Consider the following 57,303-nt stretch of genomic DNA (forward strand, 5'->3'; position numbering starts at 1 on the left):
ATCACGATTAAGGTTCCGTTCAAGCTTCGATATTGTTCAATTTTCAAGGTCCTGTGCCGCTCTCCCTCGCGGGACAGCTTGTTTATTATATCTCGCAAAGTCTTGTTTGTCAAGCACTTTTTTGAAATATTTTTTATCAGCTTTTCAGCGGCTTGCCGTTTTTGACGGCTCAGTTATAATACCACACCTGTTTTCAAAATGCAAGCGTTTTCGACAAAAAAATTCAAAAAAATTCAGGAAGCCATCCAAAGCCTCCTGAAACCTTTATTCCTGCAGCAGTTGCCCCCGTAGATTCTGTAAGATTTTCCGTTCTCTGCGGGAGATCTGCACCTGCGTGGTCCCCAGTACCTTTGCGGTCTCGCTCTGGGTCTTGCCGGAGAAAAAACGCAGAAAGATCAGCTGTCGGTCCTGAGGCGGCAGAGTTGCCAGCACCTCCTGCAGGCTGATGCGATCCGCCAGCTCCTCTTCCGGGGATTCCACCGGGATGTCCACCTCCCGGCCGCCTTCCTCCTCCGCCACCGGAGTAAGTGACAGTGCCGGCTGACTGGCTCGAATAGCCAGGGCCACCTGCTCCGGCTTTGCCTGCACCGCCTGGGCCAGCTGGCTCACACTGGGCTCGCAGCCGTTCTGCTTGATCATTCGCTCCCGGGCAGCACTCACCCGCAGGCCCAGCTCCTTGAGGGAACGACTCACCTTAACGGTGCCCCCGTCCCGGAAAAGCTTTTTGATCTCGCCCAGAATGACCGGCACCGCATAGGTGGAAAACTGCACCCCGCGTTCCTGATCAAATCCATCGTAGGCTTTAATCAACCCCATACAGCCCGCGGAGTATAAATCGTCGTATTCCACGCCTCTGCCCCGGAACCGGCCGGCACAGGCATGGACCAGCCCCAGATTATTTTCAATGAATTCCTCCCTTGGGCCAAGTGTTGTGGGCATTGTTCCCTTCCCCTTTCTATTATCTTATGTAAAAGGGGGATCATTGTTTTGTGCTCAGCGCCTTGGTCATCACCACACGGGTGCCCTTGCCCGGGGTGCTGGTCACCCGCACCTTATCCATAAAGCTCTGCATCACCGCGAACCCCAGCCCGGCCCGTTCCTCCGGATTGCCGGTGGTGAACATGGGCTGCATCGCCTTTTCCACGTCGGGAATACCCACGCCCCGGTCGGTCACGGTGATCTTTACCCCGCCGCCTTCATACAGAGCCGCAGTCAGGTAGACCAGCCCCACCTGCTGGGGATAGGCATGGACGATACAGTTGGTCACCGCCTCGCTTACCGCGGTTTTCATATCCGCCAGTTCGGGCACGGTGGGGTCCGCCTGAGCCAGAAAGGCCGCCAGCGCCCCACGGGCAAACCCCTCGTTCACACTGCGGGAATAAAAGCTGATCTTCATCAGATTATAGGCTTTCATGCTTGCCGCTCCTTTTCTATTGATATTCCACATGGGCCAGATCCAGCATCTTTTTGATGGATTCCGGCGCCTGCTGCACCACCAGCTGCCCTTCGGTGGCCTGCATTCGCCGGGCACGGCCCAAAATCAGCCCGATGCCGGAGGAGTCCATAAAGGTCACCCCGCCGAAATCCAGAATCAGCCGGGCGGGCATCCGGGCAGAAAGCTCCGCGTCAATCTGCTGGCGCAGCATCTGGGCGGAATGATGGTCGATCTCTCCGCTTAAATAAGCCGCCAGCAGATCATCCGCGCTGGTAAACATCACCTGTGCCATTTCCGTTCTCCTTTCACATCCTTTTTTCGGGGCAAAAAAAGACCCCGTATTCTTGGCACTTACCAATATACGGGGTCTTGTGTGAATATTTTGCCGCAACCGGTCAGCTGCGGTGAATTTTTTAGTGTCGTCTCTCCTCTTCAGGAAAGCCGCTTCAGCAGCTCTAGCCGGGCCTGGGCCGCCAGATACAGCGAGCCGCACACCACTGCGCCATTCGGATGGGCCAGTGCCTGATCCAAGGCTTGATTCAGGTCTGCACAGGCGGTCACCTTCGCCTTGGGCGCTGCGGTTCGAGCCAGTTCCGCCAGCTCCTGCGCCTCCATCGCCCGGGGGCAGGGAGGCGTTACGGTGTAAATGGCATCAAAGCAAGAGGCCAGCGTCTCCAGAATCTGGGCAGCCGCCTTGTCTGCCAGAACGCCCAGCACCGCCGCCGGCTTCTTTTTGGTATGAGTGCGCAGCACACCCGCCAGAGCTTTTGCCCCCGCCGGGTTGTGGCAGCCATCCAGTATCACCAGCGGTTCCTTGCGCAGCACCTCAATGCGGGCCGGGAAGCGGGCGGTCTCCAGCCCTTTCAGAATGGCTTCGTCGGAAATTTCGTAGCCCTTGCGCCACAAGGCCAGGGCGATCTCCACCGCCATGGCCGCGTTGCAGCTCTGGTGAGCGCCCAGAAAGGGCAGCTCCACCTCGTAACCGCCATAAGAAAACGGGTTTGTCAGCGGCTCAGACTGTTCGGGCAGATTCAGATCCTCCGGCTGGGGCTGCACCAGCTCTGCCTTCTGGCGGATACACTCCGCCACGATAGCCTGCTGAGCCTCGGGGTCCTGCAACGGATAACAAACCACCGTGCAGCCGGGCTTGATGATGCCAGCCTTTTCCTTCGCAATGGCTTCCAGCGTATCGCCCAGCACCTCGGTGTGATCCAGATCGATGCGGGTAATGGCCGCCACCAGGGTATTGTCCACCCCATTGCTGGCGTCGTTTTTTCCGCCCACGCCGGTTTCCAGCACCGCCAGATCGCACTGCTCCTGATAGAACCACAGCAGTGCCGCCGCGGTAACCGCGGTGAACTGTACCGGCTCCTCATCCAGCGTTTCAGCGGCAGCACGTACCTGACCTGCCACCTCTTCCAGCACATCCGCCGGGATCATCTCGCCGTTGATCTGCATCCGCTCCCGGAATTCCAGCACATAGGGCGAGATGGTCAGCCCGGTCTTATACCCGGCCTCCTTTAAAATATTGGCCGTCAGAGTGGACACCGTGCCCTTGCCGTTGGTGCCCGCCACATGTACAAAATCCAGATAATTCTGAGGGTCCCCCAGCTTTGCCAGCAGCTGGCGCATCCCCTCCACCCCGGGCTTGCCGTTGGTGCGGGGCAGACTTTGCAGCCACTCAGTATTCGATTTCGATGCTGGTGTCATAGCTTTCCTCTTCCTCCTTCTGCTGTTGGGGAACCGGCTCCCATTGGGGCTGCGGCTCCGGGGCCCGCCGGGTGGTCTTTCGGGCGGATCGTACAGGAGGCTCATACTGTGACCGGGGCTCTTCCTGCCACTCTTCTTCCTCCTCGTCCTCCCATTCCTCCTGAGGCTGAGGCGCGGGGCGGGCCGCCGGGCGCTTTTTTGCCGGGCGCGGCTGAGGCTCCGGTTCCACAAATTCCCGATCATCATGCCGATGTACAAACAGAATCACGCACATGCGGAAGAACATCAGGATTACCAGCGCCACAAACAGACCCACCAGAAAACCGGCAAAGTCGATCCATACGTCCTTCACACTGGAACCGCGACCATCCACAAAGATCTGAATAGTCTCGTCGGTCACTGCAGTGCCCAGCCCCAGGAACAGCGGCCAGCTTATATGCTTGATAAAATGCCGGGTATACACCCGCAGGCAGAGCATGAACCAGAAGCCCATCATCATAAATTCGGTAAAATGGGCCATCTTGCGGATCACATGCAGGCTGAAGGGGCCAAGGCCCACGGTGCCGGCCACCTCGTTGACCACCTGCTGTACCTGCTCGCTGCGCAGGCTGGACTGCTCTGCAATCTGCAGAGAGTTTTGAAAAATGAACACCACACTGTAAATCAGACAGGCAGTGAAGAGGATTCGAAAAAAGATTGTGAACGGGCTCGTTCGTTTCTTCTGATACAAAAATCCATCCCTCCTAAATGATTGTTGAACACACAACACTTTCCCTTGTGTCTTTCGCCATTATAGCACATCTGTCAAACCCCGGGTGCTCCGGGATTCTGCCTGATATACGAAAAAGGAGCCCGGTTTTCTGCAAACCGGACTCCTTTTTCATGAATTTTTTACAAAATCACAACAGTCGCTCAACCCAGAGCCGCGATGGACTCCTCCACGCGAGCCAGCTTTTCCTGGGCACGGGCCAGCTTCTGGCGGATCTCCTCCACCACATTGGCGGGGGCCTTGTTCACAAAGCCCTCGTTGCTCAGCTGGCGGCTGAACATGCCGATCTCCTTCTCAGCGCCGGCCTTTTCCTTGTTCAGGCGGGCCAGTTCCTTCTCCCGGTCAATCAGCTCCATCATGGGGATGAAGCCGCGGGCCGCATGGGTGATGACCTGCACCATGCCGGCGGTGTCGCCGGTGTACTTCTCGGTGAGGATCACGTCGGTGGCGAAGGCAAACTTGGCCAGATAATCGCCGCCGCGGCGGAAGGCCTCGGTCTCGCTGGTCTCGATGATCATGCTGCTGCGCTTGGCAGGATGCACGTTCATCTCGGCGCGGATGGTACGAACCGCCTTGATGTAATCCATCAGCTTCTCGAAGTCCGCTTCCTCAGCAGCGTAGTTCAGCTCCTCGGTGAATACCGGCCACTGCTCGGTCATGATGGTCTCGGAAGTGCCGGGCAGAGCACGGTAGATCTCCTCGGTGATGAAGGGCATGAAGGGATGCAGCAGCTTCAGCGCCTGGGTCAGCACATACACCAGTACCTTGCGGGCGTTGTCGGCCTCCTCGGGATCGGTGGAGTTCAGGCGAACCTTGGCGATCTCGATGTACCAGTCGCAGTAAACCTCCCAGATGAAGTCCTGCACCTTCTGGGCAGCCAGACCCAGCTCGAACTTGTCCAGATTGTCGGTGACGGTGCGGGCCAGATTGTTCAGGGTGGACAGAATCCACTTGTCGCTCAGATCCAGCTTGTCCGCAGCGGGCAGACCGGCCTGAAAGTCCTCGGGCAGGTTCATCATCACGAAGCGGGTGGCGTTCCACAGCTTGTTGGCGAAGTTCCGGCTGGCCTTGATCTTCTCGTCGGAGAAGCGCATGTCGTTGCCGGGGGTGGAGCCCAGAACCAGAGTCAGGCGCAGGGCATCGGCGCCGTACTGGGCGATGATCTCCAGCGGGTCGATGCCGTTGCCCAGGCTCTTGGACATCTTGCGGCCCTGGGCGTCACGCACCAGACCGTGGATCAGCACGGTGTCGAAGGGCACCTTGCCGGTGTATTCCAGACCGGAGAAGATCATGCGGCTCACCCAGAAGGTGATGATGTCGTAGCCGGTGACCAGCGTGTTGGTGGGATAGAAGTAGTCCAGATCCTCGGTCTTGTCCGGCCAGCCCAGGGTGCTGAAGGGCCACAGAGCGCTGGAGAACCAGGTGTCCAGGGTATCCTCATCCTGACGCAGCGCGCCGCCGCACTTGGGGCAGGTGGTCATGGGCTCGTCGCTCACATGCACTTCGCCGCAGGCGTCGCAGTAGTAGGCGGGAATCCGATGGCCCCACCACAGCTGACGGCTGATGCACCAGTCACGGGTGTTTTCCATCCAGTGGTAGTACTGCTTGTCGAACCGCTCGGGCACAAACTTGATGCGGCCATCCCGCACCGCGTCGATGGCCGGGCCGGCCAGAGGAACCATGCGCACGAACCACTGCTTGGAAACCATGGGTTCGATGGTAGTGCCGCAACGGTAGCAGGTACCTACGTTATGGGCGTGGGGCTCGATCTTCTCCAGATAGCCGCCCGCCTCCAGATCGGCCACGATGGCCTTGCGTGCCTCGTAGCGATCCATACCGGCGTACTTGCCGCAGTCGGCGGTCATGTGGGCGGTTTCGTCCAGAACCTTCACAATGGGCAGGTTGTGGCGCTGGCCCACCTCGAAGTCGTTGGGGTCATGGGCAGGAGTGATCTTCACAACGCCGGTACCGAACTCCATGTCCACATAGGTGTCGGTGACGATGGGGATTTCCTTGTTCAGCAGGGGCAGCAGCACCTTCTTGCCATGCAGGTGCTTGTAACGCTCGTCATCCGGATGGACGGCCACGGCGGTATCGCCCAGCATGGTCTCAGGGCGGGTGGTAGCCAGAACCAGGAATTCGTCGGTGCCCACGATGGGGTACTTCAGGTGCCAGAAGCTGCCCTCCTGATCCTCATATTCCACCTCGGCATCGGAGATGCTGGTCTTGCAGTGGGGGCACCAGTTGATGATGCGCTCGCCGCGATAGATCAGGTCCTTGTCGTACAGATACTTAAAGACCTTCAGCACCGCCTTGCTGCAGCCCTCGTCCATGGTGAAGCGCTCGCGGTCCCAGTCGCAGGAGCAGCCCAGCTTTTTCAGCTGGCTCACGATGCGGTCGCCGTACTGGTTCTTCCAGGCCCAGGCGCGCTCCAGAAAACCGTCGCGGCCCAGCATTTCCTTGGTCAGGCCCTCTTCCTTCATCTTGGCCACAACCTTGGCCTCGGTGGCGATGGAGGCGTGGTCGGTGCCGGGCACCCACAGGGCGGCGTAGCCCTGCATGCGCTTGTAGCGGATCAGGATATCCTGCCAGGTTTCGTCCATGGCATGGCCCATGTGCAGCTGACCGGTTACGTTCGGCGGCGGCATCACGATGGTGTAGGGCTTTTTGTTCTTATCCGCCTTGGTGTGGAAGTAGCCGCCATTCAGCCAGAAGGCATAGATGTCGTCTTCCACACGGGCGGGATCATACAATTTTTCCAGTTCTTTCATTGTATTCCCTCCTGTTTGGTTTCTGCCGGGGCAAACAAAAAGGCCGCCCCAGGCGTGTGTTCACACTTGGGACGGCCTGTACAAAACAATACAATACCGCGGTACCACCCAAATTGCCGCCGGAAACCGGCAGCCACTCGGAGCCCTTAACGCGGGCGACACGGGCAGAGGCTACTGAAGGTTCACCCCGCCTGCTCAAAAGCGACAGCACCCGGCGCGTTCTGCCGGGCTTTCACCTGCCCCCGGCTCTCTTTTCCAAAACGCATTGCCGCGCGCCCTCTTTTTCAGCGCATTTGTAATAATGATTATAGCAACATCCGGCCGCCGCGTCAATCACCGGCGGCGCAAAAGCCTTGCAGTGCTGCCTTTAGCCCAGAGAGATGCCCATGCGGCGGGCAACCTCCAGCATGCCGTGGCCGTCCGGAACCAGGCGGCTCTTGCCGGCAATCTCGTCCAGCGGGTTCTCGGTGACGTGGATGTTGCGCATGGCCACAGTCACGCCGTACTTCTCGTGCTCCACCAATTTTGCGGCATAGGTGCCGAACTGAGTGGCCAGCACACGGTCATACGCCGAGGGAGAACCGCCCCGCTGCATGTGGCCAGGCACGCAGACGCGGGTCTCAAAGCCGGTCATCTTCTCGATCTGGGCCGCGATGCGGTTGGTGGCGGTGGTGTAGCCCTGCTCCTTGCGGCGGGCGGCACGCTCCTTCTTCTTCATGCGGGCTTCCTCGTTGTCGAAGGCGCCCTCGGCCACCGCCAGAATGGAGAAGGTCTTGCCCTGAGAAGCACGGCGCTCCACGGCGGCGCATACATTATCAATGTTATAGGGCATTTCGGGGATCAGAATGATGTCCGCACCGCCGGCCACGCCCGCGTACAGGGTCAGCCAGCCGGCCTTGTTGCCCATCAGCTCCACCACCATGCAGCGGCGATGGCTGGAAGCGGTGGTGTGGATGCGGTCGATCACCTCGGTGGCGATGTCCACGGCGGTGTGGAAACCGAAGGTCACGTCGGTGCCGTAGATGTCGTTGTCGATGGTCTTGGGCAGACCGATCACGTTCAGGCCTTCCTGGGCCAGCAGGTTGGCGGTCTTGTGGGTGCCGTTGCCGCCCAGGCACAGCAGGCAGTCCAGCTTCATTTCCTCGTAGTTTTTCTTCATGGCGGCCACCTTGTCCACCTGATCCTCCCCGATGACACGCATCAGCTTGAAGGGGGTGCGTTTGGTGCCCAGAATGGTGCCGCCCATGGTCAGAATGCCGGAAAACTCCTCCGGCTCCATCTCCCGCCACTGACCGTTGATCAGACCGGAGTAGCCGTTGGTGATGCCAACGATCTGCACATCATCGCCCATGCGCTGATACAGCGCCTTTGCCACGCCGCGAATGGTGGCGTTCAGGCCGGGGCAGTCGCCGCCGGAAGTAAGAATACCGATCCGTTTTTTCATTGTTCCAATTCCTCCCTCACAGCCCGGCCGATCCGCCGGGAGAGCGGCTTTGGGCTGCCGCCGAAAACCGCATACATTTTCTTTTTTTAGAGTATCGCCCTTTTTGGTGGTTTGTCAATCTTTTTTGCCGAAAAAGGACTGTAAAAAAATTGAAAAAAAGTAGTTGACATTTTCCCGTTCAGTGCTATAATAAATTATCGTTGGAGCAAACGCTCCGGCAGATGAATATTGGAGAATTGTGTAAGGGTAGCACGACAGACTCTGACTCTGTTTGTGAGGGTTCGAATCCTTCTTCTCCAACCAGAAATAGCAGCAGCCCGCACGCTGTTGCTATTTTTTACATCGGGGTGTAGCGCAGCTGGTAGCGCGCCTGGTTCGGGACCAGGAAGCCGTGGGTTCAAGTCCCGTCACTCCGACCAAAAATCGGCAAGCACCGTCAGGGGCTTGCCGATTTTTACTTATTCACTTTTCACTCTTCACTTTTCACAAAAAGTAGTACAGCTTTTTCTTTGGATACCGCCGAAGCTTCGGCTTCTGCGGTATTTTTGTTTGTTCAAATCATTCCCCGGCCAGACTTGTCAATGTATCGCCTGCAATGCGATAGACCGTCCATTCATCCATGGGCTGTGCTCCCAGCGACCGGTAAAATTCAATGCTGGGTTTGTTCCAGTCCAGGCACCACCACTCCAGGCGGCCACATCCTCGCTCCACCGCAATGGCAGCCAGCTTCTTCAAAATAGCCTTGCCGTAACCATTGCCCCGGTACTCCGGCTGCACATACAAATCCTCCAGATACAGCCCCGCCCGGCCCAGGAAGGTGGAGAAGTTGTGGAAGAAAAGCGCAAAGCCGATTTCTTTTCCATCCACCACGGCAAAGATGACCTCTGCCTTCTGCTTGTCGAATATCCACTGTTCCAGTGTGGCCTCATCCGCCACCACCTCGGAAAGCAGCTGTTCGTAATCGGCCAGCTCCCGGATGAATTGCAGGATCAGCGGAACATCTTCCCTCCGGGCAAACCGGAATTCAAGCTCTTTTTTCATCTTGATCCCTTCCCTTTTCGTTTTGCGCATACCAATAACCGGCAGCGCCTGTATGAAACAAATTTTATCACAACACAGCAGTGAAGTCCACATTGCTCCCCTGTTCCTCACCATTGTTTTTCGGTCTGCTGTGCGCCAGTTCGCCATTCAATGACACAATCGCTCCACACTCCCCCAAATTCTCATTTTTTGTTCCCCTTGTGGGCACAGATATGGTATAATAAATAAAATAACAATCTGTCCGGGGCTGGCAGGCACTCGCCGGTTTCCGGGTTCTCTTGGATGTGCAAGGAGGCAATCTGGCATGGATATTATGGTACTGGGTGTGGCCGGCGGCACCGGCAGCGGAAAAACCACGTTGACCCGACGGCTGAAGGAACGCTTTGGAGACCAGATCAGCGTAATCAGCCACGACAATTATTACAAGCGTCAGGATCATCTGACCTACGACGAACGCTGCCGCACCAACTACGACCATCCGGATGCCTTTGATACCGACCTGATGGTGGAGCATCTGGCCGCGTTGAAACGGGGCGAAACCATTTACTGCCCGGTATACGATTTCTCCGAACACAACCGTTCAGACGATCTGCTGGAAATCAAGCCCGCGCCGGTGATTCTGGTAGAGGGCATTCTGATTTTTGCCAGCCAGGAGCTGTGCGACCTGATGGACATCAAGGTCTTTGTGGACACCGACGCCGATGTGCGCATCCTGCGCCGCATTGTGCGGGACGTGAAAAAGCGCGGCCGCACACTGGACAGTGTGGTCTCCCAGTATCTGACCACCGTGAAGCCCATGCACGAACAGTTTGTGGAGCCCAGCAAGCGCCGGGCCGACCTCATCATTCCCGAAGGCGGCAAAAATCCCGTTGCACTGGAAATGCTCATCCACCGGCTGGAAAGTCATCTGAATCAGGCCTGATCTGCACAAATATAGCGGCCCCGCGTCCTTTTTCAAGGCACGCGGGGCCGCTTTTCTATGCTCTGTCCATAGGCTTTCGTAAGCAATCAGTCATTCAAAATGATTTCAGCCGCCAGCTGACCCACCTGCTGCATCCGCTCGCGCCCCTCCTCCGGGAAGGAGACCTCCTGATCTCCCCAGTCGGTGAACATGGAGATAATGTAGGGCCGCTCTGCATACACAATGGCCATGTCGTGCAGGGCCTGATCCCAGCTGCCGTATTTTTTCGCTGCCGGGGCCGGGCAATACAGAAGATCGTGATCTGCCGCAAGGAATGCTTCCTGCAATTCCAGCGCATTTTCCGTTCCGGTTTCAAAGTAATCGTACAACGCACGCATGGCCCGGCCGCCATCCGCACCGGTGACCCAGCCGTGGATACCTTCTTCCACCACTTCACATCCCTCCGGGCTGGCAAATCCCAGCTCGGTGAGAAAATCGGAAAAGCCGGTGTCCAGACTGCCCGGCCACATGGCTCCCAGATCATGGGCTGCGCCATTGCTGCTGTGGGCAATCATCGGATAGATCAGATCCCATCCGCTTCCGCTGCCCACTGCAGCATCCAGATCGATCAGCCCGTCTTCATCCCGCTGGCAAAGCCACAGGGCATAGGGCGCCTTCAAGGTACTGGCACAATAAAATCCATTGTCCGGCTTGTATGTATAGGTCTGACCCGAACCAATGTCCTGAATCCACACCGAAATGCTGCCGGGCATACTGTCCAGAAGTGCATCCATTTCAGCAGCTTCCTCTGTGGTAATCGGGCGATCGGTTGCCAGCTCCGGCTCCAGTGTAGCCGTTGGCACAGGCGTTGCCGTTGGTTCCGGCTCCGACTCCGACTCCGGGGCCGGTGCCGGATGTGCCTGACTGACACTGCTGCTCTGCGCCGCACTGCTGTCGGTATTCGAAGCCTGCCGCATCATGGAATGGGCCGCTGCCGCAATGACCAGAATCATGATCAGAATCATCACAACCCAGGGCCAGCGGGTACGTTTCTTTCGTTGTTTTCTCGTCTGCGTTTTCATGGTTCCCTCGGGCGAAGCTTTTGCCGCCGCTTCTTCCTCTTTCCCCCCAAAAAACATATCGCCGGCAGGCGAATCACACACCGGCTTGTTTTTAATATTATACTACAATTCTGTCGAAATAGGCCAATTACACAAATTTTTCAATTTCTGCCCCGCTTTGCAGCAAAAGAAAGCCACGCCAGCAATGCTGGCGTGGCTTTCCGCTACTGATACGTTCGATCCTCAGGCGCCCTTCTTCCAGTTGTCGCTCATGCGTTCCCACCAGGTGGGCTCGTAGGTTCCCAACTGCTTGTGGTAAGCCTTTTCCGCAGCGCGCATTGCCTTATCCGCTTTGCGCTGCTCGGTGGTGTAGTTCACCATTCCGTAGCTGTTCACATCGATCTCGATCTCGGGTTTTACCCGGCCGGATTGTGCAGGCATCAAAAACAACATAAAACGCGCATCTCCTTTCAACAGCGTTCGTACCAGCATGCGCACAAGCCCCGGTGGCTGTGCGCGAAAAACGGGGAATGCCTTCGCATCCCCCGCTTTTTCATTTGAAGAATTTGTGCAGCAGGGTCTGCAACCTTTCGGCCATGCCGGGCCGGTAGGTTCCAAGCTCTTTCTGATAGGCCGCCTGAGCGGCTTTCATCTGCTTTTCGGCTTTTTTCTGTTCCGCGATCCGGCGGCGGGAATATCCGGTCTCATCGAACTGCCGCATCTCCGCAGCTGTGCGGGGAATTCTGCTGTTCACGGATCTCGCCCTCACGCGCTGCGGAACATGGCCTTGATCCGCTCCAGAAGGGTGGGCTTATAAATTCCAAGCTCCTTCTGATACGCAACCTCGGCAGCCTTCATCGCCTTTTCCGCATTCTTTTCTCCGGCAGAGGCAAAGCCCTCCGTCTCGTTATACAGCTTGGCGTTCAGCCCCTGCTGGATCTGATTCGGCCCGTAATTCATAATTCCTACCTCCTCTCCTCGCCTTTAGAATATCACACAGAATTTCAAAAAGCAAGAAGAATTCTTTTGGCCAGATCACCAAAGAGTGGTCACCTGATTGTACATGTCGATGTAGCTCTGGGCAGAAACGTTCCAGCTGAAATCGCAGCACATGGCGCGCCGCACCAGAACCGGCCAGCCCTCCTTCTGCCAGTAGCCTTCCTTGGCGCGCCAGCAGGCCTCGTACAGGTCGTGGGCGTTGTACTGGCTGAAGGTGAAGCCGTTGCCGTAACCGTCGCCGGAATCGTGGATGGAATCCCGCAGGCCGCCGGTCTCGCGAACAATGGGAATGGTGCCGTAGCGGCAGGCCACCATCTGGGCCAGGCCGCAGGGCTCGGACTTGGAGGGCATCAGGAACATGTCCGCGCCCGCATAGATGCGGCGGGCCAGCGGCGGCACAAAGCCGATGTACACACCCACCCGGCCGGGATGACGGACTGCCAGATCGCTGAAGAACGCCTCATAGGCGTGCTCACCGTTGCCCAGGATCACCAGCTGGATGCCCTGCTCCAGCAGGCCCTCGGCCACGCTGCGCACCAGATCCACGCCCTTGTGGCCCACCAGACGGGTGACCATGGCCATTACAGGGCTGCCGTCCTGATCCAGATTGAATTCCTCCTGCAGCGCTTTCTTGCAGGCGGCCTTGCCTTCATGGAAGGTATCCGCGTTGTAATGGGCGGCAATGTTGGGGTCGGTCTCCGGGTTGTAGGAGTCCACATCAATGCCGTTCAGGATACCGCACAGCTTGTACTGCTTCTGGCGCAACAGGCCGTCCAGCCCATGGCTGAACCAGGGATCCAGAATCTCGCCCGCGTAGGTGGGGCTCACGGTGCTCACCTTGTCGGAGGTCTCGATGGCGCCCTTCATGAAGTTGGCGCAGCCATCGTATTCCACAATGTGTGCATCCCGTCGGCCAATGCCGCAGGTATCCTCCAGAATATCCAGGCCGTATTTGCCCTGATACTGGATGTTGTGGATGGTGAACACCGTCTTGATGCGGCTGAACTTGTCCAGATGGCGGTAATACAGGTTCAGGAACACCGGCACCAGAGCGGTCTGCCAGTCGTTGGCGTTGATCACATCCGGCACAAAATCGGTGTAGAACAGCATCTCCAGAATGGCCCGGCTGAAGAAGGCGAAGCGCTCGCCGTCGTCATAGAAGCCGTACAGGCCACTGCGGCGGAAGTAGTATTCGTTGTCCAGGAAATAGAAGGTCACACCGTCCCACTGGCAGGTAAACAGGCCGCAGTACTGGCTGCGCCAGCCCACCGGAACGCTGAAGTTGGTCACATAGGTCAGCTTATCGCGGAATTTCAGATCACCGTACAGCGGCATGACCACCCGGCAATCCACACCGTTTTTCACAAGGGCCTTGGGCAGGCTGCCCGCCACATCGCCCAAACCGCCGGAGGCGGCAAAAGGATTGGCCTCGCTGGCGCAAAAAAGAACATTCATCGTGTTGTCCTCCTTCAATGAGGGATATATATGGGATAGGGCGGGAGCCGGCGGAATCCCCGGCTCCCGCCCCGGGGAGAGAGATCAGGGAATGTTGCCATTCCCCTCAAGGCTTTATTTATACTGTGTGCCCCTTGGCCACATATACCGGGAAGGTATCTGTGCCGGACAGCTTCTTATCGGCAGTGATCTTCACGTTCTTGTCGGTCACAGCGTATTCCACTTCGGCGCCGGCTTCCACGACGGTGTTCTGCATCAGAACGCAGTTCTTCACCTTCGCGCCCTTCTTGACCTTGACACCGCGGAACAGAACGCAGTTCTCCACTTCGCCCTCGATGATGCAGCCGTCGGCCACCATGCTGTTCTTCACCTGGCAGTCCATGGCGTAGCGGGTGGGAGCATTGTCATGCACCTTGGTATAAATGGGCTTGTCCTCTGGGAACAGCGCATCCAGATTCTTGGGATCCAGCAGACGCATGTTCTCTTCGAAGTAGCTCTTGCGGTCCGCGATGCGGGCGGTGTAGCCGGTGTATTCGAAGCCCTGCACATTCAGCAGCTCCAGATTACGGGCCAGAATGTCCTTCTCGAAGTACAGCAGGCCACGGATGGAGGCATCCTTGATCATGGCAACCAGGCTCTCGCGCTGGATGATGTACACGTTCATGGACAAGTTCTGCACACCGGGACGGTAATCGTTGGTGAGCAGCTCGGTCACACGGCCATCCTGCAGCTTCAGGGTGTAGTTATCCTCTTTCAGGCCCTGAGGAATGGCGCTGCGCTGATACATCACGGTTACGTCGGCCTGGCTGGCCACATGAGCGGCAATCAGCTCGTTGAAATCAAAGTTGAAGGCCACGTCGGAATCGCTCATGATCACGAACTCTTCCTTCTGATCCTCCAGAAACTCCACCAGGCTGGCCAGTGCTTCCACACGGCCGCGGTACAGCTTTACGTTGGCTTCCGCATAAGGGGGAACCAGATTCAGACCACCGCGCTTGCGGGTCAGGTCCCATTCACGGCCGGACCCCAGATGATCCATCAGGGAGTGGTAGTTCTGCTTTACCACGATGGACACGTTGCTGATGCCGGAATTCACCATGCTGGACAGCACAAAGTCGATCAGGCGGTAACGTCCGCCAAAGGGTACGGAAGCCATGGTACGCTCGGCCACCAGTTCCTGCACCAGGGAGTCATGCGCGTTGGGGAAAATAATTCCCAGAGCGTCCGTGTTCGATTTTACCATTGCTCCTCACCATCCTTAACATCTTTAACAACCATTGCCTTGGGGCCAACCTTCGCATTTGCGCCAATGGTCACACCCTCACCCACAACGGCTACGCCCCAGTCGTCCACGTTCTCCATGTCCTCCGGGCGTTCACCGACAACCGCGCCGCTCTTCACGACCACGTTCTCGGCAATAATGGAATACTTAACGGTAGCACCGGGCTCAATCACCGCACCGGGCATTACGATGGAATCCTCCACCACGGCGCCCTCGCCCACCTTAACACCGGCGAACAGAACGCTCTGAATCAGCTTGCCTTCCACGCGGCAGCCCTCGGTAACCATGGAGTTGTCGATCACTGCGTTGGCGCCGATCCACTGGCCGGGCATGCCGGAGTTGCGGGAGTAGATCTTCCAGTCATCGCTCCACACATCCAGAGAAACGTTGGGGTTCAGCAGGTCCATATTGGCATCCCACAGGCTGCTGATGGTTCCCACGTCCTTCCAGTAACCCTCGAAGTGGTAGGCCACCATCTTTTCCTTGCTGGCCAGCATGCTGGGGATGATGTTCTTGCCGAAATCGTTGTCGGAAGCGGGGTTGGCCTCGTCCTCGATCAGGAATTTGCGCAGCTTCTCCCAGGTGAAGATATAGATACCCATGGAGGCCAGATTGCTCTTGGGCTCCTTCGGCTTCTCTTCAAACTTGGTGATCACGTTGTTCTCGTCGGCGGTCATGATGCCGAAACGGCTGGCCTCTTCCCAGGGCACTTCCATTACGGCGATGGTGCAGTCGGCGCCGTTCTCCTTGTGGAAGTCCAGCATTTTGCCGTAGTCCATCTTGTAGATGTGGTCGCCGGAAAGGATCACCACATAGCCGGGGTTATACCGGTCGATGAAGTTGATGTTCTGGTAAATGGCATTGGCAGTGCCCTTGTACCAGTCGGAACCGGTTGCCGTCTGGTAAGGGGGCAGCACATGAACGCCACCATACAGACGGTCCAGATCCCAGGGCTGGCCATTGCCGATGTACTCGTTCAGCACCAGAGGCTGGTACTGGGTCAGAATGCCAACAGTGTCGATGCCGGAGTTGACACAGTTGGACAGGGGGAAATCGATGATGCGGTATTTTCCCCCAAACGGTACAGCCGGTTTTGCCAGCCGTTGGGTCAGGGCATAAAGCCGTGAGCCCTGGCCGCCGGCCAGCAGCATTGCGATACATTCTTTCATAATTTTTTCTCCCCTTATCGGCGGTTTTTCCGCCTTAATGTGCTGTTTTATTCCAAAGCGCCCAGAAAGAAGCGGTTACTTCTCCTTGGGAGCCGCCTTTTTGGAGGCGGCAGGCTTCCTGGCTTGTTTGGTTCCCGCTGCGGTAGTTTTTGCGGTTTTAGCTGCCGTTGCGGCGGGCTTTTTGGCAGCAGACTTTTTGGCGGCTGTTTTCTTGGCCGCGGTCTTTTTGGGCTGCGCTTTCGCTTCAGGCACGGCCAAGTACACGGTGCTCAGCGGAGGCAGCGTAAGCTGAATGCTCTGATCAAAGCCATGCAGAGGCTTTTTGCGGGTACGCTTGGCCGGGTTGTGCACACCGCCGCCGCCGTACTTCACATCATCGCTGTTCAGCAGCTCCTTGTATGTACCGGGATTGGGCACGCCCATCTGGTAATCCACGCGCTCGATGGGGTTGAAGTTGCAGACCACCATGATCATCTTGCCCTTGGCGTCCCGCCGCAGGAAAGCAATCACCGATTGCTGGTTGTCATCCGGCACAATCCACTGGAAGCCCTCCCAGCTGTAATCCACTTCCCAAAGCTCGGGATGCTCGGTGTAGAAATGGTTCAGATCCCGCACATAGGCCTCCATCTGGCGGTGGCTGTCGTATTCCAGCAGCATCCAGTCCAGGCCCTTGGCCTCGTTCCACTCGCTGAACTGGGCGAATTCCTGGCCCATGAACAGCAGCTTTTTGCCGGGATGCGCCATCATATAGCCATAGAAGGTGCGCAGGTTTGCGAACTTGTCCTTGTATTCGCCGGGCATCTTGTTGATCAGGCTGCCCTTGCCGTGTACCACCTCATCGTGACTGATGGGCAGAACAAAATTCTCGCTGAAAGCGTAGAAGAAGCTGAAGGTCACCTTGTTGTGGTTGCCTGCGCGGAACAGCGGGTCGGTGCTCATGTAGCTGAGCATGTCGTTCATCCAGCCCATGTTCCACTTGAAGTTGAAGCCCAGGCCGCCGTCCTCCGCCGGCTTGGACACCATGGGCCAGGCAGTGGATTCCTCGGCGATCATCAGCTTGTGGGGATGGCGGCCCAGCACAGTGCTGTTCAGCTTGCGCAGGAAGGCGATGGCCTCCAGGTTTTCCTTGCCGCCGTGGATGTTTGCCTCCCATTCCCCGTCGCGCCGGTTGTAATCCAGATACAGCATCGAGGCAACCGCGTCCACACGCAGGCCGTCGATGTGGTACTGCTCGATCCAGAACAGCGCGCTGGACACCAGGAAACTCTCCACCTCGGGCATGCCATAGTTAAAGACCATGGTGCCCCATTCCTTATGTTCGCCCCGCCGGGGGTTGGGATCCTCGTAGCAGGGCGCGCCGTCGTACATGTAAAGGCCGAAGGCATCCTTCGGAAAATGCGCAGGCACCCAGTCCATGATCACGCCGATTCCGGCCTGATGGCACTTGTCCACAAAGTTCATAAAGTCCTTGGGGGTGCCATAACGGCTGGTGGGCGCAAAATATCCGGTTACCTGATAGCCCCAGCTCCCATCGAAGGGGTGCTCGGTCACAGGCAGCAGCTCCACATGGGTGTAGCCCATGTACTGCAGATACGGAATCAGCTGATCCGCCAACTCGGAATAGTTGTAGGGATCTCCGTTTTCCTTCACCTTCCAGCTGCCCGCGTGCAACTCGTAGATGTTCATGGGGCCGTTAATGGGATCCGCCTTTTTCTGCCTGGCTTCCCACTCATCGTCCTGCCACTGGTACCCGTCCAGGTTGTACACCTTGCTGCCGTTGGACGGCCGGGTCTCTGCATGGAACGCATAGGGATCCGCCTTAAACAGAAGTTCGTCACCCGGGGTGGTGATGCAGTACTTGTACACATCATATTCCTGAATCCCCGGAATGAATGCTTCCCAGATGCCGGTGTCCTCCAGCTGCTGCATGGGATGACTTCCCGGCACCCAGCTGTTGAAATCGCCTACGATGCACACCGCTTTCGCGTGGGGGGCCCAGGTGCGGAACACGACCCCCTCCCGGTCTCCCTGCCGTTCCATGTGGGCGCCAAAGAACCGGTAAGCCTCAAAATTGTTGCCCTGCTTAAACAAATATATGGGCAGCTCCGCATGTTTATGTTCTTTCTTCACGCCTGTCTCCCTCCCTGGGGCTTTTTACCCCAATACGTTACCTTTATCATACCATTTTTAAGATATTTTTCAAGTATTTTATGTCATATAGTGCCAAAAAACCATTTTGCATTTTTTTCGTTTTGGCATATTTGCACAATGCTTTTTCCACTTAGTTGGGCAAAGCGGCGGATTTTCCGAACGCTTTCGGTTTTGGGTTTTTCCTACTTTTTTACTGCCATTTTATACATTCTTTTCCCAGCTGGAGCAGAAGATTTTCAGGGCGGACAACCGTGTTTCTCCCGGGTACATTTTTTATGGTAAAACATGTTCTTCTTTTTGTATACAGGATATTTTTCTCTCTGTACACGCAGAACTGTAAAATGTGCGTTAATTCCAAGTTTTATACTATGTTTTTTGTTTTTTCACAAAAAGAACCCCCGTACCGGCAGTTCCGATACGGGGGTTCCTGTTTCTGGTTGATTTTCCGCCAGTTGAATCAGCGGGCCAGGATCTCGTCGATCAGCTGATCCACCATCATCAGGCAACGGGGCAGATGGAAGGGGCCCTTGAAGGTGGAACCCTTGCAGGCAGGCTCGGTGGGCTTGCCGTCGCGGCGCAGGTAGCCGTACCAGTCGCCGTACTCGGGATCGCTGAACACCTTCTTGCAGTACTCCAGAGTCTCATCGAAGATCTTCAGATACTTCTCATCCTGGGTATCGCGGTAGATCATCATGCTGGCGATGAGCAGCTCGTTGTGAGGCCACCACAGCTTCATGTCATGCTCGTAAGCCTCCGGGGGCAGACCCTTGCAGTCGATGAAATACAGCAGGCCGCCGTACTCCTTGTCCCAGCCGCCTTCGTAAGCGTAATCGAACAGGGTCTGAGCCTTCTTGCGCAGCTCCTCGTCGCCAGTGTGCTTGGCCTGCTCCATCACGAACCAGCTGCACTCGATGTCGTGGCCGGGGTTGACCACACGGCCGGCGGTGTAGTCCATCTGCAGCTCGCCGTTCATGCCAACCGTCTCCAGAGTGCACTTCAGTTCGGGCTTGAAGTGATACTTGAAGATGGTCTCACAGCACTCCTTGGCGCGTGCTTCGTACAGCGCGTTGTTTTCGGGGTCACAACGGCGCATCACGGCGGTGATGTTCAGGTAGATCATGGGATCAGCCAGAGCGCGGCCGGTGCGGGTCTCGGGGATGGTCTTGGGGCCCATGCCGGTGGGATCCTTGATCAGGCCGTTGTTCAGCTGATAGATCAGCTCGTAGGCGCGGCGGGCGCGCTCGATGCACTCCTTCTCACCGGTCACGCCGTAGTACTCGGCGTTGGCGATGGCGTAGAAGCCTTCAGAGAAGCAGTAACGGCGCTGACGCAGAGGCTTGCCGTCGGCGGTCACGGTGAAGTACATGCGGTCGCCGGCTTCCCGGTTGATGCAGTATTTCTCCATGAAGTCCAGGCAGCTCTTGGCCGCATCCAGCCACTCCTGCTTTTTGCCGTATACATGGCACAGGTAGGAGAAGGTCCAGGCGCAGCGGCCCTGGAACCAGACGCTCTTATCGGTGCTGAACAGCTTGCCGGTGCGGTCCAGGCAGGTGTAAACGCCACCATGCTCGTGATCCATGCCGTTCTTCAGCCAGAAGTTCACGCTGCGCTCCAGCTCCTCGCGAACCCACTTCTGATACTCTTTCAATTGCTCTACATGCTTATCCATGATAATCACAACTCCTTGTGCGAAGCGGCCGGAAAACAGCCGCTTTTTAAAATCTCTGAAAGCCCGGGCCCCGTTGCAGGGTCCGGGCTGAAAAACAAAGTACGATCAGCAGAACTTGGCAATGGCCTCGTCGATCATCTTGGCGCACTTCTTGACCTGCTCCATATCCTCGGGGAACAGGTTGGGCAGGGGCTTGCGAACGCCGCCGATGTCCAGATTCTCGCGGATGCGCAGGATCTCCTTCATCACAGCGTACAGGTTGCCCTTGCAGGCGCACATGGCGTAGATGATGGCGTCGATGGCGTACTGAACCTCGGCAGCTTCCTTGACCTTGCCGGCCTTCAGCAGCTCGTCAGCCTTCAGCAGCAGCTCGGGCATTACAGCGTAGGTACCGCCGATGCCGCCGTCAGCGCCCATGGCGCGGCCGGAGATGAACTGCTCGTCGGGACCGTTGAATACAACAAAGTCCGGGCCGCCTTCCATCTTGAACATCTGGATGTCCTGTACGGGCATGCTGCTGTTCTTCACAGCGGCAACGCGGGGGTTCTTGCGCATCTCGCGGAACAGGGGCATGGTCAGGGCCACGCCGGCCAGCTGCGGGATGTTGTAGATCACGAAATCGGTGTTGGGAGCAGCGGAGGAAATGTCGTTCCAGTACTGAGCGATGGCATGCTCGGGCAGCTTGAAGTAGATGGGAGGAATGGAGGCAATGGCGTCAACGCCCAGGCTCTCGGCATGAGCAGCCAGCTCCATGCTGTCGGCAGTGTTGTTGCAGGCCACATGGGCAATCACGGTCAGCTTGCCCTTGGCTTCGCTCATCACAGCCTCCAGGGTCTGCTTGCGCTCTTCCTTGCTCTGGTAAATGCACTCGCCGGAGGAACCGCAAACGTATACGCCCTTAACGCCCTTCTTGATGAAGTAGCGGGTCAGCTCTTTGGTGCGCTCAACGCTGATGTTGCCTTCGTCGTCATAGCAGGCGTAAAACGCGGGAATAATGCCCTGGTACTTGGAAATGTCTTTCATGTTTTTCCTCTCCTTTTTTGGAAATACACCTTAAAAATTTGTCCGCAAGGACTATTTAAACTGCGGGATCAGGCCCGCACTTTAAACACAGCTTTCTGTACGTGTGCCTCACCGTTCAGCTGCACCTTTACCATGTGCACGTCCTCGGGGAATACCACCAGAACGTCACCGGGGTGCATGGTGAACCAGGTCTCCACCGGGCCTTCGTAACCGATGAAATCGGTGGCTTCATCCCGGGTGGTGGCCTTCAGACGGGAAACATCGGTCACACCGATCTTTTCCTCGCCGCTGAGCAGCACATGGATGTCGGCATACTGGGCGTGTCCCTCCCAGGCGGCCTTCTCCAGCGGCAGCGTGTCGTAATCAAAACGGTTGATGTAAACGTTGTCGCCGTCCACATCGTTGCGGCCGAACTGCAACTGACTCAGGTCGGCGGTTTTCAGATAGCGGATGGCGGTGTCCAGTGCGTCACTTACGCCCAGGTAGCGCTCCATCTGCTGGTAATTGGTATAAATCATTGTTTTTCAGACCTCTCTTCTGCAAGGTTCTGTTCAAAGGCGGCGCGGGCTGTGCTGCCCTCCAGCCGAACCAGAATCCGCCGCTCCATGGCAGGATTCCGTTCCGGGTAGTCCGCCCGGTAGTGGGAACCGCGGCTCTCGGTGCGCATGCACTGCGCGCTGAGAATGGCCTGTGCCAGGTGCAGCTGCGCCCACAGCCGGCGGCTGGCCGCGATCTGCGTGGCGTCGTCGCCTTCGGTAAACGCGCATCCGTCTGCCAGCTGCGCAAGGCGCTCCATGCCCTGCCGCAGCGCTTCGCCGGTACGAACCACCATGCCGCATTCGCTCATCACGTCCTGCATCCGGCGGCGGCGCTCGGCCTGATCCGGAATAATCCGGGCGTCAAATTCCACCGGGCCATCTGCCCTGGGCACGGGCTGTGCTGCCGCAAAAGCCGCCGCACTCTCGCCCGCTTTTCTGCCGAACACCAGCCCGTTGGCGGTGGAAAGACCGCCGATCCGATCCGCGCCATGCATGCCGCCGGTCACCTCACCGCAGGCAAACAGCCCGGGCACTCCGGTAAAACCGTTGGGATCGATGCGCACACCGCCATTGGCCGCATGGGCAAAGGGAGCAATCTGCACCGGGTCATCCATGGTCAGATGCTTTTTCTCCCACAGCCAGTCAAAGTAAGTACGCACGAACTCAGGCGTGTTTTCCCGGATTTCAGGGCCGTAGGTCACGGTAACTCCCTGCTCCGGCGCGGCCTGCGCGGCTTTCACCATGGCCAGATCCACCCGCCTGGAAATAAGCCGGCTGGTGAACGGCCCGTGGGTGGACCGGCATTCCAGAAGGGCCTGCCGGTCCGGTTCGTTCTCCAGAATATCCCTTCCGTCCGGCCCTGTCAAGCGGGTGTAGCGGAAGGTTTTTTCGTTGAAAATGGTTTTGCGGCAGGGGTTCAGGTAACCGGGCATCATCTGCATGAACTCCAGATTCACCAGCTCCGCCCCGGCTTCCAGCGCCAGCCACTGGCCGGCGCCAGCCACATCATCGGTGGTGAGGCGATCCCGGAACAGGCCGCCATAACCGCCGGTGGCCAGCACCAGCGCACCGCACCGGATGGCGGTCAGCTCTTTGCCGCAGCAGACCACTGCACCGCTCACCCGTCCGTCGGTTTTGATCAGCTGCAGCAGCTCGCAGCCGGGCAGCTGCTCCACGCCGGATTCCTCCATTTTGCGGGAGAACACCTGGCGCATACTGTCGAACAGCAGACCGTTCCAGCTGCGGTGCTTGCGGTCAAAACAGGGAATAAAATCCTTTTGATTCTGGTCGGCAGCAGCCTTCAGCTGAACGCCCATGGCCTTCACGCCCTCGATGGCCGGGGCAATGCCCGCCACAAAGGCCCGTACCATGGCTTCATCCGCCATGCCGCAGCCAACCTCCAGAATGCTCTGAACCAGATCCTCCTGGTCGGCTTCGTTTTCCGGCCCGATCAGCCCGAGACCCCAGGTTCCAGGGTAGAAGCTGGAGCCGGAGAACACCGGGCCACTGCTTGCCAGAATCACCGAACGGCCGGCCACCGCCGCAGCAAGGGCCGCCATGATTCCGGCAATGCCAGAGCCGACCACCAGCACATCACAGTGCCTTGAATATTTCAGCCGCATCTCAGGCCTTCGCCGCCTCTTTGTCATACAGATGGCAGGCGACCATGTGGCCCTCTGCACCGTGGTGCACCATGGCGGGATCCACAGTCTTGCAGATTTCCATGCACTTGGGGCAGCGGTTGTGGAAGGCACAGCCACTGGGCTTGTGGATGGGGCTGGGTACCTCGCCCTCCAGCACCTGACGCTTCTTGGTCTTGTGAATGTCAGGCACAGGAATGGCGCTCAGCAGCGCCTGGGTGTAGGGATGCAGGGGCTCGTCGTACAGCGCACGGCTGTCAGCGATTTCCACAATCTTGCCCAGGTACATAACCACGATACGATCGGACATATACTGCACAACGCTCAGGTCGTGAGCAATGAACAGGTAAGTCAGGTTCATTTCCTTCTGGATGTCCTTCATCAGGTTCAGAACCTGCGCCTGAATGGACACGTCCAGCGCGGAAACGGGCTCATCGCACACCAGAACTTCGGGCATAACCTCCAGCGCACGGGCAATGCACAGGCGCTGGCGCTGGCCGCCGGAGAACTCGTGGGGGTAACGCATCAGGTAGTCGGGCTGGATATTAACCATCTTCAGCACCTTCTGCATCACGGCCTCACGGTCAGCCTCGCTCTTCACACCATGAACCTTCAGGGGTTCCTCGAAGGAGGTGTAAATCTTCTTCTGGGGGTTCAGGGCGGAATAGGGATCCTGGAATACCATCTGCACCTTGCGGCGGAACTGGAACATTTCCTCCTTGTTGAACTTGGTCACGTCCTTGAACTCGCCGCCGTAGTTGAACAGCACCTTGCCGCCGGTGGGCTTCTCCAGCATCATAATGGTCTTGCCGAAGGTGGACTTGCCGCAGCCGGACTCGCCCACGATGCCCAGGGTCTCGCCCTTGTACACTTCCAGGCTCACGTCGTCCACGGCCTTCACATGGCCCACGACTTTCTTGAAGGCGCCCTTGGTGATGGGGAACCAGGTTTTCAGGTTTTCGATCTTAAAGATAACTTCACGATTTTCGCTCATGATCAGTCCACCTCCGGGAAGTTCTTATACTTCAAGCAGCGAACCCGGTGGCCGGGGCTGATCTCGAAGGTCGGGATATCCTTTTCACGGCAGGCGGCGGTGCATTCGGGGCAGCGGTCCGCGAACTCACAGCCGGGCTTCAGGTTGGCCGGGTTGGGGGTGGAGCCGGGAATGGTCTCCAGCTTCTGGCCGTCGGCCAGGCCCAGCACGGGCACGCTGCGCAGCAGCGCCTTGGTGTAGGGGTGAGAGGTGCGGTCGAACACATCCTCCAGGCTGCCGAATTCCACCACGCGGCCCATGTACATGACGCAGACCTCATCGGCCATCTCGGCCACCAGGCCCATGTTATGGGTGATCAGCACGATGGACTTGCCTTCCTTCACCTGCAGATCCTTGAGCAGTTCCATGATCTGTGCCTGGATGGTAACGTCCAACGCGGTGGTGGGCTCGTCGCAGATGATCAGCTCCGGGTTGCAGATCATGGCGATGGCAATCACCACGCGCTGCTTCATGCCGCCGGAGAACTGATGGGGGTAGTTGTCGATGCGCTCCTCGGGATCGGGAATGCCCAGCTTGCGGAACATTTCCAGCACCTTCACACGGGCTTCCTTCTTCTTCATGCCGGTGTGCTGGATCAGACCCTCAGCCACCTGGTCACCCACCTTGTAAACGGGGTTCAGGCTGGACATGGGATCCTGGAACACCATGGACATGTCCGGGCCGCGCAGAGCGCGCATTTCAGGGCCGTTGGGCTCCTTGATCTTTTCCAGATGATACTCGGTCACCTTGCCGTCCCGCAGGGCGTTGTACTGGATGTTGTCCGCTTCGACCCGGGCGTTCTTGCCCAGGAAACGCATGATGGAGTTCATGGTCACGCTCTTGCCGCAGCCGGACTCACCCACAACCGCCAGCGCGGTGCCGCGCTTCAACTGGAAGGAAACGTTCTTTACGATCCGGATCTCCTTGCGGTCGGAAATAAAGGTGGTATTCAGATTTTTTACGTCTAAGATGATCTCTTTTGTATCCATACTGCCGCCTCCTTACTGCTGTTTCGGGTCCAGAACGTCCCGCAGGCCGTCGCCGAAGAAGTTGATGGCCAGAACGAACAGGCTGATGGCAAGACCGGGGAATACCCAGATCCACCACTGGTTGGTAACCACGGAAACAGACTTTGCAGCGTTCAGGATATTGCCCCAGGTGGGGGTGCTGTCGGCAACGCCCAGGCCGATGAAGCTCAGGGAAGCCTCCTGCAGGATGAAGAACGCCACGTTGGTGGTGGTGGAAACGATGATGGGGCTCATCACGTTGGGCAGGATCTGCTTGAACATGATGTTGCTGCGCTTCATGCCAAAAGCTTCGCAGACCTTAACGTAGGTCTCGTTCTTCAGGCTCATGAACTCGTTACGCACCATACGGAAGGTGGTCATCCAGCCGGTGACCACGAAGATGAACAGCAGGTTGCCCAGACCGCGCTGGTTGAGAATGGCAACCAGCATCATAACCAGAACCAGCTGGGGGAATGCCTGGAAGATCTCGGAAATACGTACGATCACGCCGTCTACCCAGCCGCCGAAGTAACCGGCGATGGCGCCCAGCGCTGCGCCGATCACGCTGCTGAGCACGGCGCAGAACACGCCGATCAGGATGGAATAGCAGCCGCCGATCAGCACACGGGCCAGCAGGTCACGGCCGATGGTGTCGGTGCCGAAGATGTGGCCTGCCTCGGGAGCGGCTTTCATGTTGGTCAGGTCGGGGGTGGCGTAGTCCACGCCCATAATGGCGCCGATAATGCAGGCCAGGGTCATGACTACCACGACCACCAGACCAAACACAGCCAGCTTGTTGTTCAAAAACTTGCGGACATTCTTTTTCAGCAAAGAGGAGGCCGCGCTTTTGTTTTGTTCCTTGATGCTTGCTGCCGCATTGGGATTGCTCATATTCTACTCCTCCTCTCGCTTATTCGCCCAGCCGCACGCGCGGGTCCATGATGGCGTTCAGCACGTCCACCATGAAGGAGCACACCAGCATGGTGGCGGCGATGATCAGGGTGGTCACCATAACCACGTTGTAGTCGTTGGCAACGATGGCGTTGGTCATTGTCATACCGATGCCGGGGTAGGAGAACACGCTCTCAACAACCACGGAGCCGCCGATCAGGGTGGGGATACGGAACATCAGAATCACCAGAACGGGCTTCATGGCATTGCGGAAGCCGTGCTTTAAGTAAACCTTCCACTCGGGGATGCCCTTGCTGCGGGCGGTCTTGATGTAGTCGCTGTTCAGCACGTCCAGCATGGTGTTGCGGGCGTAACGCATCAGAACCGCCACCATGCCGATGGTCAGGGTGGCCACAGGCAGGAACAGATGCATGAAGGCGTCCACAAAAGCGTTGGTGGCATCCGGGCTGACACGGTTCGCCGCCGGGAAGATGCCCAGCTTGATGGAGAAGATCTGGATCAGGATGATGCCCACCAGGAACTGGGGAACCGCCTGGCCCAGAACGGCCAGCACGCGGCCGATGTAGTCGATGATGCCGTTCTGACGGATGGCGGAGATGATGCCGATGCCGATGCCGATGATGGCGGACAGCACCAGGGAATAACCGGCCAGCTCCAGGGTGTAGGGCATGCGGACCGCCAGGGTACTGGCGATGGAGGTACCGTCGGTGATGGAATAACCGAAGTCACCGTGCAGCATGTTGCCCAGCCAGTTGAAATACTGAACGATCAGAGGATCGTTCAGGCCCAGCTCCTCACGCAGCTGCTCCACCACCTCGGGGCTGGCGGAAAGCTGTTCGGGACTGAGCATGAAGTTGATGGGATCGATACCGGTCGCCTGCAGGCCGAAGAACACGATCAGGCTGATGACGAGCAGCATCGGGATCATCAGAAGAAGCTTTTTGAGAATGAACTTTAGCATGTTCTCACTCCAATCTCGGTGATTCAAATGGGGCGAAGCACAGGCCCGTCGCAGGAGCCTGCCGAAAAGGGGAAAGGGAGAGACGAAAGGCAAAGGCCAATGTCTCTCCCTTTCCAGCAATCACATTATGCCAGGGATCGCAGCGATATCAGCGGATCAGGCCATTTCCCAGTTGGCGAAATCCAGATCGCAGCTGTACAGGGGGTTGCAGAAGGTGACGCCCTCGGGGATCTTCACGTTGCTGCTGGTGAACACATAGTTACCAACGGTGAACAGAGGAACCTTGTACAGCTTCTCCTGCTCCAGATCCTGCAGGGTCTTCAGAGCAGCATTCTTCTCTTCCTCGGTAGTGGCAGCAGAGTAGGTGGCAATGGCCTCGTCGAAGGAAGTGTCGCCGCCCCAGATTTTCTGGAACAGAGCATCGGTGCTCAGGTACTCGCTGTACCACTCGTCCAGAGAGAAGGAGCTCTTGCCCTTGAAGCCGATGTCGTACTGGCGGGTAGTGAACAGATCGGTGGTACCGTCGTTGGACAGGGTGGACTCAACAGTCAGGCCAGCCTGCTCCAGGTAGTAAACGATGGTGTTGATCAGGTCGATGCTGGTCTGATCGTTGTTGTAGTAGCAGATGCGGATGGGACGGCTCATGTCGTAGCCGGAAGCAGCGATGTCAGCCTTGGCCTTCTCTGTGTCGAAGGTGTAGGTGAAGCCGTTGTAAGCGGGATGAGAATCGGGCACGCCGGAGTTCAGCACGGTTGCGCTGGGATACAGGGTGGCCAGAGTGGCGCGGTCGATGGCTTCCATGATAGCCTTGCGGACCTCAACGTTCTGCATGGCCTCGTTCTGGGTGCCGTCGGTGCCTTCCATGTTAAAGATGAAGTACTTGTAGAACAGTACGTCAACCTCGTGAGAGGTGTAGTTGCTCATGCCCTGCATGGCTTCCACCAGGTCGGTGGCGTTGCCGTACAGGTAGTCGGCGTTGCCGGACTGAGCGGCGGTCAGGTAATCGTTCACATAGGAAACGGTAACCTTCTGGATCTTGGCGGGAGTGCCCTCATAGTTGGGGTTGGGAACCATGGTGAAGTAGTTGCCCACGTTGAACTCGCCAACCATGTAGTAACCGCTGGTTACGGGGTTCTGCCAGAAGGTGGTGTCGGCGTCCAGCTTCAGAACGTCCACGTTCTCCAGGCTGTGCTTGGGCAGGATGGCGAACTGGCTCAGAATCTGAGGCAGGGAGCTGTAAGGCTCGCTCAGGGTCAGGGTGATCACGTTGCCCTCGGCGCTCTTGTCAGCGATCTTCTTGAACGCGGAGGTGTAGATGGAGTTTACCTGAGTGGTCTGCAGAGCGGCATCGATGGACCACAGAACGTCGTCAGCGGTCAGGGGCTCGCCATCGCTCCACTTCAGGCCGTCCTTCAGGGTGATGGTGTAGGTCAGGCCGTCCTCGCTGACCTCATAGCTCTCGGCCAGGTCGGGGCTTGCCTCGTTCAGGGTGCTGTCCGAAATGAACAGGCTGCGGAACATCAGGTTGGTGGGCATGGTACGATTCAGCCAGGGGATGGGCACCTTGTCGTCGGTGCTGCTGCCGTCGGTGGTGGACAGAATCAGTTTCAGGGTGCCATCGCTGGCGGCAGCGGCAGTGCCGGTGCTGGCTGCGCCGCTGGTTGCGGTGGAACCGCTGGTGGTGGTGGTCGAGCCACCGCCGCAGGCTACCATGGAAAGTGCCATGGCAGCTGCGAGAACAAGTGCAAGAACTTTCTTCATGTTTTTTGCCTCCTTCAAAAATCGAGAGCACCTTCTCCAATCGCTTATTAATAAGTATGCATCAGAGCCAAGGTGCTCCATTTCCCTTGGAACAAGGTGTGCGCTCACGCGCCCCTTGCTTTACTCTTATGGTACCATCTATGAAAAATTTTTTCAATTATGAAATCCTACGAATCTACCCGAGGCAAATTTGTCATTTTGCACAAGCCATTCTTTCAAAAGTCATTTTTTGGCTATCTGTGGGCAATTAACAGCTTTGAATTGTTATTTTTTGTTACTTTTGACGCTTCCATTGAAACGATTTTTCTGATTCATCCGCTTCCCGTTTCTCCTTCCCTCTTTTTTCATTTCCAGCAGAAATGAAAATTTTTTTCATCATTTGGCCCCATTCTCCGTCGCTTTTGCAGATTTTTCACTCATTTTTTCCATTTAAACCTCACAGACAAAGGGTCCCGCCGCATTCCCTTTTTCGGAATGTGGCGGGACCCTTACCCGCAAGCCCTGATCAGACCTCGTCGTAATATTCGTTGCTCAAAATCTTGAACACGGCTTTTTTCACATGGGTGCAGCTGCCGTTGCTCAACGTGGGCATGTGCGGTTCGCCGGCCAGAAACAGCGCAAATTTGCCGCCGCCCAGATGACCCAGGTCGCCCACCGGGCCATCTCCGAAGCCGATGTCTGCCGCATCGTCAAAGCCTTTTTCGTCCTGGCAGTAGCTGCTGGGCACTTCGAAGTCCTCACAGCCCTCGATGTCCATCTGCAGATCCATATACTTATGATGCACTTCATAATGGGCGCCTGCTTCCGGGCGGGTATCCGCTTCCATCACATTCACGAAAACCCGGCTGCCGTCGATCTCGGTACGGCCCAGGGGCAGCTCCTCCACCTTGTGGGTTTTGGCCCATTCGATCACCTTGTCCAGGCCTTTGGAAAAGCCCTTGTAGGCGCTCAGATTGCTGAAATTATCGTAGATCATGGTATTCTCTCCTTTTCCGGCCACCTGTTCACACAGCAGCCGATATTGACAAAAAAACCAGGTGGCGGCAGCCACCTGGTTTTGGGAAACAAACGGGTTCTGAAAATCAACCCTTTACCGCACCCATGGTGATGCCCTGAGTGAAGTACTTCTGGAACATCAGGAACACGGCCAGGATGGGAATGGCAGCAACCGCAGCACCGGCCATGATCAGGCCGAAGTCGGTGGCCATTTCAGCCTGCAGGTTCGCAATACCCAGCGAGATGGTCAGGCTGGTGTTCTTGGTCAGCATGATCAACTGCATGAAGTAATCGTTCCAGGCGGTGATGAAGGTGAAGATGGCCAGAGCACCGATACCGGGCTTGACCATGGGCAGAATGATCTGCACAAAGGTGCGGATCTCGCCGGCGCCGTCGATGCGGGCAGCTTCCAGCATCTCGTTGGGGATGCCTTCGCTGAACTGCTTCATCAGGAATACGCCGAAGGGCCAGCCGACGGTGGGCAGGATCACGGCCCACAGGGTATCGTGGATGCCCAGGAAGGACATCTCCTTCAGCAGGGGGATCAGGATAACCTGCTTGGGCAGAGCCATGGCGCAGACGATCAGGCTGAAGATCACGGTACGGCCGTAGAATTTCTTCTTGGCCAGCACATAGCCGGCCATGGCGGCAGTGATGCAGGTCAGGGCCATGGCAACCACAGCAATAAAGATGGTGTTCCACAGCCACAGCAGAGCCGGGTTGTCAAACAGCTTCTCGTAGTTGGCCAGAGTGGGGTTGGTGGGGAACCACTGGGGAGTGGGGGTGTTGATGTCCGCCGCAGTCTTTACGGAACCGGTGAAGATCCAGTACAGGGGGAACACCAGGAACACGGTCAGAATGGCAAGGATGATGCCGGAGATGACCTTATAAGGAGTCATTTTGCCAGTTACAGTATTCATCTTCTATGCCTCCTTAGTCGTTGCCCTTGCCGGCTACCTTGAACTGCAGGGCAGACAGCAGAGCGATGATGATGGCCAGGATCACGCCCATGGCGTTGCCGTAGCCGTACTGATACAGCTTGAAGGCCTGGTAGTAGATGTAGTACATGATGGTATCGGTGGCATGGTTGGGGCCGCCGCTGGTCAGCAGCTGAATCAGAGCGAAGCACTGGAAGCTGTTGATGGTGGTGATAACCAGGATGTACAGGGTGGTGGGAGTGATCTGGGGCCACATGATCTTCCAGAAGGTCTGCAGCTTGGTGGCACCGTCCACCTGAGCAGCCTCGGTCAGGCTGGCGTCCACGTTGCCCAGAGCGGAAACGTACAGAACAATGGGCTGACCGATGCTGGTGGTGAACAGGATCAGGATGATACACCAGATGGCAGTCTTGGGGTTGCCCAGCCAGTTCACGTTGTTGTCGATCACGCCAACGCCCTTGGCCACATAGTTGATGATGCCGTAGTAGTTGTTGAACATCCACTTCCACACCACGGTAACGGCAACGGTACCGGTTACAACGGGCAGATAGAAGATGCAGCGGAAGAAGGAGCAGGAAGCTGCCTTCATTTTATAAATGGCCGAAGCCACCCACAGAGAGAACGCGGTAACAGTGGGCACGGCCACCACCACGATCAGTGCGGTATTCATCAAAGCCTTCCAGAAAATATCATCCTGGAACATCTTGATGTAGTTGCCAAATCCAACGAAAATATCCTCACGGGCCATGGTGGAATCGAAGAAGCTCGTCCACAGGCACATGACCATGGGGATCAGAACAAAGCCGACGAAAACGATCAAAAACGGCAACAGGAAAAGGTAGGCCGCAATGGTCTCACGGCGTGCCTCCGCCCGGCTGATGCCAAGGCCGGAGCGCTTGCTGGGTCCTTTTACAGGCTGCTTGGTTGCAGATGTAGTCAAATGGATCCTCTCCTCTCATCTCTCACAGGTTCCTCTAACGCCGGAACAGCGGGTGAATCATGTTCATGCCTTTTAAGAAAGAGCGCACCTCTCTTTTTGCGCATCGGGCGAAAAAGAGAGGTGCGCGTCCCTACTCTAACGAATCAGTCGGAAGGGCTGTTCCTTAGCCGATGGCGGCGTTGGAAGTCTCAACGAACTTGTCAGCAGCAGCCTGAACGTCGCTGCCGTTGCCAACTTCCTGCAGCATGTTCCACCAAGCAGTGCGCTGCTCGGTCCAGCCGCCGGTCACGTTGTAGTAGTCACCCATGTTGGGCAGGAAGGTCTGGAAGGTAGCCATACGGGTCTCATCCTCGGTGCCGGCATACACGTTGCCGAAGGAAGAACGCACGGGGAAGAAGCCGGTAGCCTGCACGCTGGCAGGGCCCTGAGTGGCGTCGTCACAGATGAACTTGATGAAGGTCTTGGCAGCCTCGATCTTGGCGTCGTCGCCGTTGTCGAAGATACCGAAGCCCCAGATACCGCCGCACAGCTCAACCTTGCCGTCATCGGTGGGGAAGTTCATGGCGTAGGGAGTGAAGGTAACCTGCTCAGCGTAGGTAGCCTCGTTGGAAGCGTTCCAGCAGAAGGTCATGGCAGCAGTGCCGTTGGCGAACATCTGCAGCTCGTCGGAAGCCTGCAGAGCGGGATCGAAGGTCAGGGCCTTCTCGTTGTTCAGCTTCTGCAGCAGCTCCAGAGCCTTCACGTTCTCGGCGCTGTTGGCAGTGTAAGCGGTGTGATCAGCGTTGGTGTAGGTGCCGCTGTACAGGTTGTTCACCAGAGCGCGGGTGCCCTGGTCACCGCCCTGGCCGCCGCAGTAAACGATGGCGGGGGTCATAACCTTACCGCTGTCGCGCAGGGTTTCCAGAGCCTTCACGAAGTTATCGGTGGTCCAGGTGCGGGTCTCCTCGTCGATGTACTGCAGAGCACCGGTCTCCTTAAACAGCTCGTAGTTGATGGCCATGTTGTGGGCGGTCATGCACAGGGGGTACTCGTAGTACTTGCCGTCGGCACCCTTGCAGGCATTCACAACAGCCTCGCTGGTCTTGCTGATGTCGGCAGTGGCCTCTTCGGTCCACAGGTCGCTCAGATCAACCATCAGGCCCTTGGCGCCCCAGTTGGATACCAGACGCTCGGGACCCTCGAAGATGATGTCGGGGGTGTTCTTGGCTTCGATGGCGGTGGTTACCTTATCGTCGCCGTTGGTGTAGTCCAGGTACTCCACATTGACCTTGATGTCGGGGTACTGCTTGTTGAACTCAGCGATGAAGCCGTTCACGGTCTCCTCTTTCTGCCAGGAGCCGATGGGGTAGGTCCACAGGGTGATCTCGGTAGCAGCGCCGGAAGAAGCGGTGCTGGTGCCGGTGCTGGCAGCGGTGGAACCAGAGGTGGCGGTGCTGGTGCTGCCGCCGCCGCAAGCGACCATGGACAGCGCCATTGCGCCGGCCATGACAAGTGCTAACGCTTTTTTCATTTGAAATTCTCCTCCTTAAGGATTTTTCAGTCTGTTCGACTCGATCAGGGCACGGAAAAACCATGCCGTCTCGCTTTACTCAAATTCTACCATTCGTGAAAAATTTTTTCAATTGTGAAGTCCACCTATCTTTTCTATGAATATTCAGTGAACTTGCACAACAGCTTTTTAGGCCTTTTTTTCTTGTGATTCCGTCACTTTTGCCTTATAATATATAGTACTGTTGATTCTATTTTGTAATGATTACATAAAGTTACAAAATATTCGCATTCTCTTCTTTCCACATTATGTTTGAAAAATTTTTTCGCAGGAAACAGCGGAAAGGAGCATTTTCCGGGGAGTGTATCGCTTATGTTAGATGTTATGTATCAAATTAATACCCACTACGATCAATTCACCCCTTCTTCCCGTAAGATCGCAGATTATCTGCGCGAGCACTGTGCCCAGGCGCAGTATCTGTCCATCTCCGGGCTGGCCAGCGAATGCGGGGTGGCCGAGGCCACTATCTTCCGGTTCTGCAAGCAGCTGGGTTTCGGCGGCTACAACGAATTCAAGCTCGCCCTGGCCAAGTCCAGTATTCTGAATCAGCCCAACCCCTATGCGGCCTACGGCGAGCTCACCCCCGAGGACAACACCGTGGAGGCCATGTGCCGCCGCCTGTATGAAGCCAATATTCAGGCCCTGAACCAGACTCTGTCGCTTCTGGACGAGGCAGCGCTGATCAAGGCGGGCGATCTTCTGGCCGGGGCCGGCAAAATTCTTGGCCTGGGCTACGGCGGCAGTATGGCCACCGTGCGGGAGGCCTGGAGCCGTTTTCTCACCGTGACCCCAAAATTCTTTACCATTGAAGACAACCACATGCAGATCATGGCCGCCAGCCTGCTGGAGGAAAACGACGTGATTCTGTTTGTTTCCTATTCCGGCTCTACCCGGGATGCGGAGGATGTGCTCCGGCCCGCAAAGGCCCGCGGCGCAAAGATCGTGCTGATCACCCACTATGCCGACTCCCCTGCTGCCAGCATGGCGGACGTGGTGCTGCTGTGCGGCGGTCACGAACGCCCGCTGCAGACCGGCAGCATTGCTGCCAAGATGGCCATGCTGTTCGTGGTGGACATGCTGGTAAACGAGTTCTGCCGCCGCGACATGGATACCACCATGCGCAACAAGGATCTGACCGCCAACGCACTGGCCATCCGCCACCTGTAACCCGGCTTTTTACACAAAAAAGGCTTGCCTTCCACATGGAAAGGCAAGCCTTTTTCATTTTTCCGGAAGATTCAGGTCCGGCCGGATTATTTTGCGTTCATGAAGCATTCCCGGTTCTGCCACAGGTAGATACCGCCGGAGAGCAGGGTCACCAGCGCCACCAGCCAGCACAGCACCATGGAGATCAGACCCACGGCCATGATATCTCCGCCACTGGAGAAAGCCGCCGCGAAATAGTAGAACAGGATTGTGAGCATCTGCAGCACGGTTTTCACCTTGCCCCACATATTGGCAGCGATCACATGATTGGAGGAAGCCGCCACCATACGCACGCCGGCCACAGCAAACTCCCGGGCCAGAATGATGGCCACCACCCAGATGCTGCACACGCCGTCCCGCATCATGTACAAAAAGGCAACGGTGGTGAGCAGTTTGTCGGCCAGAGGATCGGCAAACTTGCCGAAATCGGTTACCAGATTCCACTTGCGGGCCAGATAACCATCCAGAAAATCGGTGAAACTGGCAACGGCAAACACCACGCCTGCCGCCAGGTACCAGGCCGGAACAAAGTTCGAAGTGCCGTACTGGCTCATCTGGGCCAATACCATAAATACCGGCACCAGCACGATGCGGGCCAGTGTGAGTTTATTGGGCAGATTCATCCTTCTCATCCTCCACTACATAGCCATACAGATCGTACATGTCGCTCTCCTCGATGTACACCTGATAAAACTCGCCGGGATACATCGGATCCTCGCTGGACACGCACACATTACCGTCAATCTCCGGGGCATCCGCCTCGCTGCGGCACAGATACAGGCCGCTTTCCTCGTCGATGCCGTCGCAGATCACGGTGAGGGTCTTGCCCACCTTCTCTTCCAGCTTGGCGGCGCTGATGTTGGCCTGGGCACGCATGATGATGTCGGCCCGGCGCTGCTTCTCCTCCTCCGGCAGCTGATCCGGCATGGAGGCGGCCACGGTGTCCTCCTCCGGGCTGAAGGCAAAGCAGCCCAGCCGCTCGAAGGCGGTGTCCTTCACGAACTGACACAGCTCGTCGAACTCCTCCTCAGTCTCGCCGGGGTAACCTGCAATCAGGGTGGTGCGCAGGGTGATGCCGGGAATGGCCTGCCGCAGCCGCTGGATGGCGCTTTCCACCACCTGACGGTCGCCCTTGCGGTTCATGGCCTTGAGCACCCGGCTGTTGCAGTGCTGAATGGGCAGATCCAGATAGGGCACAACCTTCTCGTTGCGAACCATAGCCGCGATAAAGGCGTCGGTAATGCGCTCGGGGTAGGCATACAGGATGCGAATCCAGCGGATGCCCTCGATCTTGTTCAGCTCATCCAGCAGCTCGCAGATGCTGTTCTTGCCCCAGTCGTCGCCGTAGGCGGTGGGATCCTGGGCCACCAGCACCAGCTCTTTCACGCCCTCATTCGCCAGCCAGCGGGCCTCGGCCAGGCAGTCCTCCATGGGGCGGCTGCGCAGCGGGCCGCGAATCAGAGGAATGGCGCAGTAGTGGCAGCGGTTGTTGCAGCCCTCGGCAATTTTCAGATAGGCATAGTGATGGGGGGTGGAGATCACCCGTCGACCGCCCAGGGGGAGATCGGTCTTGGGGCCGTAGTACTCCCGGTTCTGGTCCTCCGCGCCGCCGCACAGCCGGTCGATGATCTGGGGAATGGCCTTGTTGGAGCCGATGCCCACCACCGCATCCACCTCGGGAATCTCGGTGCGGATCTCGTGCTGGTACCGCTCGGCCAGGCAGCCGGTAACCACCACCTTCAGGTTGGGGTTCTGTTCCTTATAGGAGCAGGCGTTCAGGATATTCTCGATGGCCTCAGTCTTTGCGCTCTCAATAAAGCCGCAGGTGTTCACGATGATCACATCCGCCAAGCTCAGGTCGGCGGTGGTGGTGTGGCCGGCAGCGATGAGACCGTGGCACATCACGTCGGCATCCACCTGATTTTTGGGGCAGCCCAGCGAAATGATTGCGATATTCAATGCAGTATTCTCCTTTTTGCTCGTTGGTTCACGCCGCTTCGCGCCCTGTGTGCATTTTGAACAAACCCGGGCGGGCGGCCATACAGGAAAAGGCGAGGGAGAACACTCCCTCGCCCTGTTATTCTATCATGTTTATAGGGGCAAAGTCCAGCATTGCAGGGTGGAAGTTGGCGGAAATCCGGCCATTTCCCCGCCCTTTTCACTCTTTGACGGCTCAGAACTCCGGCTCCCAGTCCGGCTGCTCCTCTTCGGTTGGATTTTCCTCCTCCCAGCGGGCCAGCGCCTCCCGGATGTGCCCCATGGAAAAGCCCCGGCGTGCCATGGCAGCAATCACGTTCTGGCGCTTGCCTGCCGCCAGCTTGCGGCCATAACTGCGGCACAACAGCTGATACACCGCGTCGGCGGGGCTTTCCTCTTCAAAAAGCTCCTCCAGAACCTGAGCGGCGATCTGCCGGTCCACGCCCTTTTCCGCCAGATGAGCCCGGATCTGGGCCGGGCTTTTATGGCGGGCCAGCAGGTATTTCGCCCGGTGGCGGGCAAAGGCCTCATCATTGATCAGCCCAAGCTCCACGCAGCGGGCCACAGCTGCGGCTGCTGCGTGGTCATCCTCCACCTTTTTGCGCACCTTGTCATACAGCTCGCCGCTGGAATGATCCCGCAGCGAAAGGTATTCCATGGCCTTGTCCAGTGCGCGGCGGTAGGTTTTGTCCTCCTCTTCAAACAGCACCGGCTCAGTCCTCGACCATGATGTCCAGGTCGGCCTCGCTCACCGCGGCCGCCTTCTCCTTGGCGGGGGCTTCTGCTGCGGCGGGCGCGGCCACCACCGGGGTCACGGAGCCCTTCGCCTTCTTGCCGCCCTTTACCAGTTTGTCGGCATTCTGGCGCACCAGCTCCTCGATCTCCGCCATCAGCTCAGGGTGTTCCTTGAAGTAGATCTTTACATTGTCGCGGCCCTGGCCCAGACGGGTCTCGCCATAGCTGAACCATGCGCCGCTCTTCTGCACAATGCCCAGGGTGACGGCCAGATCCAGAATCTCGCCGGTCTTGCTGATGCCCTCGCCGAACATAATGTCGAACTCGGCCTCCTTGAAGGGAGGAGCCACCTTGTTTTTTACCACCTTGGCACGGGTGCGGTTGCCGATGAAGGCGCCGGTGGAATCCTTCAGGCCTTCGATGCGGCGCACGTCGATGCGCACGGAGGAGTAGTATTTCAGCGCACGGCCACCGGCAGTCACCTCCGGGTTGCCGTAGGTCACGCCCACCTTCTCACGCAGCTGGTTGATGAAGATGGCCACGGTGTTGGTCTTGCCGATGACGCCGGTCAGCTTGCGCAGCGCCTGGCTCATCAGGCGGGCCTGCAGGCCCACATGGGAGTCGCCCATCTCGCCCTCAATCTCGGCGCGGGGCACCATGGCGGCAACCGAGTCGATGACGATGGCGTCAATGGCGCCGGAGCGCACCAGCGCCTCGCAGATTTCCAGCGCCTGCTCGCCGGTATCCGGCTGGCTCACCAGCAGGCTGTCGATGTCCACACCCAGGGCGCGGGCATACACCGGATCCAGCGCATGCTCCACGTCGATGAAGGCCACCTCGCCGCCGGCTTTCTGAGCCTCGGCCAGCACATGCAGTGCCAGAGTAGTCTTACCGCTGGATTCCGGCCCGTAAATTTCCACCACACGGCCGCGAGGCATACCGCCCACACCCAGCGCCAGATCCAGCGACAGGCTGCCGGTGGAAATGGCATCCACCTGCATGGCCACATTGCTGCCCAGCTTCATCACTGCGCCCTTGCCGAACTGCTTTTCAATCTGGGCCAGCGCAGTCTCCAGCGCGGCCTTTTTGTCGCCCGCAGCCTTCTTGCTGGGGGAAGGAAGAGGTTTCTTGTCTGCCATAATGCTTCTGCTCCTTTATTCAAACCGGATTGATGTTTTATCTTTGCCGCCACAGGTCAACTGACCGGGCCGCTTTTTGTTTCGCATGTTCTTATTATACACAAAAGAGAAGAAACTTACAACTGCAAGTTGTAAGTTTCTTCTTGATCGACCGTTTTATCGGACCAATACTCCTGTTTTTCAGGCTTTTTGCCCCAAAACCACCCGATCTTTGCCCGCCAGATCCTGCCGGACGGCCACATTCCGGTAACCTGCGGCCTCAAAAATACCGCGTACTGCCGCCGCCTGGGCCCAGCCGATCTCCACCGCCAGCCAGCCGCCGCGGCGCAGCGCACCGAAATAGGCGGGGGCAATGTGCTCGTAAAAGGCCAGCCCCTCATGAGGAGCTTCCAGTGCCATTTCCGGCTCAAAGCGCAGTTCCGGCTCCAGGGCCTTCATCTCGTCGCCGGTCACATAGGGAGGATTGGAAAGGATCAGATCCAGCGTTTCCGCTCCCAGCTGCTGCTGGTAGCAGAACACATCTCCTGCCACCGGCCGCACCGCCGGATGCTCCGGGCCAGAGCCGGGCAGAGCCCCGGCAGCGTTCCGGCTCAGATAGGCAAAGGCATCCGGGCTTTTTTCCAGGCAGGTGACCCGGGCGGCGGGAACCAGCCGTTTCAGCCCAAGGCCAACACAGCCGCTGCCGGCGCACAGATCCAGAACCTCCGGTTCCGCTTTGCCTGCCAGCAGCTCGGCGCCGGTCTCGCACAGAAGCTCGGTGTCCGCCCGGGGAATCAGCACCCCGGGACCCACCTCCAGCTCAAAGTCCAGGAAGGGCCACCGGCCCGCCAGATATTGCAGCGGATACCGCTGCGCCCGCTTTTCCACCAGCTGTTCCAGCCGATTTTTCTGCGCCTCGGTCAGCTCGCCGTCCATCCAGCGCCAGTTTCTGCCTGCCACCAGCTCCATCAGGCAGGCGGCATCGAAGGCGGCATCCTCCACACCGGCCTGTTCCAGCCGGGTCCGTGCCCATGCATGGGCAGCCCAGGGCGCGCCGCTTACCACAGCCCGTCCTCCGGGCGGCTGGGCAGCACCGGCTTCACCGCAGCAATGGCAACCTCAATCATGGAATCGTCCGGCTCAAAGGTGGTCAGCCGCTGAAGCCACAACCCCGGTGCGCTGATGATGCGGGTGGCCAGATTGTCGTACCGGCCGGCCAGCTTGATCAGCTCGTAGCTGATGCCCATGACCACCGGCAGCAAAAGCAGCTTGAGGAATACGCGCAGACCGGTGCTGCTCCAGGGCAGCACGCTGAACAGCAGAATGCTCACAATCAGCACCAGGATCATAAAGCTGGTACCGCAACGGGGATGGAAGCGGCAGTGACGGCGGATGTTTTCCACTGTCAGCTCCTCGCCCGCTTCATAGCAGGCAATGGTCTTGTGCTCTGCACCGTGGTACTCGAACACACGATGAATGTCCTTCATGCGGGTGCACAGGAACAGGTAGATCACAAACATGGCAATCTTGAGCACGCCCTCCAGCAGCACCTTGCCCCAGCCCAGATTTACAAAGTGGTTCACACCGCCCACAATGGCGGTGGGCAATACCATGAACAGCACGATGGCCAGCATACCGCCCATTACCGCGGCAAGCCCCATCAGAAAATTCTGGAACTTCGGGCCGGTATGCTCCTGCAGCCATTTGTCCAGCTTGCCGGGCTCCTCCTGCTCCTCCTCGGGCATACTCACCTCGGCGGAGTGCATCAGATACCGGTAACCCAGCACCAGATTCTCAATCATGGAAAAAGCACCCCGCACAAAGGGGATCTTCTGCCATTTGTGGTGTTTCACGTCCTCCATGGTCAGGTCGATCTCCCCGTCCGGCTTGCGCACGGCCACACAGATCTTTTTAGGGCCGCGCATCATGATGCCCTCCATCAGGGCCTGACCGCCCACGCTGGTTTTAAAACATTCCTTTGGTTTTTCCATTCTTTCTCCTTCGGGGCGGTCTGCCGCCCCCTGTTATGTTCATTGAATTTCCGGTCGGCCTCAGGCCGTTGCCGGAGCAGGCAGATCCTGGAACCAGCTCAGGGTTCCATCCACCTTCAGGCAATAAACGGTGTTGGCCCGCAGCGGATTGCCCGCTTCATCGGTCAGGCCAATGCTCTGGGCCACTTCCTCGCCGTCCGCAGCGCAGTAGACCATTCGCAGGCCGGTTTCCTCCCCGGCCCACTGCTCATACCGGCTGCGCATGGTTTCGCTGTCGCCGTATTCCACCGGGTTCAAAGCCAGCGTGCGCCCCGGCAGCAGATAATATTTGTACAGCCGGGAATAGTGGCCCCACTGGGGCTGCTGGGTAAGAATCAGGATGCCGGTCTCGTTCTGCCGCAGCAGGTCGAAAAACGCCTGCCGCACCGGTTCCAGTTCGTTTTCCTCCTTGGCCCACTGGGCTTCCTCCGCATCCAGCTGCCGGTGCTGCAAAAACAGCCCCGGCACAAGCTCGGTGGCCGCCACCCAGTTCACGCAAAACACCAGCGATGCCGCCGCCAGCGCGCCGGCTGCCAGCCTGCGCTTTGCGGTGTTCAGCATGGGACAAAAGACGCTCAGCGCCCCCAGCCCCCAGTAGATCATGGCGGTGGGCAGCGGCATGATGTAGCGGTGATAGGCCGCCAGCTGCTGGGCCTCGTCCGGGTCAAACAAATACAGATAGGAGTAGCACAGCATTACCGCATAGATCAGAAACACGGCGGTGAGCAGCAGAGCCGCCCGCCGCAGCACGGCGCGGCGCTCCGGGCACAAACGGCCCAGAAGCCACACCATGACCGCGAACACCAGCAGAAAGCCCAGGGCCGAAAGCCCCAGCCCCCGGTTCAGCGGGCTCAGGCAGAAACACTCCAGATAATGGCGGATCACCGGCCCCGCCTCGCCGCTGCCGGTGAAAAACTCCAGCAGATTGGCCGGGCTGTATGCTCCGCCGGCCACGTCCTGGCTGAAATAGGAACTGGTGCCCTTCAGCCGGCACAGCAGCTGCCAGCTGAGCCAGAAGGCAGGCGGTGCGGCCGCTGCTCCCAGTGCCAGCAGGCGGGCCCATCGGGACGCGCCCTTTGCAAACAGCGCACGCAGCGGCCTCCACCAGAGCACTGCCACCGCTGCCATTCCGGTGAAGGCATACAGCGGGCCGGTGCTCTTGGAGATAATCAGCAGGCTCAGCGCCCCGCTCACACTCACCAGATCGATGAGCGTGGGGTTCGGGCTGCGCCAGGCGGTGAGCAATGCCCACCCCAGCAGAAGGGCCATCACCGGCTCCACCACCAGGCTCATCTGATGATACTTGGTGAAATACGCCGGAAAGATCAAAAGAAATGCCGCCTGGCCCAGAACCAGAAGGATATTTTTCCAGCGGCTTTTTGTCCATTGAATGGCTTCAAACAGCGGCAGAGTCAGGCCGATGTACCACACAAGCTGCCCGGTAAACAGGCCGGGTGCATCCGGCACATCCCGCGCCCCCTGATACAACAGCACCGTGAGCATCTGGATGCCCGGCGGGTAGTCGCTGAAGGTGGAGGCGCTCTGCGCCGCATTCGGGAACTGGTCAATGCCGCACATCTGGCGGGTGAACAGTCCCCAGTGGGCGACGTCGTCAAAAATGGTCAGCTGCAGGTGCCCGGTGCACAGCAGCGCCGGAATCAGCGCCAGCAGAAAGGCCCAGAACACCGGCCCCAGCCCCCGCAGGGAAAAAGACCACCCCTGCTTCGTTTTCCGCAGCCACCAGAGAAGTGCCAGCGGAACCAGAACCATGGGCAGAGTCATGAACTCCTTTTCGCCCACGGCGGTGAACAGATAAATCAAAAGCGACCCCATGGTAAGCACCAGGGGCAGTGTATGGGCAAAGCTGCGCTTCAACAGCGATGCAAGAAGCACCGCCGTGAGCACCAGCATAAACAGATTTCCAACAATCGAAAGCATTCCGTTTCCTCTTCGGTTTTGTGGTTTGCCCGCTCACCGGGCCTGCTGCACCGCCCAGGCCGGCGGCTCGCCGCCGCCCCGGTAGATGGGCAGCCGAAGGGTCACGGTGGTGCCCTTGCCCAGCTCGGAGGAAATGTCCGCCGAGCCGTCCAGTGCGGTCATGATCTCATCCACCACCGCAAGGCCGATGCCGCTGCCGCGCACCGCGCCCTTTCCCTTGAAAAATTTCAGCTTCACGTTTTCCAGGTCGTCCGGCGCGATGCCACGGCCTTCATCCTGAATCAGCACATACACATTTTCGCCGTCCTGCAAAAGGTCCAGCGTAATGGCCCCGCCGGGTGAAGAATATTTCACCGCATTGTCCATCACGTTGATGAATACCTGCCGCAGCCGGCCCGCGTCCGCCCAGATGGGCAGGGGCAGCTCCGGCTCCTCATACACCAGATGCAGCCCCTCGGCACGGATGCGCGCTTCCATGAAGAGGGCCGCATCGGTAAGCTCCGCCACCAGATCCAACGGGCAGCAGTCCAGCTTCACACCGCTCTGCAGCCGGGAAAAGCTGAGCAGCTCCTCCACCATGTCATACAGCCGGTCGGTTTCCCGCCCGATGATGGACAGGCCCTTGCGGTAATTTTCGTCCTCCGGATCCCGGATATGAGCAATGGTCTCCACCCAACCCCGGATGCTGGTAAGCGGCGTGCGCAGCTCGTGGCTGACCGACGAGATGAATTCATTTTGCAGACGCTCGGTTTTGGACAGCTCCCCCGCCATCTGGTTGATGGTATTGCACAGCCGGCCAATCTCGTCACTGTCGCTGCCTTCGGGCAAACGGGCGCTCAGATCGCCCCGGGCGATGGCATTGGCGGTCTGGGCCACCTCATCCAGCGGGCGCACAATGGAGCGGATGAAAAACACGCCGCTCCATACGCTGAACAGCAGAATTGCCGCCCCGATGCCCAGCGCCAGCAGCACCCGCTCCACCATCATCTGATCCACCATGGTCAGACTGGTCACCATACGCAGCGCCGCCACATCCTCCGCCGGGTAGGGCACCATCACGGTAAGAGCCATTACCCGTTCGCCGGTCACACTGGTATACACACTTCGCCCGGTACTGTTGGGCGATTCCATCGCCAGGAAAAAATCCTCCGGAATTTCCTTGTAGCCGAGGGTTCCGCCTGAGGAGGTGGCAATCACCTGACCCTCGCTGTCCAGCAGCATGAACTCGAACTTGTCCTTTTCGTCGAACTGTTCCACCATACGCCGCAGCAAACGGCCCCGGTTCTGCGCCGTCTGCTCCGCCGTCTGACCGGTGGTGATCTTCAGCTGGCCGCCCATGCTGAAAATTCGGCTGAACATGGCCTGCTGCACCCCGTTGTAGCTGCTGGAAATGAGGGTGTAGATGTAGATGCTCACTGCTCCCGCCACCAGCAAAAAGGTGATCAGAAGGCTGCTGCGCAGCCAGCGTTTGGTGATGCTGTTCATGGCAGCCCCCTTCCCTTGTGCCTGCTTGTCAGCCATTCCAGCGGTAACCGTAGCCCCACACCGTGAGGATATGCTTGGGGCTGGAGGGCTCGTCCTCCACCTTCATACGAAGGCGGCGGATGTTCACATCCACGATCTTCACATCGCCATAATAATTTTCGCCCCAGACCCCTTCCAGAATCTTTTCCCGCACAAGGGCGGTGCCGGGGTTCTGGAAAAACAGCTCCATGATCTGGAACTCCACCTGAGTCAGGTCGATGGGCTTGCCCGCCTTATACAGCACCCGGCTCTTCTGGTCCAGAATGAACTGACCGCTTACCATGCGGGTCTCATCCGGCACAGGGCTTTCCGCCGTGCCCCGATTCACCCGGCGGCACAGCGCCTCGATGCGGGCCAGCAGTTCAGACACGCTGAAGGGCTTGGTCATATAATCGTCCGCACCGATGGAAAGGCCGCGGATCTTGTCCTGCTCCATGCTCTTGGCACTCAGAATAATAATGCCGATGTTCGGGTCGTCCCGGCGAATGGTCTCGCACAGGGAAAACCCGTTCATGCCGGGCAGCATCACGTCCAGCACGGCGGCATCGCATTTCTGGCCCTGGCTCAGCAGCGCAAGGCCCTGTTCGGCACTTCCTGCTTCCAGCACCTGGTAGCCGCCCATCTGAAGATTCAAGGCGATCAGCTCGCGAATGCTGGCCTCGTCTTCCACAACTAACACTCTACGCATGCAATCAAACCTCCTATAAAAACGGAGCGCAGTGCCTGCCGCTCACAAAACCCGGAAACAGTCGGTCAGTGCAGCCGGCTGCAGGTTTTCGCCGTTTTCTCCAATGTGTGAGGCCAGAATCCTGGCCTGAACCTTCTTGCCGCCCACATTTCCCAAACGGAAATAGGACCCACCCTCGGTGCTGGGGTCAACCACCCGCACCTCCAGGTATCCGGTGCCGTCCGTCAGGCTGCGAATGGCCCAACTGCCCTCCTGGGCGCCCTCGGTAACCAGCACATTGCCCTCCCAGTTGGGGGGCAGCTCCAGATAAAATCCGTTTTCCAGATCCGCAATGCCGAAGCTTTTTTCCGGTGCGGTACTGGTATAGTCCATCCACTGCAGAAAAGTCAGCCGCCCCACAGTGATCTGGCTGTTATCCTCGGCCAGCTCAACGGGAATTTCCACGGTTCCGTCGCCATCAATGTCCGTGCTGGTGAGCAGGCTGGAATACCGCGTGCTCTCGGTGTAGATATCCACCGGCAGCAATGGGATATATTCCTCCAGCTTCTGGGTTGCGGCATTGTAGCTGAGCAGGATACTGGCAAGAGCCGTGCCGGTGCCGTTGTAGCCATCCAGCACCAGATAATATCCGCCATCCGCTCCGCTGCTCAGGTGCAGCCCTTCGCAGCTGGAAAAACGGCCCGGCCCCAACCACAGCTCCTGCGCCATGGTAAGCTCACCCTGGATGGCAGTAAGCAGCTGAACCTTTACTCCTTCTCCGCTCTGCGGCCCGATCAGAATCAGATCCTTCAGCCCGCTGCCGGTGATGTCCTGCAATTCATACTGGGAATATGCCTGCTCCATCACCTGCGTAAGGGTGTGCTCCTGATAGGCATATACCGAAAGATATTTTTCCCCGCTGGTGCCCACATAGCCCACCAGCAGCTGCATTCCGCCGTCGCCGCTCATGGCCGCGGTGCTTATGCTGTCCACCTCGGCGGACAGGCCCTCCAGCTCCTGGGTCACTTCCCAGGAACCGCCGGTCTGCTCCAGAATCGCCAGGCAGACGTTCTGCATTCCGGAGCTTGTATACAGTGCCGCAGCATCCATGCTGCCGTCTCCGTTCCAGTCGCCAAACAGAAAGGGCGACAGAATATCGCCGGTCTGAGGATACTTCAGCTGCGGGGCTTCGCCCAGATATGCGGTGATGGCCTTCTGCACGCTGCTCTGCGGCCCCGCCAGCTGGGGCGCACGCAGCAGCTCTTCCACGCCGCTGCTCATGGAGCCGGTGCAGCCGCACAAAAGGCCTGCTGCCAGCACAAGAAGTGCCAGAACCATCCGTTTCACAGCCGTCGCCCCCCTTTCCGTTTGCGGCAGCTCGTGCCGCAAGCCAAAAAAGATAATCTGCTTTATTATATCACGTTAACAGGCTGATTCCAAGTAGCATCGTCAAAACCCCGGCCGCAAAGCCCGCTGCGGCCCGGGGCGCAGGCCCCAACCGGTAGGCCATGGGCAACAGCTCAAAGGCGGACGCCCAGCACATCACACCGGCCACGCCGGCCAGCAGCCCGTTCAAAAAGCCGGGCGTGAGGAAGGAGCCCAGCAGCCCGAAGGCCAGCACCGCGCCCAGCGGTTCGGCCAGCCCGCTGGCAAATGCCGCCCCCACCGCCTTTGACCGGCTGCGGGTGGCGTAGTACAGGGGTGCGGCCACCGCCATGCCCTCGGGCAGGTTGTGCAGCCCCACCGCCAGGCTCAGCCGCAGGCCCGCCGCCGGGTCTGCCACTCCTGCAAACAGGGTGAGCGCGCCTTCCGGCAGATTATGCGCCAGCAGCGCCAGACCGGTGACCAGTGCGCCCCGCATGGCGCTGGCCCGCCCGCCGTCGCTTTTGCCCGTTTTTGCCCGGGGCAGCAGCTGCTCCAGCAATGCTGCCACCCCCATTCCCAGCAACACCAGGCTGGTTACCGCCAGCCCTGCTCCCAACGACCCCATGGCCGGCCGGTAACCCTCCAGCGCATGAGGGAGCAGATCCAGCAGGCTCATCGCCAGCATCACCCCGGCCGCAAACCCGCCACAGAGGGCCATGGCCCGCCGCCCCGGGCGAAAAAGAGCCGCCACCAGCCCGCCGATGCCGGTGCTCAGCCCGGCCAATATCGTCAACGTGAGCGCATGCAGCATAAAACAACACCCCATATCCCTTTTTTACAAGGATATGGGGTGTTCAAAACGCCTATGCAGCGGTTCAGCCCCGGCTGCCCAGAAGCACCCGGATCTTTGCCTCCAGCGCCAGCGCAAAGCGGGCCTGACTGGCCGCGTCAAAGTGCATCCAGTCCGCCTCGCCCGGCTGCACATAGGGGTTGCAGTCCATGAATTCGCAGCCGGTCTCCCGGGCGGTCTGCTCCATCAGGCCGGGCAGCAGGCGGGATTTTTCCACGCAGCCCTCGCCCATTTCCTGACCCACCCGGGGCACCTGATGCACCCGGGGATCGATCATGATGGGCGCCACGATCAGCACCTTGGGCTCCCCTGCCCACACCGGCAGCTGCTTTGCCCTCGTCACCAGCCGGGCCAGCCCGTCGGCAATGTTCTGGGCGGTGGCAGAATAGCGCTGTTTGCAGTCGTTGGTGCCCAGCATTACCACCAGCAGATCCAGCGGGCTGTTCGCATACAGCGCCGGGGCCAGATGAGCAAAACCGCACAGCCCCTCGGTGAGGGGGTCCTCAAACACGGTGGTTCGGCCGCACACCCCTTCCTCGGCCACCAGCCAGCCTTCGCCCAGCTGCTCCTGCAGCAGGCGGGTCCAGCGTGCGTCGTCCGCATAGCGGCCGCCGGTGGCCGCGCAGTAGCCCCAGGTGTTGGAATCGCCGTAACATACAATATGTTTTCTGTTCATGGATGTTCAACCGCCTTTTTGCGTTGTTTTCTGCCCCTATTGTAGCAGAGTGGGAAAAGCAAAACAATGCCCGCGGGCAAATTTCACCTGCCATACACCCAGGTAAAATACCGGTACTCGGGCACGCTGTTCCAAAAATCCTCCTTTTTGATGAGGGCGTAATATTCCCGCGTCTCCTTCGACCGCTCCGGTTCGCCCGCCTGGCTCATCCCTATGCCGATGAATTCATTCCGCCGGCATACCACCACATAGCTGTCCTCCAGAGGAGCCTTGGCATATACCACAAATTCTCTGCCGTCACTTTCCCATTTTCCCCGCAACGTCATCACCTGTGTGCTGCCATCGTTCAGATCCAGTGAATAATACCGCAGGGGCCGTTCCACACTCATTAAAAAAGCATGGTCATCCCACACATACTGTACCCCCAATCCCTGATCCGGCTCCCCCGGGCGCCACAGGACCTGCCGCTCACCGCTGGCCAGATCCACCGCACAAAGCTCCCAGCTTTCATCGTCCTGCAAATACAGTATCCCATCCTGCACCAACAGGTTGGAATGGACCGGTTCCGGAAAATCGGCCAGTTCCCGCACCGTTCCGGTGGCAAGGTCCAGCTGCCAGTAGACGCACCGCTCCCCCTCAAAACTTTGGAACACCGGCTGGTCATCCATTTCGCCCGCAAACGTTCCCTGCGCAAGCGGCTCCGGATATTCCACCGGGCGCGCCTGGGTTTCGCCGTTCCCACAGCAGAGCACCTGCGGGCTGTCGATCCAGCCTTCCTGCCTGATGAAAAACCAGACCGCATCCTGCCATGCAAACACCACCAGCCGGCCAATGTTGTCCGACCAGCCGTTCAGTGAGGCGCTAACGGGCGAAATGCCCGTTTCGGCTTCGCTCTGCCAGAGCAGCACAGGCTCACTTCCATCCAGCCCGCTTCGCCATATCTGTGTGCGGTGTTCCGGCGCTTCCAAAATCGTTTCTGTGGAATAGTACAGGAACTTCCCATCGGTGACCGGATAACCGCTCAGCATTCTCTGCCCGTCCATCTGCAGCACAAGGTCGCGGGCAGTCATATCGGCAGAATCACAAATCACATTTGCCTTTGTGTAATAGCGCCGCCCGTCCCATGCGGTGAGCAGCCCTGTAACCGGCTGCTCCTGATTTTCCGGTGCCGCCGAAGCCGCCGGGGCCGTGCCCGCGGTCGGTTTCCCGCAGCCCGCCAGCAACACAAACGCCAGTGCCGCCGCCCAAAGCCGTTTTGCCGCCTTCATTCCGTCTCCCTCGCTTCCCGTTCAAACGTCTGATAATCGGGCTGGCCCGCCCAGTAGTCCTCCTTGGCAATGAGGGCCAGCTTCCGGCCAATATCCCGGGAATATACCGGTTCCCCATTCTCGTTCAGCCAGAGGTACTCCGCCATCTGTTCGCTCGGCACATCGATCAGGTAGTATTCCCCGATCTGCGCCCGGATGTGCAGCGGTATGCCGCTCTCATCCGCCAGCGCGCCCTCCACCCGCTGACCGGTGACGCAGTCCACATACCACAGACCCGACTCGTAGCCTTCTGTGCCCCGAACCCGCAGCTTTCCGTCCCAGATATCCTGCATGCGGATCAGCAGATAACCGTCATCCGAGCTGGCAAGCTGCCGGATCGCCCCGGTTTTCAGGTCCAGGCAATACACCCGCTCCTTGCCATCCGGATTGTCAGCAAACATGGTACCCATACAGACGAAATTCTCCCGGATCAGCAGCGGCGGCCCCAGAAACAGCTCGGCTGCCTCGGTGTTTTCGCCGCTCAAAAGAACGGTAAGCTCCCCGGTGTCCGCATCCAGCTGGAACAGGCCCGCCTCCGGTTCCCTGGAATCCTCCAGTACCGCCCGGCCCTGATACTCGCCCCAGAAGCGCACATGGCTCCCCAGCTGCTTCACCGGCTCACAAACTCCGGATTCCAGATCCCATCCATAGAGCCAGGTGGAATTCCCCTCTTCCCCGGTCCACCGGTGTACAAGAAAGCAGCGCCGTTCGCCGCTGCGCAGCAGGACGGGCCGTTTGCAGTCCTCGCCCGCACCGTCGGTATAAGCAATGCCGATCTGCTCGCGCTCGCCGCATTTGTAAAGAATCTGCACGTCTCCGCCTTCCAGCGGCATCCGGCCCAGCGCCTGCCCGGTCAGATCCCCTTCCCGGCTCATAAGAAAGTACAGAGCCTGCCCGTCCGAGACCGGGCCCTCGCCGGTCATCTGGTATCCTGCGGGCAATTCCGGTCTCCAGTCGCAGGCGGTCATGGTTTTCAGATCATAGCATGTGGTTTGGGTGTAATAGCTCTGGCCGTCGATGCTCCGCAGCACCTGGGTCTGCGACACTTCCGGTGTGGGGGCCGGCGTCGCCGGGATACTCACCATCTCGGCAGCAGGCTGCCCACAACCCGCCAGCAGCGCAACCGTCAGCACCAGTGCCAGAATTCCTTTTCTGCTTCTCACAAAACCTCGCCCTTTCCCTGTCATTCCTCCATCAGGCTTGCGCCGAACTGGGCCAACTCCTCCTGCTCCAGCGGGCAGACCCCCAGCGCCAGAACGCCGTCCACATAGTTTGCGTACAGATACAGCTTGGCCCCCGGCGAATACCGTGCCCGCAGCGTGGCGGTAATCCCTTCCGCCACATAAAACTGGGGCGCCACATCCACTGCCTGCCAGTCGTCAATTTCTTCCAGCCCGGTGGCCGCCAGATATTCATCCATCATGTGCTCCAGATCCTCCCAGGTATATTCCTGTTCGGTCATCATCCGCAGCCGGACCAGCCGATCCTGGGCGCTGAGCTCCCATTCCAGCTCCGCCCATTCCGCATCTTCCCACATGGTGTACACCCGCCAGGCAGAGAAGCCCACACTGTCGGATATGGTCTCCCACCGCTGGGCCTGGCTGATCTGCTGCTCCAGCTCCGCCTGATTTTCGCTGCTCCAGAAATCCAGCTGCTGCAAAAAGTCGTACAGCCGGTAGGGGGCTGCGGCTTCGATTTCGGCGGTGGTCGTTTGCAAAATCGCACCCGCGTAGTTTTTTACCCGCAGAAGCTGATCCCGGTCATAGAGCTGGCGTGCAAATTCATTGCTGCGGGCCTGGGCACTGCGTCCATCGTCCGCCAGCTGGCGGGTCATGACCTGGGTATACAGCTCCTGATCACTTTGCTCCATCAAAGGCAGCGGCGCAGCCAGCGCCAGTGCCAGAAAGGCAAACGCCGCAAGGAATGCCGCCGCCGTGAAAAGATTCTGTTTCATTCCTCTCCCTCCCGCAGGATCAGTTCCACCACGGTACCCTGCCCCAGCCTGCTTGTAAACCGCAGCTCGCTGCCGTGCAGCCGGGCAATGCGGGCGCAGAGAGCAAGGCCCATGCCGCTGCCGTTCTGAGCACGTGCGCGGGACTTGTCCACCATGTAAAAGGGCTCGGTGATGTGAGACAGATCCGCTTCCGGGATACCCCGACCCCGGTCCGCCACCCGCAGCGCCACACCCTCTTCGGTACGGCCCGCCGTGATGTGCACCCGGCCATCCTTCGGCTGGGCCCGGGCCGCATTGATCACCAGATTGCGCACCAGATCGGCCAGCAAATCCCGGTCGGCCATTACCGTGAGCGACGGGTCACACCGAATATCCAGCATGGGGGCGAGCTCCGGCAGGCTGGCCGCCGTATCCCGCAAAACCAGCACCAGGCGCACCGGCTCCAACGTGAGCTCCTCCTGCTCCACAAGGCCCATCAGCTGCATCAGCTTGCCGCTCAGGGTTTCCAGACGCAGGGCCTCCCGGTGGATGTACTGCACCGCCTGCCGCTGATCCTCCGGGTTCATCTCGCCGCTGCGCAGCAGGTCGGAATAGCCCAGAATGCTGGTCATGGGGGTTTTCAGCTCGTGGGTAAAGGCCGACACAAACTGCTTTTGCCGCAGAATGGTGTCCTCCATCTGATCCACCTTGTCCCGCACGGTGGCGGTCATGGCATCAAAGCTGCGGCTGAGCGCGCCCACCTCATCCCGGCTTTTGGTGGCGGTGGAAAGGGTATAATCCCCCGCCGCCACCGCCCGGCTGGCCTTTTCCAGCTTTTTCAGCGGGCGGATCATCCAGCTTACCGCCAGCGCCGCCGCCGTACCTGCCAGTGCCAGTGCGGCCAGCTCCAGCCGGAACAACTCCCGGAATTTTTCCTCCCGGGCCCGGAACAGATTTGTCACATCATAGGCGCTGACCAGCCAGTACTGCTTGCCCGCCGCCTGCACCGGGCTGGCCATCAGCATATAGCTGTTCTGGCCTGCCTTTCGCAGCAGCAGTGCCTCCTCGCCTGCCTCAATCGCCTGACAGGCAGCCTCCTGCCCCAGGGCGGCGGGCAGGCTGGAATACATCACTTGTTCGTCCTGATACACCGCGAAGCCACCCTGCTCCTGCCCCACATACAGCCCCAGGCTGCTGCCGTAATCCGCCACCTCCTGGCTGGTGATCTCCCCGCTGCCTGCTTTGGCCAGCAGACCGTTTTGCAACGAATAGGTATCCCTGCGGTGTGCAAGGGTGTTCTGGGTGCGGGCCTGCTCAAAATTCCGTTCAAAATCCGTTTTGGTCAGCCAGCCGCCGCCTGCCGCCAGCAGAACGCCCAGCAGCAGAAGGATGGTCAAAACCAGTTTCGGTGCAAGTTTCATGACGTTTCCTCCAGCCGATAGCCCACCCTTGGGATGGTTCGGATCATCTGCTGCCAGCCCAGCTTTTTGCGCAGCCGATGAATGTGGATATCCAGCGTGCGGGTGTCCAGCTCGGCGTCCCGCCCCCAGACCCGTTCATACAGGGTGTCCCGATAAAGGGCAATGTTCTTGTTGTGCAGCAGCACCAGCAGCAGATGGTACTCGGTGGGGGTGAGCGCCACCTCCTGCCCGGCTTTTTTCACCTGACGGGTTCCCACGTCCACCGTTACATCGCCGGCCTGCAGCAGTGCCTGCCCCCGGCCGGAAAGCCGCAGCACGTTCTCCACCCGGGCCAGCAGCTCCTCCGGCGCGAAGGGCTTCACGATGTAATCGCAGGCGCCCAGATGCAGCCCCTTCACCCGGTCGGCCACGGTGGTTTTTGCGCTGATGAAGATCACCGGGATGCCGGTGGGGCGGATGAAATCGATCAATTCATAGCCGTCCGCCCCGGGGAGCATGATGTCCAGCAGCACCAGATCATACTCGTTTTTCTCCAGCAGCTCGGCAGCCTTCAGGCCGTCGAAGGCCATCTGACAGGTGTAGCCCATCCGGGCCAGCGTCATGGCAATCAGCTGTGCGATGGCAACCTCGTCGTCCACGATCAAAATCGGCTTCATTTTTCATGCCCCCTGTTTTCTTTTCCATCCTGATGATAACAGCGCCATCTTTCCGAGTTGTTACAAGATTCTCCGCTCTTCTCCATGATATCAAACGGCACAAAGAAAAAACAGGCCCCGGACCCTTTCCTCGGGTCCGAGACCTGTTTTCTCAGTTTTGCCGCGCTGCGTGCCGGTGTTATTGTTCGTGGGACTTCCTGTCATTCAGGGCTTTCTGCACAGCGTCCAACTTTTGCAGCAACGCCAGCGTGCAGCCCACCACCAGGCCCGCCAGCAGCGCTAAACCGGTCATGATAGGGGCAAAATAGGAATTCACAAAGGCATCGCCCCCGATCAGACACAGCTGACCCAGCCCGCCCAGAAAATAGCTGTTGCCAAAGAAAAATACCACAAAGGTCAAAATCCCCGCCAATGCAGACTTCATATCCGTTCCGTCCTTTCCTCTTTTGTGGATTATTCTTTCCGGAATGCTTCAATCACACTGAGCGCGAATCCGGCCAGTGTCACAGCAATACAGACCCCCAGCGGAAGCTGCAGCTGCATCTCCAGCAGGTAGCCGTACCAGCCGGTAATTCCGTTGTAGCTCCATGGATTCATGGGGCTCAGTACCATGGTTCCAATCAGTAAAATCCCGCCCAAAAACCCCATACACATGAGGACCAACCCCAAAACCATTTTTCTGCTCATGCGTTCTCCTCCTTCTTGTTTGCCGTTTCCAAGCATTCCATCACTGCGTTTCTGTTTGCCTTGAGTATAGCATCTTATCCGGCTGGTTTTCAACCAAAAACGGGCCGCCGGTGGAAAACCCCGGCGGCCCGTTCAAAAATTGATGCAATTAGTATCCGCTGGACTCCAGGCCCTGCAGAATCTTCACCGCACGGCTGGTGCCCAGACGATCGGCACCCAGTTCCAGGAACTTTTCGATGTCCTCGATGGTGGAGATGCCACCCGCAGCCTTGATCTTGCAGCGGCCGCGGCAGCAGCGTGCAAACAGCTCGATGTCCGCAAAGGTTGCGCCGCCGGTGGAGAAACCGGTGCTGGTCTTAATGAAGTCCGCGCCGGCCTCGCACACGATGTCGCACATCTTTTCCTTTTCCGCATCAGTGAGCAGGCAAGTCTCGATGATGACCTTCAGCACCTTGTCGCCAATGGCCTTCTTGATGGCGGCGATCTCGTCACGCACAAAATCGTACTCGCCGTTCTTCAGGCGGCCGATGTTGATGACCATGTCCACTTCCTCGGCGCCGTTCTCGATGGCGGTTTTCGCCTCGAACACCTTGGTGGCAGTGTCGGTGGCGCCCAGAGGGAAGCCAACCACAGTGCACACGGGGATCGCGCCCTTCATGTATTCGCAGGCCTGCTTCACATAGCCGGGGTTGATGCAGATGGAAGCGGTGTGGTTTTCCATGGCCTCATCGCAGATCTTCTGAATGTCCGGCCAGGTGGCGTCAGCCTTCAGCAGGGTATGATCCACCTTTGCAAGGATTTCCTTTTTCTCCATTACTTGATCTGACCTCCCAACTTGCACTGCTTGCACTGGCGGGCCTTGAACATGCCCACCGCGCTGAACACAATCGCCGTTACAGACAGGATCAGGCCAACGATCCCGAGGATCAGGCCGGTCAAACGAAATGCTTTCATAAACTCACGATCTCCTTTCCCTGGGGTGCGGGGCAAAATGGCCTGCCGTTGCATCAAGGTCACATGCCCTGCTCTGGAATAGTTCCAGTATAGCATGTTTTTGCCCTGATTCCTAGTGATTTGCATGTAAATACGCATGGCAAACAAAAAAGCCGCCCGGCAATTGCCGGGCGGCTTGGAAGCCATGTTGATTATTCAGCGTCGCTGTTCTCGTCGTCCAGCAGAGCCTTCATGGACAGGCTGATGCGCTTCTTGTCGAAGTCGACATCCAGCAGCTTCACGTTGACCTCATCGCCAACCTTCAGCACGTCGCCAACCTTCTCCACACGCTCGTTGCTGATCTCGGAGATGTGAACCAGACCGTCCACACCGGGCAGGATGCGAACGAAAGCACCGAACTTGGTGATGCTCACAACGGGAGCGGTGAATACGCTGCCGATGGGATACTCGTTCTTCAGCTTCTCCCAGGGATTGTCCTCGGCCTTCTTGTAGCCCAGAGAAACCTTGTGGTTCTCGGGATCCAGAGCCTTCACATACACCTCGATGGTATCGCCCACGGAAACAACCTCGCTGGGGTGCTTGATGCGGTTCCAGCTCAGCTCGCTGATGTGGCACAGGCCATCCACGCCGCCGATGTCCACGAAGGCACCGTAAGCGGTCAGGCTCTTCACAACGCCGGTGTAGGTCTTGCCAACCTCAACGTCAGCCCAGAAGGCCTCGCGCTTGGCAGCGTTCTCCTCGGCGGTAACCTTGTTGATGGAACCAACGATCTTGCGGCCGGCGCACTCGGTGATGATCAGCTTCACGTTCTGCTTTACCAGAGCGTTGATGTCCTCATCACGGCGCATGGTGGCCTGGCTGCGGGGCACGAATACCTTCACGCCCTTCACCAGAACGATTACACCGCCCTTGTTGGTCTCGGTGACAACGCCTTCCATGACGGTGCCTTCCTCAGCGGCCCTGGCCACCTCTTCCAGACCCTTGCGGGCTTCCAGCTTCTTGCGGGACAGGTAGGCAACGCCTTCCTGATCGTTCACTTTTTCAACGACGAGGTCCAGCTTGTCCCCAACCTTGACCAGATCCTCCGCACGGGCTGCGGGGTCGTCGGTAAGCTCACTCAGTTTCACAAAACCGGTGTGTTTGGTGCCGATATCAACCTGCACCTCATTGGGCGTAATGCTGGTAACAGTGCCCTCCACTACCTTACCTGCGAAAACAGGCTTGAGATTGGCCTCGCTTTCTGCGAACATCTCGGCAAAGCTCATCTCTTCACGGATTTCTTCACTCATACTGTTAAGTACCTCCTCAATTATAGACGATGGCGTGGAAGCCCCGGCTGTGACGGCCACTGTGCCCACACCCTCAAACCATTCCGGCAAAAGCTCTTTTGCAGTTTCCACCGTAACGGCCTTTGTGTGTTTTTCAGCGACTTTTACAAGCTTCTGGGTATTGGAAGAATGATGACCTCCAATAACGACCATAAGGTCGCATTTTCGGCTGAGGTCTTCCGCCTCCTGTTGCCTCGTCCACGTCGCATTACATATTGTATCAAAAATCTCGGCGTTTGTATAGTCTTTTTTTATAAAGTTTGTACATTCTAACCATTTTGTTACCTGAAATGTGGTTTGTGCCACCACGATTATACCATTTTGCCCATTTTTCGGGCCCTGCCAGGCCTTTAATTCATCCAAATCGGCAAACACAAACACCTCGCCTCTGGTGTGGCCAACGATGCCCTGCACCTCCGGATGGGTCTTATCGCCCGCCACCAGCAGGGTTTTGCCCTCGTCGCTGGCGCGCTTTGCAATGCGATGAATCTTAGCCACAAAGGGACAGGTGGCGTCGTGAAGCACCAGGCCTCTTTCGGCAATGGCTTCGTACACATCCGCTCCCACGCCGTGGCTGCGGATGACCACCTCGTATCCGGTGGGCACATCGTCCAGCCCGCTGGCGGTAACCACACCTTTGGATTCCAGATCCGCCACGCACTGGGGGTTGTGGATCAGCGGGCCCAGGGTGGCCACCTTGTGGCCCTCTTCGGCCAGCTGATAGGTCAGCTTCACGGCCCGGTCCACGCCAAAGCAGAACCCGGCGGTCTTGGCTTTCAAAATCTTCATGGGTGCTTCTCCCTTTATTCTGCCCCGCGCATGCGGGGTTTATTCATACTTATTCTGCTGATACAGCTCTTCCCAGGCATCCGCCAGCATGGCCTTGCACTCCCGCAGCTTTGCGGCAGATTTATGTTCGCCCATATCCAGCACGGCGGCGGGAATGGGCTTGCCGAAGCACACCTTCACCCCGCTGAACAGCTTCATGCGGCCGTGGCGGTAGATGATGCGGCAGGGGATCATATCCACCCCGGCGGCGCTGGCCACCACGAAGGCACCGCTCTTGATCTTACCGGGTTCGCCGGTCTTGGAGCGGGTGCCCTCCGGGAAGATCAGAAGGCCCTGGCCCTTCTTCACCTTCTCCACGGCCACTTCAACCGCGCCGGTATCGCCCTTGCCCCGCTCCACGCCGAACACACCCACGTTGCGGAACATCCAGCTCAGCAGCGGATTCACCTCGAACAGTTCCTCCTTGGCCATAATCAGCATCCGTTTGCCCCAGAACCGGGCAATGACCACGAACACCGGGTCAATGGCGGAGATGTGATTGGGGGCCAGCACAAAGCCCCGACCATCCCGGGGGAGGTTCTCCTTGCCCACCACCCGGATGCGGAACACCAGATGCCAGATCAGCCAGGCACCGGTCACCATAATACCATAAAACATGCTTGTTTCCTTTCTCGATTGGCTTTTCCGGGGGGTTCAAACCCGGCTGAGGATCAGCGACTTCAATGCCTGAAAGCTCTCTTCCAGATCCATCTCGCTGGTATCCACCAGAACAGCGTCCTCCGCCTGCCGCAGCGGTGCGGTGGCCCGGTGGCTGTCCTGATAATCCCGGCGGCGGATGTCCTCCAGAACGGTTTCGAAATCAGTGTCCACACCTTTTTCCTGCAATTCCCTGAAGCGGCGGGTGGCCCGGGCCTCAGCGCTGGCCGTGAGGAAGATTTTCACACTGGCGTTCGGCAGGATCACGGTGCCGATGTCCCGCCCATCCA

At 58.4% G+C, this 57,303-nt stretch carries 55 protein-coding genes and 2 tRNA genes (1 of these 57 only partly in view); 4 read left to right on the forward strand and 53 right to left on the reverse strand.

Annotated features, from left to right (window positions below; all coding sequences use genetic code 11):
- Positions 1–264 precede the first annotated feature (264 nt).
- The 7 genes from EDD77_RS06450 to EDD77_RS06480 all read right to left on the reverse strand — a co-directional run bounded on the left by EDD77_RS06450 (position 265) and on the right by EDD77_RS06480 (position 8,129).
- Entirely contained in the window at positions 265–939 is a 675-nt protein-coding gene (locus tag EDD77_RS06450; protein WP_058963556.1) for a sigma-70 family RNA polymerase sigma factor, read from the reverse strand.
- Positions 940–979: 40 nt separating this feature from the next.
- Positions 980–1,414, reverse strand: coding sequence for an anti-sigma F factor (spoIIAB, locus tag EDD77_RS06455; protein WP_058963557.1), 435 nt, complete (start codon positions 1,412–1,414; stop codon positions 980–982).
- 16 nt (positions 1,415–1,430) lie between these two features.
- Positions 1,431–1,727, reverse strand: a complete 297-nt coding sequence (locus EDD77_RS06460; protein WP_058963558.1) for an anti-sigma factor antagonist — start codon at positions 1,725–1,727, stop codon at positions 1,431–1,433.
- Between the two features lie 140 nt (positions 1,728–1,867).
- Positions 1,868–3,145, reverse strand: coding sequence for a bifunctional folylpolyglutamate synthase/dihydrofolate synthase (locus EDD77_RS06465; protein WP_058963559.1), 1,278 nt, complete (start codon positions 3,143–3,145; stop codon positions 1,868–1,870).
- Positions 3,117–3,875 carry a VanZ family protein gene (locus EDD77_RS06470; protein WP_077138506.1) on the reverse strand — a complete coding sequence of 253 codons (759 nt, stop codon included), beginning with the start codon at positions 3,873–3,875 and terminating at the stop codon, positions 3,117–3,119. Before EDD77_RS06470 ends, EDD77_RS06465 begins: the two co-directional genes overlap by 29 nt.
- 182 nt (positions 3,876–4,057) lie before the next feature.
- Positions 4,058–6,685, reverse strand: a complete 2,628-nt coding sequence (locus EDD77_RS06475; RefSeq protein WP_058963560.1) for a valine--tRNA ligase — start codon at positions 6,683–6,685, stop codon at positions 4,058–4,060.
- A 367-nt stretch (positions 6,686–7,052) separates the two neighbouring features.
- The gene (locus tag EDD77_RS06480) at positions 7,053–8,129 is read right to left on the reverse strand and encodes a 6-phosphofructokinase (RefSeq protein ID WP_058963561.1); all 1,077 of its coding nucleotides are present in this window, start codon (positions 8,127–8,129) and stop codon (positions 7,053–7,055) included.
- Between the two features lie 229 nt (positions 8,130–8,358).
- Between EDD77_RS06480 and EDD77_RS06485 the strand changes: the two genes are divergently transcribed.
- Positions 8,359–8,432, forward strand: a tRNA-Gln gene (locus tag EDD77_RS06485).
- 40 nt (positions 8,433–8,472) lie between these two features.
- Positions 8,473–8,548 (forward strand) — tRNA-Pro (locus EDD77_RS06490).
- A 139-nt stretch (positions 8,549–8,687) separates the two neighbouring features.
- On the opposite strand, the gene EDD77_RS06495 is transcribed toward EDD77_RS06490, so the two are convergent.
- A complete protein-coding gene (locus EDD77_RS06495; RefSeq protein ID WP_082669535.1) occupies positions 8,688–9,170 on the reverse strand; it encodes a GNAT family N-acetyltransferase in 483 nt (160 codons plus the stop codon).
- Positions 9,171–9,474: 304 nt separating this feature from the next.
- On the opposite strand from EDD77_RS06495, the gene udk reads away from it, so the two are divergent.
- Positions 9,475–10,092, forward strand: coding sequence for a uridine kinase (udk, locus tag EDD77_RS06500; RefSeq protein ID WP_058963563.1), 618 nt, complete (start codon positions 9,475–9,477; stop codon positions 10,090–10,092).
- A gap of 86 nt (positions 10,093–10,178) precedes the next feature.
- Here udk and EDD77_RS06505 read toward each other — a convergent pair whose 3' ends face one another.
- The 21 genes from EDD77_RS06505 to EDD77_RS06605 all read right to left on the reverse strand — a co-directional run bounded on the left by EDD77_RS06505 (position 10,179) and on the right by EDD77_RS06605 (position 33,117).
- Entirely contained in the window at positions 10,179–11,153 is a 975-nt protein-coding gene (locus tag EDD77_RS06505) for a serine hydrolase (protein ID WP_172733315.1), read from the reverse strand.
- A 222-nt stretch (positions 11,154–11,375) separates the two neighbouring features.
- The gene (locus EDD77_RS06510) at positions 11,376–11,585 is read right to left on the reverse strand and encodes a hypothetical protein (RefSeq protein ID WP_058963565.1); all 210 of its coding nucleotides are present in this window, start codon (positions 11,583–11,585) and stop codon (positions 11,376–11,378) included.
- Positions 11,586–11,685: 100 nt separating this feature from the next.
- Positions 11,686–11,886 carry a hypothetical protein gene (locus EDD77_RS06515; protein ID WP_058963566.1) on the reverse strand — a complete coding sequence of 67 codons (201 nt, stop codon included), beginning with the start codon at positions 11,884–11,886 and terminating at the stop codon, positions 11,686–11,688.
- 11 nt (positions 11,887–11,897) lie between these two features.
- Positions 11,898–12,092, reverse strand: coding sequence for a hypothetical protein (locus EDD77_RS06520; RefSeq protein ID WP_058963567.1), 195 nt, complete (start codon positions 12,090–12,092; stop codon positions 11,898–11,900).
- A 75-nt stretch (positions 12,093–12,167) separates the two neighbouring features.
- Entirely contained in the window at positions 12,168–13,586 is a 1,419-nt protein-coding gene (gene glgA / locus EDD77_RS06525; protein WP_058963568.1) for a glycogen synthase GlgA, read from the reverse strand.
- Between the two features lie 118 nt (positions 13,587–13,704).
- A complete protein-coding gene (gene glgD / locus EDD77_RS06530; RefSeq protein WP_058963569.1) occupies positions 13,705–14,829 on the reverse strand; it encodes a glucose-1-phosphate adenylyltransferase subunit GlgD in 1,125 nt (374 codons plus the stop codon).
- Positions 14,823–16,040, reverse strand: coding sequence for a glucose-1-phosphate adenylyltransferase (locus EDD77_RS06535; protein WP_058963570.1), 1,218 nt, complete (start codon positions 16,038–16,040; stop codon positions 14,823–14,825). Before EDD77_RS06535 ends, glgD begins: the two co-directional genes overlap by 7 nt.
- A gap of 72 nt (positions 16,041–16,112) precedes the next feature.
- On the reverse strand, positions 16,113–18,167 hold the full coding sequence (gene glgB, locus EDD77_RS06540; RefSeq protein ID WP_058963571.1) for a 1,4-alpha-glucan branching protein GlgB: 2,055 nt from the start codon (positions 18,165–18,167) through the stop codon (positions 16,113–16,115).
- 478 nt (positions 18,168–18,645) lie between these two features.
- A complete protein-coding gene (locus EDD77_RS06545) occupies positions 18,646–19,857 on the reverse strand; it encodes an AGE family epimerase/isomerase (RefSeq protein WP_058963572.1) in 1,212 nt (403 codons plus the stop codon).
- A gap of 105 nt (positions 19,858–19,962) precedes the next feature.
- On the reverse strand, positions 19,963–20,880 hold the full coding sequence (locus tag EDD77_RS06550) for a dihydrodipicolinate synthase family protein (protein WP_058963573.1): 918 nt from the start codon (positions 20,878–20,880) through the stop codon (positions 19,963–19,965).
- A 68-nt stretch (positions 20,881–20,948) separates the two neighbouring features.
- On the reverse strand, positions 20,949–21,398 hold the full coding sequence (locus tag EDD77_RS06555) for a YhcH/YjgK/YiaL family protein (protein ID WP_058963574.1): 450 nt from the start codon (positions 21,396–21,398) through the stop codon (positions 20,949–20,951).
- Entirely contained in the window at positions 21,395–23,041 is a 1,647-nt protein-coding gene (locus EDD77_RS06560; protein WP_077138507.1) for an FAD-binding protein, read from the reverse strand. The genes EDD77_RS06555 and EDD77_RS06560 overlap by 4 nt, the downstream gene beginning before the upstream one ends.
- Before the next feature lies 1 nt (position 23,042).
- Positions 23,043–24,053, reverse strand: coding sequence for an ABC transporter ATP-binding protein (locus EDD77_RS06565; protein ID WP_058963575.1), 1,011 nt, complete (start codon positions 24,051–24,053; stop codon positions 23,043–23,045).
- A gap of 2 nt (positions 24,054–24,055) precedes the next feature.
- A complete protein-coding gene (locus EDD77_RS06570; protein WP_058963576.1) occupies positions 24,056–25,081 on the reverse strand; it encodes an ABC transporter ATP-binding protein in 1,026 nt (341 codons plus the stop codon).
- Positions 25,082–25,093: 12 nt separating this feature from the next.
- Positions 25,094–25,990, reverse strand: coding sequence for an ABC transporter permease (locus EDD77_RS06575; protein WP_058963577.1), 897 nt, complete (start codon positions 25,988–25,990; stop codon positions 25,094–25,096).
- 19 nt (positions 25,991–26,009) lie between these two features.
- On the reverse strand, positions 26,010–26,972 hold the full coding sequence (locus EDD77_RS06580) for an ABC transporter permease (RefSeq protein ID WP_058963578.1): 963 nt from the start codon (positions 26,970–26,972) through the stop codon (positions 26,010–26,012).
- Positions 26,973–27,128: 156 nt separating this feature from the next.
- Positions 27,129–28,733 (reverse strand): ABC transporter substrate-binding protein, encoded by a 1,605-nt coding sequence (locus tag EDD77_RS06585; RefSeq protein WP_058963579.1) that lies wholly within the window; start codon positions 28,731–28,733, stop codon positions 27,129–27,131.
- 505 nt (positions 28,734–29,238) lie between these two features.
- Positions 29,239–29,709 (reverse strand): YhcH/YjgK/YiaL family protein, encoded by a 471-nt coding sequence (locus EDD77_RS06590; protein ID WP_058963580.1) that lies wholly within the window; start codon positions 29,707–29,709, stop codon positions 29,239–29,241.
- A 106-nt stretch (positions 29,710–29,815) separates the two neighbouring features.
- Entirely contained in the window at positions 29,816–30,649 is an 834-nt protein-coding gene (locus EDD77_RS06595; RefSeq protein WP_058963581.1) for a carbohydrate ABC transporter permease, read from the reverse strand.
- 13 nt (positions 30,650–30,662) lie between these two features.
- Positions 30,663–31,607, reverse strand: a complete 945-nt coding sequence (locus EDD77_RS06600; RefSeq protein WP_058963582.1) for a carbohydrate ABC transporter permease — start codon at positions 31,605–31,607, stop codon at positions 30,663–30,665.
- Positions 31,608–31,770: 163 nt separating this feature from the next.
- Complete coding sequence (locus EDD77_RS06605; protein WP_058963583.1) at positions 31,771–33,117, reverse strand: ABC transporter substrate-binding protein; 1,347 nt, start codon at positions 33,115–33,117, stop codon at positions 31,771–31,773.
- A 351-nt stretch (positions 33,118–33,468) separates the two neighbouring features.
- On the opposite strand from EDD77_RS06605, the gene EDD77_RS06610 reads away from it, so the two are divergent.
- Positions 33,469–34,323, forward strand: coding sequence for a MurR/RpiR family transcriptional regulator (locus tag EDD77_RS06610; protein ID WP_058963584.1), 855 nt, complete (start codon positions 33,469–33,471; stop codon positions 34,321–34,323).
- Positions 34,324–34,409: 86 nt separating this feature from the next.
- On the opposite strand, the gene pgsA is transcribed toward EDD77_RS06610, so the two are convergent.
- The 24 genes from pgsA to cmk all read right to left on the reverse strand — a co-directional run.
- The gene (gene pgsA, locus EDD77_RS06615; RefSeq protein ID WP_058963585.1) at positions 34,410–34,985 is read right to left on the reverse strand and encodes a CDP-diacylglycerol--glycerol-3-phosphate 3-phosphatidyltransferase; all 576 of its coding nucleotides are present in this window, start codon (positions 34,983–34,985) and stop codon (positions 34,410–34,412) included.
- A complete protein-coding gene (gene rimO, locus EDD77_RS06620) occupies positions 34,969–36,321 on the reverse strand; it encodes a 30S ribosomal protein S12 methylthiotransferase RimO (RefSeq protein ID WP_058963586.1) in 1,353 nt (450 codons plus the stop codon). Before rimO ends, pgsA begins: the two co-directional genes overlap by 17 nt.
- 214 nt (positions 36,322–36,535) lie before the next feature.
- Positions 36,536–37,048, reverse strand: a complete 513-nt coding sequence (locus tag EDD77_RS06625) for a regulatory protein RecX (RefSeq protein WP_058963587.1) — start codon at positions 37,046–37,048, stop codon at positions 36,536–36,538.
- A 4-nt stretch (positions 37,049–37,052) separates the two neighbouring features.
- Positions 37,053–38,213 (reverse strand): recombinase RecA, encoded by a 1,161-nt coding sequence (recA, locus tag EDD77_RS06630; RefSeq protein ID WP_058963588.1) that lies wholly within the window; start codon positions 38,211–38,213, stop codon positions 37,053–37,055.
- 180 nt (positions 38,214–38,393) lie between these two features.
- Positions 38,394–39,257, reverse strand: a complete 864-nt coding sequence (prmC, locus tag EDD77_RS06635; protein WP_058963589.1) for a peptide chain release factor N(5)-glutamine methyltransferase — start codon at positions 39,255–39,257, stop codon at positions 38,394–38,396.
- Positions 39,251–40,183, reverse strand: coding sequence for a DUF1385 domain-containing protein (locus EDD77_RS06640; RefSeq protein WP_058963590.1), 933 nt, complete (start codon positions 40,181–40,183; stop codon positions 39,251–39,253). Before EDD77_RS06640 ends, prmC begins: the two co-directional genes overlap by 7 nt.
- A gap of 60 nt (positions 40,184–40,243) precedes the next feature.
- Entirely contained in the window at positions 40,244–42,160 is a 1,917-nt protein-coding gene (locus EDD77_RS06645) for a hypothetical protein (protein ID WP_058963591.1), read from the reverse strand.
- Positions 42,161–42,193: 33 nt separating this feature from the next.
- Positions 42,194–43,645, reverse strand: coding sequence for a sensor histidine kinase (locus tag EDD77_RS06650; protein ID WP_058963592.1), 1,452 nt, complete (start codon positions 43,643–43,645; stop codon positions 42,194–42,196).
- A gap of 28 nt (positions 43,646–43,673) precedes the next feature.
- Positions 43,674–44,372 (reverse strand): response regulator transcription factor, encoded by a 699-nt coding sequence (locus EDD77_RS06655; protein WP_058963593.1) that lies wholly within the window; start codon positions 44,370–44,372, stop codon positions 43,674–43,676.
- Between the two features lie 42 nt (positions 44,373–44,414).
- A complete protein-coding gene (locus EDD77_RS06660) occupies positions 44,415–45,698 on the reverse strand; it encodes a hypothetical protein (RefSeq protein ID WP_058963594.1) in 1,284 nt (427 codons plus the stop codon).
- 70 nt (positions 45,699–45,768) lie between these two features.
- A complete protein-coding gene (locus tag EDD77_RS06665) occupies positions 45,769–46,527 on the reverse strand; it encodes a ZIP family metal transporter (RefSeq protein WP_058963595.1) in 759 nt (252 codons plus the stop codon).
- A gap of 64 nt (positions 46,528–46,591) precedes the next feature.
- Positions 46,592–47,242, reverse strand: a complete 651-nt coding sequence (locus tag EDD77_RS06670; protein ID WP_058963596.1) for a GDSL-type esterase/lipase family protein — start codon at positions 47,240–47,242, stop codon at positions 46,592–46,594.
- 83 nt (positions 47,243–47,325) lie between these two features.
- On the reverse strand, positions 47,326–48,510 hold the full coding sequence (locus EDD77_RS06675) for a hypothetical protein (RefSeq protein ID WP_058963597.1): 1,185 nt from the start codon (positions 48,508–48,510) through the stop codon (positions 47,326–47,328).
- A complete protein-coding gene (locus EDD77_RS06680; RefSeq protein ID WP_132587349.1) occupies positions 48,507–49,712 on the reverse strand; it encodes a hypothetical protein in 1,206 nt (401 codons plus the stop codon). The genes EDD77_RS06675 and EDD77_RS06680 overlap by 4 nt, the downstream gene beginning before the upstream one ends.
- A 20-nt stretch (positions 49,713–49,732) precedes the next feature.
- Positions 49,733–50,503, reverse strand: a complete 771-nt coding sequence (locus EDD77_RS06685; protein ID WP_058963599.1) for a hypothetical protein — start codon at positions 50,501–50,503, stop codon at positions 49,733–49,735.
- Positions 50,500–51,903 carry a sensor histidine kinase gene (locus EDD77_RS06690; RefSeq protein WP_058963600.1) on the reverse strand — a complete coding sequence of 468 codons (1,404 nt, stop codon included), beginning with the start codon at positions 51,901–51,903 and terminating at the stop codon, positions 50,500–50,502. The genes EDD77_RS06685 and EDD77_RS06690 overlap by 4 nt, the downstream gene beginning before the upstream one ends.
- Positions 51,900–52,559, reverse strand: a complete 660-nt coding sequence (locus tag EDD77_RS06695; RefSeq protein ID WP_058963601.1) for a response regulator transcription factor — start codon at positions 52,557–52,559, stop codon at positions 51,900–51,902. The genes EDD77_RS06690 and EDD77_RS06695 overlap by 4 nt, the downstream gene beginning before the upstream one ends.
- Positions 52,560–52,737: 178 nt before the next feature.
- The gene (locus EDD77_RS06700; RefSeq protein WP_058963602.1) at positions 52,738–52,983 is read right to left on the reverse strand and encodes a hypothetical protein; all 246 of its coding nucleotides are present in this window, start codon (positions 52,981–52,983) and stop codon (positions 52,738–52,740) included.
- Between the two features lie 29 nt (positions 52,984–53,012).
- Positions 53,013–53,246, reverse strand: coding sequence for a hypothetical protein (locus EDD77_RS06705; RefSeq protein ID WP_058963603.1), 234 nt, complete (start codon positions 53,244–53,246; stop codon positions 53,013–53,015).
- 148 nt (positions 53,247–53,394) lie between these two features.
- On the reverse strand, positions 53,395–54,060 hold the full coding sequence (deoC, locus tag EDD77_RS06710; protein ID WP_058963604.1) for a deoxyribose-phosphate aldolase: 666 nt from the start codon (positions 54,058–54,060) through the stop codon (positions 53,395–53,397).
- Positions 54,060–54,200 carry a hypothetical protein gene (locus EDD77_RS18015; protein ID WP_156417371.1) on the reverse strand — a complete coding sequence of 47 codons (141 nt, stop codon included), beginning with the start codon at positions 54,198–54,200 and terminating at the stop codon, positions 54,060–54,062. The genes deoC and EDD77_RS18015 overlap by 1 nt, the downstream gene beginning before the upstream one ends.
- A 191-nt stretch (positions 54,201–54,391) precedes the next feature.
- Positions 54,392–56,317, reverse strand: coding sequence for a bifunctional 4-hydroxy-3-methylbut-2-enyl diphosphate reductase/30S ribosomal protein S1 (locus EDD77_RS06715; RefSeq protein WP_058963605.1), 1,926 nt, complete (start codon positions 56,315–56,317; stop codon positions 54,392–54,394).
- Positions 56,318–56,356: 39 nt separating this feature from the next.
- On the reverse strand, positions 56,357–56,974 hold the full coding sequence (locus EDD77_RS06720) for a lysophospholipid acyltransferase family protein (protein ID WP_058963606.1): 618 nt from the start codon (positions 56,972–56,974) through the stop codon (positions 56,357–56,359).
- A 36-nt stretch (positions 56,975–57,010) separates the two neighbouring features.
- A protein-coding gene (gene cmk, locus EDD77_RS06725; protein WP_058963607.1) for a (d)CMP kinase crosses the window boundary here: on the reverse strand, positions 57,011–57,303 show its final stretch. Its footprint extends 370 nt past the window's final position; only the last 293 of its 663 coding nucleotides appear in the window; its start codon lies off the right edge, out of view; its stop codon occupies positions 57,011–57,013.

The sequence above is a fragment of the Allofournierella massiliensis genome (assembly GCF_004345265.1).
GTDB classification, from domain to species: Bacteria; Bacillota; Clostridia; order Oscillospirales; family Ruminococcaceae; genus Allofournierella; species Allofournierella massiliensis.

Excerpts from the sequence above, each read along its gene's own strand:
- EDD77_RS18015 (WP_156417371.1), bottom strand. The coding sequence starts at position 54,200 with ATGAAAGCATTTCGTTTGACCGGCCTGATCCTCGGGATCGTTGGCCTG.
- EDD77_RS06705 (WP_058963603.1), bottom strand. The coding sequence starts at position 53,246 with ATGAGCAGAAAAATGGTTTTGGGGTTGGTCCTCATGTGTATGGGGTTT.
- spoIIAB (WP_058963557.1), bottom strand. The coding sequence starts at position 1,414 with ATGAAAGCCTATAATCTGATGAAGATCAGCTTTTATTCCCGCAGTGTG.
- EDD77_RS06545 (WP_058963572.1), bottom strand. The coding sequence starts at position 19,857 with ATGGATAAGCATGTAGAGCAATTGAAAGAGTATCAGAAGTGGGTTCGC.
- EDD77_RS06450 (WP_058963556.1), bottom strand. The coding sequence starts at position 939 with ATGCCCACAACACTTGGCCCAAGGGAGGAATTCATTGAAAATAATCTG.
- glgA (WP_058963568.1), bottom strand. The coding sequence starts at position 13,586 with ATGAATGTTCTTTTTTGCGCCAGCGAGGCCAATCCTTTTGCCGCCTCC.
- deoC (WP_058963604.1), bottom strand. The coding sequence starts at position 54,060 with ATGGAGAAAAAGGAAATCCTTGCAAAGGTGGATCATACCCTGCTGAAG.
- glgD (WP_058963569.1), bottom strand. The coding sequence starts at position 14,829 with ATGGTAAAATCGAACACGGACGCTCTGGGAATTATTTTCCCCAACGCG.
- EDD77_RS06555 (WP_058963574.1), bottom strand. The coding sequence starts at position 21,398 with ATGATTTATACCAATTACCAGCAGATGGAGCGCTACCTGGGCGTAAGT.
- EDD77_RS06665 (WP_058963595.1), bottom strand. The coding sequence starts at position 46,527 with ATGCTGCATGCGCTCACGTTGACGATATTGGCCGGGCTGAGCACCGGC.
- EDD77_RS06715 (WP_058963605.1), bottom strand. The coding sequence starts at position 56,317 with ATGAAGATTTTGAAAGCCAAGACCGCCGGGTTCTGCTTTGGCGTGGAC.
- EDD77_RS06460 (WP_058963558.1), bottom strand. The coding sequence starts at position 1,727 with ATGGCACAGGTGATGTTTACCAGCGCGGATGATCTGCTGGCGGCTTAT.
- EDD77_RS06570 (WP_058963576.1), bottom strand. The coding sequence starts at position 25,081 with ATGGATACAAAAGAGATCATCTTAGACGTAAAAAATCTGAATACCACC.
- EDD77_RS06550 (WP_058963573.1), bottom strand. The coding sequence starts at position 20,880 with ATGAAAGACATTTCCAAGTACCAGGGCATTATTCCCGCGTTTTACGCC.
- EDD77_RS06695 (WP_058963601.1), bottom strand. The coding sequence starts at position 52,559 with ATGAAGCCGATTTTGATCGTGGACGACGAGGTTGCCATCGCACAGCTG.
- EDD77_RS06670 (WP_058963596.1), bottom strand. The coding sequence starts at position 47,242 with ATGAACAGAAAACATATTGTATGTTACGGCGATTCCAACACCTGGGGC.
- EDD77_RS06495 (WP_082669535.1), bottom strand. The coding sequence starts at position 9,170 with ATGAAAAAAGAGCTTGAATTCCGGTTTGCCCGGAGGGAAGATGTTCCG.
- recA (WP_058963588.1), bottom strand. The coding sequence starts at position 38,213 with ATGGCAGACAAGAAACCTCTTCCTTCCCCCAGCAAGAAGGCTGCGGGC.
- EDD77_RS06675 (WP_058963597.1), bottom strand. The coding sequence starts at position 48,510 with ATGAAGGCGGCAAAACGGCTTTGGGCGGCGGCACTGGCGTTTGTGTTG.
- EDD77_RS06475 (WP_058963560.1), bottom strand. The coding sequence starts at position 6,685 with ATGAAAGAACTGGAAAAATTGTATGATCCCGCCCGTGTGGAAGACGAC.
- EDD77_RS06575 (WP_058963577.1), bottom strand. The coding sequence starts at position 25,990 with ATGAGCAATCCCAATGCGGCAGCAAGCATCAAGGAACAAAACAAAAGC.
- EDD77_RS06590 (WP_058963580.1), bottom strand. The coding sequence starts at position 29,709 with ATGATCTACGATAATTTCAGCAATCTGAGCGCCTACAAGGGCTTTTCC.
- EDD77_RS06505 (WP_172733315.1), bottom strand. The coding sequence starts at position 11,153 with ATGAAAACGCAGACGAGAAAACAACGAAAGAAACGTACCCGCTGGCCC.
- EDD77_RS06465 (WP_058963559.1), bottom strand. The coding sequence starts at position 3,145 with ATGACACCAGCATCGAAATCGAATACTGAGTGGCTGCAAAGTCTGCCC.
- EDD77_RS06520 (WP_058963567.1), bottom strand. The coding sequence starts at position 12,092 with ATGAATTACGGGCCGAATCAGATCCAGCAGGGGCTGAACGCCAAGCTG.
- EDD77_RS06720 (WP_058963606.1), bottom strand. The coding sequence starts at position 56,974 with ATGTTTTATGGTATTATGGTGACCGGTGCCTGGCTGATCTGGCATCTG.
- EDD77_RS06645 (WP_058963591.1), bottom strand. The coding sequence starts at position 42,160 with ATGCTTTCGATTGTTGGAAATCTGTTTATGCTGGTGCTCACGGCGGTG.
- EDD77_RS06480 (WP_058963561.1), bottom strand. The coding sequence starts at position 8,129 with ATGAAAAAACGGATCGGTATTCTTACTTCCGGCGGCGACTGCCCCGGC.
- EDD77_RS06700 (WP_058963602.1), bottom strand. The coding sequence starts at position 52,983 with ATGAAGTCTGCATTGGCGGGGATTTTGACCTTTGTGGTATTTTTCTTT.
- EDD77_RS06595 (WP_058963581.1), bottom strand. The coding sequence starts at position 30,649 with ATGAATACTGTAACTGGCAAAATGACTCCTTATAAGGTCATCTCCGGC.
- EDD77_RS06510 (WP_058963565.1), bottom strand. The coding sequence starts at position 11,585 with ATGTTGTTTTTGATGCCTGCACAATCCGGCCGGGTAAAACCCGAGATC.
- pgsA (WP_058963585.1), bottom strand. The coding sequence starts at position 34,985 with ATGAATCTGCCCAATAAACTCACACTGGCCCGCATCGTGCTGGTGCCG.
- EDD77_RS06655 (WP_058963593.1), bottom strand. The coding sequence starts at position 44,372 with ATGCGTAGAGTGTTAGTTGTGGAAGACGAGGCCAGCATTCGCGAGCTG.
- EDD77_RS06605 (WP_058963583.1), bottom strand. The coding sequence starts at position 33,117 with ATGAAAAAAGCGTTAGCACTTGTCATGGCCGGCGCAATGGCGCTGTCC.
- EDD77_RS06610 (WP_058963584.1), top strand. The coding sequence starts at position 33,469 with ATGTTAGATGTTATGTATCAAATTAATACCCACTACGATCAATTCACC.
- EDD77_RS06640 (WP_058963590.1), bottom strand. The coding sequence starts at position 40,183 with ATGGAAAAACCAAAGGAATGTTTTAAAACCAGCGTGGGCGGTCAGGCC.
- EDD77_RS06690 (WP_058963600.1), bottom strand. The coding sequence starts at position 51,903 with ATGAAACTTGCACCGAAACTGGTTTTGACCATCCTTCTGCTGCTGGGC.
- EDD77_RS06585 (WP_058963579.1), bottom strand. The coding sequence starts at position 28,733 with ATGAAGAAAGTTCTTGCACTTGTTCTCGCAGCTGCCATGGCACTTTCC.
- EDD77_RS06565 (WP_058963575.1), bottom strand. The coding sequence starts at position 24,053 with ATGAGCGAAAATCGTGAAGTTATCTTTAAGATCGAAAACCTGAAAACC.
- EDD77_RS06580 (WP_058963578.1), bottom strand. The coding sequence starts at position 26,972 with ATGCTAAAGTTCATTCTCAAAAAGCTTCTTCTGATGATCCCGATGCTG.
- EDD77_RS06560 (WP_077138507.1), bottom strand. The coding sequence starts at position 23,041 with ATGCGGCTGAAATATTCAAGGCACTGTGATGTGCTGGTGGTCGGCTCT.
- udk (WP_058963563.1), top strand. The coding sequence starts at position 9,475 with ATGGATATTATGGTACTGGGTGTGGCCGGCGGCACCGGCAGCGGAAAA.
- EDD77_RS06650 (WP_058963592.1), bottom strand. The coding sequence starts at position 43,645 with ATGAACAGCATCACCAAACGCTGGCTGCGCAGCAGCCTTCTGATCACC.
- EDD77_RS06685 (WP_058963599.1), bottom strand. The coding sequence starts at position 50,503 with ATGAAACAGAATCTTTTCACGGCGGCGGCATTCCTTGCGGCGTTTGCC.